At 41.4% G+C, this 42,764-nt stretch carries 44 protein-coding genes; 16 read left to right on the plus strand and 28 right to left on the minus strand.

All coding sequences use genetic code 11. The features are described from left to right. Window positions 1–270, plus strand: a 270-nt coding sequence (locus ACPK8D_RS14345; protein WP_424718539.1) for a DUF6951 family protein, incomplete at its 5' end; no start/stop codon positions are given. 31 nt (window positions 271–301) lie between these two features. Here the strand turns inward: ACPK8D_RS14345 and ACPK8D_RS14350 are convergent. Genes ACPK8D_RS14350 through ACPK8D_RS14360 form a run of 3 tightly spaced genes read right to left on the minus strand, consistent with a single transcriptional unit; the run spans window position 302 to window position 2,568 of the window. Beyond that, window positions 302–1,063, minus strand: coding sequence for an ABC transporter permease (locus ACPK8D_RS14350; RefSeq protein ID WP_424718540.1), 762 nt, complete (start codon window positions 1,061–1,063; stop codon window positions 302–304). Beyond that, window positions 1,060–2,013 (minus strand): ABC transporter ATP-binding protein, encoded by a 954-nt coding sequence (locus ACPK8D_RS14355; protein ID WP_424718541.1) that lies wholly within the window; start codon window positions 2,011–2,013, stop codon window positions 1,060–1,062. Before ACPK8D_RS14355 ends, ACPK8D_RS14350 begins: the two co-directional genes overlap by 4 nt. A 24-nt stretch (window positions 2,014–2,037) precedes the next feature. After that, entirely contained in the window at window positions 2,038–2,568 is a 531-nt protein-coding gene (locus ACPK8D_RS14360; protein ID WP_424718542.1) for a cupin domain-containing protein, read from the minus strand. 418 nt (window positions 2,569–2,986) lie between these two features. Between ACPK8D_RS14360 and ACPK8D_RS14365 the strand changes: the two genes are divergently transcribed. Further along, a complete protein-coding gene (locus ACPK8D_RS14365) occupies window positions 2,987–3,418 on the plus strand; it encodes a universal stress protein (RefSeq protein ID WP_424718577.1) in 432 nt (143 codons plus the stop codon). Between the two features lie 260 nt (window positions 3,419–3,678). On the opposite strand, the gene ACPK8D_RS14370 is transcribed toward ACPK8D_RS14365, so the two are convergent. Together ACPK8D_RS14370 and ACPK8D_RS14375 are read right to left on the minus strand one after the other, a co-directional pair. Continuing rightward, entirely contained in the window at window positions 3,679–4,323 is a 645-nt protein-coding gene (locus tag ACPK8D_RS14370) for a cytochrome c biogenesis CcdA family protein (protein WP_424718543.1), read from the minus strand. A 3-nt stretch (window positions 4,324–4,326) separates the two neighbouring features. Then, a complete protein-coding gene (locus tag ACPK8D_RS14375; RefSeq protein WP_424718544.1) occupies window positions 4,327–4,908 on the minus strand; it encodes a thioredoxin family protein in 582 nt (193 codons plus the stop codon). A 398-nt stretch (window positions 4,909–5,306) separates the two neighbouring features. On the opposite strand from ACPK8D_RS14375, the gene ACPK8D_RS14380 reads away from it, so the two are divergent. Next, complete coding sequence (locus tag ACPK8D_RS14380) at window positions 5,307–5,681, plus strand: ArsR/SmtB family transcription factor (protein ID WP_424718545.1); 375 nt, start codon at window positions 5,307–5,309, stop codon at window positions 5,679–5,681. Window positions 5,682–5,718: 37 nt separating this feature from the next. Here the strand turns inward: ACPK8D_RS14380 and ACPK8D_RS14385 are convergent, their stop codons facing one another. Then, window positions 5,719–6,060 (minus strand): carboxymuconolactone decarboxylase family protein, encoded by a 342-nt coding sequence (locus tag ACPK8D_RS14385; protein WP_424718546.1) that lies wholly within the window; start codon window positions 6,058–6,060, stop codon window positions 5,719–5,721. A 179-nt stretch (window positions 6,061–6,239) separates the two neighbouring features. Next, on the minus strand, window positions 6,240–6,389 hold the full coding sequence (locus ACPK8D_RS14390; protein ID WP_424718547.1) for a hypothetical protein: 150 nt from the start codon (window positions 6,387–6,389) through the stop codon (window positions 6,240–6,242). 485 nt (window positions 6,390–6,874) lie between these two features. Here ACPK8D_RS14390 and ACPK8D_RS14395 point away from each other — a divergent pair, with 485 nt between their 5' ends. The 6 genes from ACPK8D_RS14395 to ACPK8D_RS14420 all read left to right on the plus strand — a co-directional run bounded on the left by ACPK8D_RS14395 (window position 6,875) and on the right by ACPK8D_RS14420 (window position 10,379). Next, entirely contained in the window at window positions 6,875–7,672 is a 798-nt protein-coding gene (locus ACPK8D_RS14395) for a (Fe-S)-binding protein (protein WP_424718548.1), read from the plus strand. A gap of 183 nt (window positions 7,673–7,855) precedes the next feature. After that, window positions 7,856–8,650 (plus strand): (Fe-S)-binding protein, encoded by a 795-nt coding sequence (locus ACPK8D_RS14400; protein ID WP_424718549.1) that lies wholly within the window; start codon window positions 7,856–7,858, stop codon window positions 8,648–8,650. Window positions 8,651–8,687: 37 nt separating this feature from the next. After that, a complete protein-coding gene (locus ACPK8D_RS14405) occupies window positions 8,688–9,068 on the plus strand; it encodes a DsrE/DsrF/TusD sulfur relay family protein (RefSeq protein WP_424718550.1) in 381 nt (126 codons plus the stop codon). 42 nt (window positions 9,069–9,110) lie between these two features. Then, the gene (locus ACPK8D_RS14410; protein WP_424718551.1) at window positions 9,111–9,455 is read left to right on the plus strand and encodes a DsrE family protein; all 345 of its coding nucleotides are present in this window, start codon (window positions 9,111–9,113) and stop codon (window positions 9,453–9,455) included. 71 nt (window positions 9,456–9,526) lie between these two features. Beyond that, complete coding sequence (gene tusB / locus ACPK8D_RS14415) at window positions 9,527–9,832, plus strand: sulfurtransferase complex subunit TusB (RefSeq protein ID WP_424718552.1); 306 nt, start codon at window positions 9,527–9,529, stop codon at window positions 9,830–9,832. Between the two features lie 259 nt (window positions 9,833–10,091). Next, a complete protein-coding gene (locus ACPK8D_RS14420) occupies window positions 10,092–10,379 on the plus strand; it encodes a hypothetical protein (RefSeq protein ID WP_424718553.1) in 288 nt (95 codons plus the stop codon). A 142-nt stretch (window positions 10,380–10,521) separates the two neighbouring features. Here ACPK8D_RS14420 and ACPK8D_RS14425 read toward each other — a convergent pair whose 3' ends face one another. Continuing rightward, window positions 10,522–11,652 (minus strand): glycosyltransferase family 4 protein, encoded by a 1,131-nt coding sequence (locus ACPK8D_RS14425; protein ID WP_424718554.1) that lies wholly within the window; start codon window positions 11,650–11,652, stop codon window positions 10,522–10,524. Further along, window positions 11,634–12,626: a lysylphosphatidylglycerol synthase transmembrane domain-containing protein gene (locus ACPK8D_RS14430; RefSeq protein WP_424718555.1), complete on the minus strand. Its 993-nt coding sequence runs from the start codon at window positions 12,624–12,626 to the stop codon at window positions 11,634–11,636. Before ACPK8D_RS14430 ends, ACPK8D_RS14425 begins: the two co-directional genes overlap by 19 nt. A gap of 437 nt (window positions 12,627–13,063) precedes the next feature. Here ACPK8D_RS14430 and ACPK8D_RS14435 point away from each other — a divergent pair, with 437 nt between their 5' ends. After that, window positions 13,064–14,188, plus strand: coding sequence for an aldo/keto reductase (locus tag ACPK8D_RS14435; RefSeq protein ID WP_424718556.1), 1,125 nt, complete (start codon window positions 13,064–13,066; stop codon window positions 14,186–14,188). Window positions 14,189–14,279: 91 nt separating this feature from the next. Here ACPK8D_RS14435 and ACPK8D_RS14440 read toward each other — a convergent pair whose 3' ends face one another. Next, window positions 14,280–15,080, minus strand: coding sequence for a class I SAM-dependent methyltransferase (locus tag ACPK8D_RS14440; RefSeq protein WP_424718557.1), 801 nt, complete (start codon window positions 15,078–15,080; stop codon window positions 14,280–14,282). A gap of 659 nt (window positions 15,081–15,739) precedes the next feature. On the opposite strand from ACPK8D_RS14440, the gene ACPK8D_RS14445 reads away from it, so the two are divergent. Then, window positions 15,740–17,860 (plus strand): catalase, encoded by a 2,121-nt coding sequence (locus tag ACPK8D_RS14445; protein ID WP_424718558.1) that lies wholly within the window; start codon window positions 15,740–15,742, stop codon window positions 17,858–17,860. A 74-nt stretch (window positions 17,861–17,934) separates the two neighbouring features. On the opposite strand, the gene ACPK8D_RS14450 is transcribed toward ACPK8D_RS14445, so the two are convergent. The 6 genes from ACPK8D_RS14450 to ACPK8D_RS14475 form a co-directional block, all read right to left on the minus strand. Then, complete coding sequence (locus ACPK8D_RS14450) at window positions 17,935–18,729, minus strand: DUF5602 domain-containing protein (protein WP_424718559.1); 795 nt, start codon at window positions 18,727–18,729, stop codon at window positions 17,935–17,937. Window positions 18,730–18,790: 61 nt separating this feature from the next. Next, on the minus strand, window positions 18,791–19,426 hold the full coding sequence (locus ACPK8D_RS14455; protein ID WP_424718578.1) for an iron-sulfur cluster assembly scaffold protein: 636 nt from the start codon (window positions 19,424–19,426) through the stop codon (window positions 18,791–18,793). 81 nt (window positions 19,427–19,507) lie between these two features. Continuing rightward, entirely contained in the window at window positions 19,508–20,662 is a 1,155-nt protein-coding gene (locus ACPK8D_RS14460; RefSeq protein WP_424718579.1) for a cysteine desulfurase family protein, read from the minus strand. 208 nt (window positions 20,663–20,870) lie between these two features. Then, complete coding sequence (locus ACPK8D_RS14465) at window positions 20,871–21,290, minus strand: DsrE/DsrF/DrsH-like family protein (RefSeq protein ID WP_424718560.1); 420 nt, start codon at window positions 21,288–21,290, stop codon at window positions 20,871–20,873. A gap of 18 nt (window positions 21,291–21,308) precedes the next feature. After that, the gene (locus tag ACPK8D_RS14470) at window positions 21,309–21,536 is read right to left on the minus strand and encodes a sulfurtransferase TusA family protein (RefSeq protein WP_424718561.1); all 228 of its coding nucleotides are present in this window, start codon (window positions 21,534–21,536) and stop codon (window positions 21,309–21,311) included. Window positions 21,537–21,694: 158 nt separating this feature from the next. After that, complete coding sequence (locus tag ACPK8D_RS14475; protein WP_424718580.1) at window positions 21,695–22,114, minus strand: HIT family protein; 420 nt, start codon at window positions 22,112–22,114, stop codon at window positions 21,695–21,697. A gap of 507 nt (window positions 22,115–22,621) precedes the next feature. Here ACPK8D_RS14475 and ACPK8D_RS14480 point away from each other — a divergent pair. Continuing rightward, a complete protein-coding gene (locus tag ACPK8D_RS14480) occupies window positions 22,622–22,987 on the plus strand; it encodes a DUF5518 domain-containing protein (RefSeq protein ID WP_424718581.1) in 366 nt (121 codons plus the stop codon). Between the two features lie 317 nt (window positions 22,988–23,304). Here ACPK8D_RS14480 and ACPK8D_RS14485 read toward each other — a convergent pair whose 3' ends face one another. The 7 genes from ACPK8D_RS14485 to mdh form a co-directional block, all read right to left on the minus strand. Next, the gene (locus ACPK8D_RS14485; RefSeq protein WP_424718562.1) at window positions 23,305–25,524 is read right to left on the minus strand and encodes a CARDB domain-containing protein; all 2,220 of its coding nucleotides are present in this window, start codon (window positions 25,522–25,524) and stop codon (window positions 23,305–23,307) included. Window positions 25,525–25,969: 445 nt separating this feature from the next. After that, on the minus strand, window positions 25,970–26,494 hold the full coding sequence (locus tag ACPK8D_RS14490; RefSeq protein ID WP_424718563.1) for a RimK/LysX family protein: 525 nt from the start codon (window positions 26,492–26,494) through the stop codon (window positions 25,970–25,972). A 374-nt stretch (window positions 26,495–26,868) separates the two neighbouring features. Continuing rightward, a complete protein-coding gene (locus ACPK8D_RS14495; protein WP_424718564.1) occupies window positions 26,869–28,041 on the minus strand; it encodes a chromosome segregation ATPase in 1,173 nt (390 codons plus the stop codon). 208 nt (window positions 28,042–28,249) lie between these two features. Then, window positions 28,250–29,203, minus strand: coding sequence for a tyrosine--tRNA ligase (locus ACPK8D_RS14500; RefSeq protein WP_424718565.1), 954 nt, complete (start codon window positions 29,201–29,203; stop codon window positions 28,250–28,252). A 38-nt stretch (window positions 29,204–29,241) separates the two neighbouring features. Continuing rightward, on the minus strand, window positions 29,242–29,973 hold the full coding sequence (locus ACPK8D_RS14505) for a tRNA(His) guanylyltransferase Thg1 family protein (protein WP_424718566.1): 732 nt from the start codon (window positions 29,971–29,973) through the stop codon (window positions 29,242–29,244). 18 nt (window positions 29,974–29,991) lie between these two features. Then, a complete protein-coding gene (locus ACPK8D_RS14510; protein ID WP_424718567.1) occupies window positions 29,992–30,249 on the minus strand; it encodes a PRC-barrel domain-containing protein in 258 nt (85 codons plus the stop codon). A 487-nt stretch (window positions 30,250–30,736) separates the two neighbouring features. Next, complete coding sequence (gene mdh / locus ACPK8D_RS14515) at window positions 30,737–31,660, minus strand: malate dehydrogenase (protein WP_424718568.1); 924 nt, start codon at window positions 31,658–31,660, stop codon at window positions 30,737–30,739. 244 nt (window positions 31,661–31,904) lie between these two features. Between mdh and ACPK8D_RS14520 the strand changes: the two genes are divergently transcribed. From ACPK8D_RS14520 to nrpRII, 3 genes are all read left to right on the plus strand, one after another. Continuing rightward, a complete protein-coding gene (locus ACPK8D_RS14520) occupies window positions 31,905–32,654 on the plus strand; it encodes a ribonuclease H-like domain-containing protein (protein ID WP_424718569.1) in 750 nt (249 codons plus the stop codon). 195 nt (window positions 32,655–32,849) lie between these two features. Beyond that, window positions 32,850–33,590: a glucose-6-phosphate isomerase family protein gene (locus ACPK8D_RS14525; RefSeq protein WP_424718570.1), complete on the plus strand. Its 741-nt coding sequence runs from the start codon at window positions 32,850–32,852 to the stop codon at window positions 33,588–33,590. A 225-nt stretch (window positions 33,591–33,815) separates the two neighbouring features. After that, complete coding sequence (gene nrpRII / locus ACPK8D_RS14530; protein ID WP_424718571.1) at window positions 33,816–34,574, plus strand: global nitrogen regulator NrpRII; 759 nt, start codon at window positions 33,816–33,818, stop codon at window positions 34,572–34,574. Window positions 34,575–34,678: 104 nt separating this feature from the next. On the opposite strand, the gene ACPK8D_RS14535 is transcribed toward nrpRII, so the two are convergent. The 5 genes from ACPK8D_RS14535 to ACPK8D_RS14555 all read right to left on the minus strand — a co-directional run bounded on the left by ACPK8D_RS14535 (window position 34,679) and on the right by ACPK8D_RS14555 (window position 41,104). Then, window positions 34,679–36,079 (minus strand): DHHA1 domain-containing protein, encoded by a 1,401-nt coding sequence (locus tag ACPK8D_RS14535; protein WP_424718572.1) that lies wholly within the window; start codon window positions 36,077–36,079, stop codon window positions 34,679–34,681. A 50-nt stretch (window positions 36,080–36,129) separates the two neighbouring features. Further along, window positions 36,130–36,612 carry a hypothetical protein gene (locus ACPK8D_RS14540; protein ID WP_424718573.1) on the minus strand — a complete coding sequence of 161 codons (483 nt, stop codon included), beginning with the start codon at window positions 36,610–36,612 and terminating at the stop codon, window positions 36,130–36,132. Between the two features lie 515 nt (window positions 36,613–37,127). Further along, entirely contained in the window at window positions 37,128–37,523 is a 396-nt protein-coding gene (locus ACPK8D_RS14545) for a DUF1699 family protein (protein ID WP_128504207.1), read from the minus strand. A 987-nt stretch (window positions 37,524–38,510) separates the two neighbouring features. Continuing rightward, window positions 38,511–40,154 carry a tRNA uridine(34) 5-carboxymethylaminomethyl modification radical SAM/GNAT enzyme Elp3 gene (locus ACPK8D_RS14550; protein ID WP_424718574.1) on the minus strand — a complete coding sequence of 548 codons (1,644 nt, stop codon included), beginning with the start codon at window positions 40,152–40,154 and terminating at the stop codon, window positions 38,511–38,513. Between the two features lie 374 nt (window positions 40,155–40,528). Then, window positions 40,529–41,104 (minus strand): hypothetical protein, encoded by a 576-nt coding sequence (locus ACPK8D_RS14555; protein ID WP_424718575.1) that lies wholly within the window; start codon window positions 41,102–41,104, stop codon window positions 40,529–40,531. Window positions 41,105–42,108: 1,004 nt separating this feature from the next. Between ACPK8D_RS14555 and ACPK8D_RS14560 the strand changes: the two genes are divergently transcribed. Continuing rightward, window positions 42,109–42,764 (plus strand): S-layer protein domain-containing protein (locus ACPK8D_RS14560; protein ID WP_424718576.1); only part of this gene is annotated, 656 nt, incomplete at its 3' end.

Consider the following 42,764-nt stretch of genomic DNA (forward strand, 5'->3'; position numbering starts at 1 on the left):
CATGGAAGCAAAAAGGGAAATAAAATTATTATTGACATCGAAACTCCGTGTGAAAAGATAAAGAAATTCTCTCATATGGAAGTTCCCATGACAGAAATTCTGGACATCAAGAACAACTACGTGATTGATAAAGCACAGGAAGCGAAATGCTGCTCAAATTGTCTTGTACCCTGTGCAGTACTTAACCTTTGCAGATTGGAAAGTGGCTTCCTTGCAAGATCTCTGGCAAAAAAGGCAGGCAGCCTCAGTATCGAATTCAAGGATGTTTGAAACTAAAATATGGAAGATCGGTGTGCAAATATTACCCCATTTTTCGACTTCTCTCATGCATTGAAACTCCAATCCATAGGAAGAGTACAGTAAAAATGATTATTCCAAAGATATCTATCATTGGCCCATAGAATGAATTTCCACTCACTGAGTATTGTACCATATCTTTGGCATATGTTAATGGGGATACCAAAGTGGCAACTCCATATTTACCCATCTGATCTATTGGAATGAAAATCCCGCTTACAAAAAGGAGAGGAAGACGAATAAAATTTAAGCTCATCATGACGTCTCCAGGATTTTCTGTCGGTATGGCCGAAAACATGATACCCATTGCTGAAAATCCAACCGAAACAAGGGCTATTCCAACGATGAATATTATTGGGTGAACTATATGGATTTCGTACCATATCATGCTTATGATAAGAGGTATTGTCACCGAGATAATACCAAAAACTGCGCCTCCAGCAATCTCTCCCATAAGTATGGAAAGAGGTGAAATGGGAGCAGTAATCATCCGCTCATAGGTTTTCGTTCTTCTCTCGATGGGTACTGCCATGGGTCCTACGGAGGAAGAGCTGAAGAAAATTGTGATGGCAATTAGCCCCGGTATGAGTACTTGTGGCGGTAAATTTCTCCCTACGGCAAAGGAGATGAAGAGGAAGAGCGGGAACATGAGCCCAAACATAATAGTTCCCGGCCGCAGGTAGTAGATACGCGCATCTTTCTTGGTTATTGCCCATGCTCTTCTTAACTCTCGCCAAATTCTCGAAAGTGTCTCACTGTAAGTCATGGTTCTCGCCTTCTTTCCTCATGTTGTTTTATGATGGCAAGAAATGCATCTTCAAGGCTTGGTCCAAGAGTGTTGATGGATACTATCTTTAATGAATGACCCTTTGCGTATTCAAATAATGATGTGGCAACGAGAGATGGATCGTTAGTATATAGCCTAAATTTATCTCCTTCTTTTAGTACTGAACTCACAGCCGGAAGTGCGGCTAAATCAGAGACCGGTATAGAGGTAGAGGTTATAGTATTGAATGAAAACACCACTGACTGAGCCGCTTGTATAGTTCTTTTTAGCTTTTCAGGTGCATCAACTGCAGCTAATTTGCCTCTAGCGATGATGCCAATGCGGTCACAGAGTATGTTTGCTTCCTCCAATGTATGAGTGGTCAAAAAGATAGTAGTCCCATCTTTGCTCAAATCGGAGAGTATCTCTTTCAGCTTTATCGAGCTCTGCACATCAAGGCCTGAGGTGGGTTCATCGAGAAATAAAATATCTGGAGAATGAATCATAGCCATGCTAAGGGTGAGCTTTCGACGCATCCCTTTTGAGAATCCTTTCACCTTCTTATCCTTAAACTCAGTAAGCTCAAAGACGTCGAGTAGTTCGAGGGCACGTCTACTCCGGGTCGATTTTTGCATGCCATACAATTCTCCAGCAAACATCAGATTATTCCAGGCAGTCAGGTCTTCGTAGATATTCGATACTTCAGGCACGATCCCAAAATGTTCCTTGGCATGGAAGGGGTCCCGAGAAATATCATAACCCATAATAGATGCGGTTCCCTCAGAGGATTCTGAAAGCCCGGTCAGCATTCGCATTGTCGTTGTTTTTCCCGCACCGTTCGGGCCAAGAAATCCGAAAAACTCACCCTTTTCTACCTCGAAAGTAATGTGATCAACCGCACAAAAGCTGCCATAATATTTGGTGAGATCTTTAACTTCAATAGCTTTCAAAGTTGCTCCTCTGGATATACCTCATCAATGTGGTTGCTGAACGCCTATAATGCTCATTCTTTCGATGCATTTGATTCCCCGAATATCATTGCTCTCCACATAAACCATGTGTCCATCTTTTACATGGTAGAGCTCTGATCCTGCAGTTATGATCCCTTCACCTTCGAGAATATGAAAAAGAACATAATATGGCTCTGGATGGGGCGGAATTTCTTGATCCTTTTCCAAACATATGAGAACTGCATTGAATCCGGCTGTCCTAATGATGTCTTTTTTAATATGATGTAAATGAGAGAACTCTAATAATTCGGTAAGATTAATATGTTTCATTGTTCCTCCGTCTTCCTTAAGCTTTTTCAGCTCTTCCTCAATCCCTTTCAGCTCTCTCTTGAGCTTTTCTCTGTGTTCCTCTAGCATTTCTGTTCTTTCATTCTTGTTCAGGAATCTTTGTTCTCCACAGCCATAGCCGTGTTCCCTCTCTGTATGCTTATGAGGAGCACAGTGGATTGTTGCACAGGCTTCATGCATATTCTTTGCAATTATCAATACCGACATTCAAATACACTTCTCAGAGACCCCACAACACTAATTTATAGGCTGGGGACAAAATACCTTCTACTCTCTAAAGATCGTAAGCTCATGGAAAATTGCCAAACTCTGTAACGGCAGAGCTGTAACATGTTAAATTGCTGGAGAGCCGTAGGAGTGGAGGATGGTAGTTTATTCAAGCCGGAGAATGCCGTAAATTACAAAGACCACCCTTTCATCCTACGTTCGTTTTATGAAAGTGCAGCTATAAAATTAAAGCTGCATATTACTCTCTATACAAGTTACACATAATCTTTATTTGCTTTTATCTTAAATAATGCTGTAATACCTTTTGTTCACATTTAGCTGAGACATCAATACGATTCAATACTACTAGGTAACTGGGGGGAAATAAATAACTCTTAATAATACTTTCCAAAAAATCCTGATTGCAACAGACGGGTCTAAGTTCAGTCAAAATGCAGTACTTCAAGGAATGGAACTTGCAAAACTTATGGGTGCGAAGGTCTATGCTCTTTATGTGTTGAATAAAGACGCATATATACCGCCTGTATTGGAAACGCCGATTCATCTGGGTTCTAAATGGAACGTCACGGAGGAAACGCTACGTCAAGAAGGGGATGACGCTATCCGGTATGCGAAGAAGGTTGCAGAGGATAAGGAAATAGGCTATGAAGGTGTGGTTGTAGAAGGTGACCCTGCTAATGCGATCCTGGAATTTGCGGAGCAGAACAGAATAGATATGATAATAATAGGAACCCTTGGTAAAAGTGGATTGGAAAGATTTTTACTTGGAAGTGTAGCAGATAAGGTGGTAAGACACTCAAAGGTTTCTGTTCTTGTGGTTAAGAAATAAAAGCAGAATTAAGGATCTAAACAGAAAGATATAAAGCAGAATTAAGGATCTAAATCCTCAATACCATCTAACAATGGCGGCAAACTCCTGAAAACAGAAAGATGTAAAGCAGAATTAAGGATCTAAACAGAAGGATATAAACGGTTCACTATTAAAATAAATGAACTACCTAACCCTGAGAATTTCAATTTATTTGGCACTGTTAATAACTTTCTATTTAAATCTGGCAGCTTCCTGAGACGGTTAACTGAATAAATTTTTCAGAATCCACTGAAATGGTTCTGGTAAACCATATAAAAGCCGACTCCTAGAATTATAAAACCTGCAACTTTTTTTAGCGGAAAACCATATTTTGAAACTTTCTGAAGCCTTATGGAAGAAAAGCTTGCAGAATAAGCAACAAGAAGCATTGGAACGGAAAAACCAAGGGAATAGATGAAAAGCATAAGTGCTCCGTAAACAACCTCGCCTGAAACAGCAACCATTGTGAGAATTGAACCAAGTACTGGGCCGACACAGGGAAGCCAGACAATCCCAAGCGAGAGACCAAGTAAAAACCCTCCTAAAAGACCCTCTCGTTTAGAGTTTGCAAGGGATGAAAAATTTCCGAAAATGTTGAAAGTGTTTAAATCAAAGAGTAACGAAATGCCCATTGTGATCAGGAGAAATTCTGCAAAAATATTAAGGTAGCCGAGATAAGCTGTAAGCGTTGCCCCGAAAATTGAAGTAATGATTCCCATGCAGGTAAAGGAAAAGGACAAACCTGATATGATTGCAAGTGGTCTGAACTTTCCTCTTCCGGTTGAGTAAGCAAAAACTGCCGGAATTACGGGCAGGATACATGGAGAGAGCACGCTGACTATCCCTGCAAAAAAAGCTGCAATTGGAAGAAAATCGGAAAACATTATTTAGCCCTCGATTTTCCCGGATTCAATGGCTTTCTCAAGAGTTTCTGAAAGGGTTTCTTTATCGGTAACACCAAGGAATCTTGCATTTGTTCTTTCCTGGCTTTTGCTGCCGTCCGGCCGCATATACATGTATTTTCCGTCTTCTATATCTGTAATAATACAGGTATCCGGAATGACTCTTACTCCAAACTCATTTGCGAACTCGGGGTATTGTTTGATGTCAATAAGCATGAATGAAGCAGAATCCTGGTACATTGGAAGCAGCTCTGAGAATACCTCTTCCTGTTCTCCACAGGGGATACAGCCCTTTGAACCAAGTTTCAGTACAACAGGACCCTTTTTGAGGGCTTCATCAATCTGGCTAAGATTAGTAACTTCAATCAATTCCATTCCGCTGCCTGAACCGCTATCATTCTCCGTAATTTCAGCAAGATCTGCTTCATTGTCGGAATCCTTAAGATCCGTGCAACCTGAGCTGAAGAGAAGGGAACAAAAAATAGCTAAAATAAAGAGCTGTTTTATCAAAGGGAATGATGAAAAAGGAATTCGTTCTTTACCTTGTATTCTATGCAATCGTTTCATTATAGTCCTCCGATAATTTTCGTTTTATTTCTCGCTAAAAAGCAGGAATGGATTGTAGGATATCAAGATATGTTGATATACTAAAGTGTAACAAATCTTATAAGTATTTTGCTCAAATTCCCTGAGATCGCCAAAAAATTAGGGGAGATACTGGCAGTAATGAGCTAGATTATGAGAGCAAAAATCCTGTAATTGATCCGCCGACTGAGGAATCAATCTATCTTCTCTCAAATTCAAGCTACAATCGCAGCTATTTCCTCTTTCTTTTAAGTTATCACCCTCAATGATAATTTAAGCTCAAAACTTCAGACGGAGATTGAGTATAAATAACAGCATGTTAAATATCAAACAAAATTGATATGAAAATCCTTATTTAGGAAGCTTAACTTCTTCTATTTATGAGCTATTGTTGTCCCGCCGACCCTGAGAAAAAGAAGGAATGGGAAGAAAAAATGCTCCAGGAAATCGATTTCCTGGACAATGACATTAAAAAAGCCAGTGAAATATTCAGCGCTCTCGGGCACCCGATAAGGCTGAAGATTGCTTATTTTCTCTCTCAAAGAGACCACTGCGTTTGCGAGCTAATTTTTAAGCTAAATGAAAGGCAAAACCTGGTTTCCCACCACCTGACAATCCTGAAAAACTGCGGGATCGTCGAAGCCTATAGCAGCTCAAAATGGCATTTTTACAGGTTGAACCCTGAATTCGGAAATATCCTGAACATTATTACGCAGTTGCAAAACAAAAATCCGGATAAACCTGAGTTAAGTTAGAGATAAAGAGGATTATAAATAAAAGTAACCGGGGTTTTTAGTCCTCACAGCAACAGCAGCAGTCTTCTTTTTCCCTATCCTTTTCAAAGATTTTATCGTATATATTTTCCCCGTATATATTCGTCCATCCGATCTGTGAACCGGCAGCAACAAACATGGCTACTGAAATGGCTTCGGCAATTTCTTCCTTTGCGGCCCCTGCAGCAATCGCTCTTTGCGAGTGCACATCGACGCAGAACTGGCAGCGCATGAGAACAGAAGAGGCAACGGCTATAAGCTCTTTGGTTTTGAGGTCCAGATAACCGTCTTTAAAAATGGAATTTCTCATCTGTCCGAAAGCTTCCGAAGTTTCAGGTAGCATTTCGTTCAAAAATGACATTTACATCTCCTCCTATTTAAAAAGTATATAAATATATAATATGCAACATAATTTAAAAGTTCCAATTAAAATAGAACTCTGATAAAAATTACTTCGACTTGTAAAATTGCAGGCAATCTAATTTACAGGCAGCTATATTTTAAATTAAACCGTTAGTTTCGGATACTTCCAGACCAATCTCAATGGCCAGGTTTTCTGCAAAAAGCAGAATTCCATTGCATGCTGCTGCTCCGATTTTCAGGCTTATGTGTGTACAATAAGTCTTCTTCATCATCTTCCTGATTATTTGCGTTCTTCTCCTCTGACAATGCATCTTTTTCTTTTTCCATTTCCAGTCTCCTTATTTCCTTAATCCATTCTATTCCAAAATTGATATAATCGACATTAGAGATTCAAATTTTAAAAACCCGATTGATGGGTATCAAGAATAATTGATACGTGTTAAAAATGCATCTTAAAATAGTTCGACGGTTAATCAACAGGAAGTCGATGTTTTTCCAGGAGAGTGTATTCACGTTATAATTTTCATTTCTATTGTTTGTGTGCTTTTTGATTTCTGTACTAGACAAGCTTAAAAAACAGGTATAGAAAACAGGTGTAGACTACTAGATTAATGAAACAGACGTGAGTTGCTATGTCACGTTCTGGAATCTCATATCAATCTTTTTTGATATCCGGCTTCCATGTTCTTATAAAGTAAATTCTATATCAATTTAGAAGAATAGACTTCATTTTTAAGACAAACACTGCCTTGTAGTGATAGGTATCAGGAAAAATAAGGGGTTACATTTCGATAATGTAATAAGGTGTGAATATGCCTGGAAATCCGAATGAGATAAAGCTGGTAAATAATGCTATGTCCAATGCCACCCGAAGGAAGATTATGAACTTCCTTGTAGATGGCGATAGAAGTACAGAGGAAATCGGAGAAGCCGCAGGAAAGACCATGCTTGACTTCCATCTAAAGCTTCTGCAGCAGGCAAGCCTGATTGAGATAGGAGAGGGAACTGTCAGGTTAAGTGAATACGGCAGAAATTTTCTGAAGGGCAAGGAAGAGAAAGCTGCTGAAAAAAGTACAGATCTCTCTCAGGCAAAGCCTGTGGAAATTGCAGAAGTCCGACAGCTTTTGCCCTGCATAGCAGATTCTTCAAAATTCAGGGTAATTGCAAATATGGCCCCCCCACTTGGCGGAACCCTCAAAGTTCTTGAGCCCCTCTTTCCCAGAGGCAGATACTCGGACAGGATAAGCGCCCTGATAATGCAAAAAGGGGAAGTTATTACAACGGTTTACGGTACTGGAAAAGTTACCATGACAATGATTAAAAACGAGGGTGAGGCCAGAGAAGCGCTTGGGAACCTCAGAAACACTATCAATGAGGCGATTGCAAAAGGTGTCGCCCCTGCACCCAGGGAAAAGGTCAGGGTAGAACCTATGGAGCTTTATAAATACCTGCCCCAGACCAACTGCGGCAAATGTGGCGAGCAGAGCTGCTACACTTTTGCCATAAAACTCATGAGTGGCGAAACTTCTCTTGATAAGTGTACACCTCTTAAAGAACCGGAATATGCAACCAACCAGGAACATCTGCAGGTTCTGAGTGCGTATATTTGAGCACTGTTACTTTAAAACACGGTGTACTGTAAACGGAATCGCTACTGAAATCTCAGATAATTAAGTGGCAAGACCTGGGATAAATTGCTATCCTTCTACTTCCTCAAACAGATTTGTATATATTTTCCGACAGAATTAGAATTAGAGCAGAATTAGAGTTCAATAGCGCTGGTAGGTATCAGAATGTCAGGAGGTACGAGTGAGACAAAACAGGTGAATTTTGCCATGGCCAATAAGGCCCGAAGGAAAATAATTAACCTCCTTGCAAAGGGCGATAGAAATCTTGAGGAAATCACAGGGACGGTTGGAAAAAAAACGCTTGACTTCCATCTCATGATTTTGCGTGAGGCCGGCCTGATTGAGTTAGAAGACGAGACTGTCAAAATAAGTGAGTACGGTAAGAATTTCTTGAAATATAAGAAAGAAAGAGGAACTGAGGAAATTAAAGACCTCTCTCAGGCGAAACCTGTGGAGATTGCCGAGGTCAGGCAACTTTTGCCCTGTATAGCCGATTCCGCGAAGTTCAGAATAGTTGCAAATATGGATCCATTGGGTGGAATCTTGAAAATCCTTGAGCCTATCTTTCCCAGGGGCAGTTACTCGGATAGAAAAGATAGTTTAATAGTTCAAAAAGGGGAGATCATTACAACTATTTATGGTAGTGGAAAAGTAGTTATGAGAATGGTTAAAAATGAGGATGAAGCTAGAGAAGAGCTTGAAAACCTGAAAAACACTATCAATGAAGCTATCAAAAAAGGAGTGACTCCGGCTCCCAGGGAAAAGATCAGGGTTGAGCTCACAGACATATATAAATATCTGCCCCAGACCAACTGCGGCAAATGCGGTGAACAAGGCTGTTACAGCTTTGCCATAAGGCTAATGGCAGGACAGGTCAGTCTCGATAGATGTACACCGCTTACAGAGCCGGAATATGCAGCTAATCAGGAGCGTCTGCAGTTTCTGGCTGCATATGTTTAAGTTATGATACGGATGTATTTTTTAATCGGAGGAGGCTTTGAAAACCCTAACATTATTGCTCACTGACGGTCCTTATATCTCCGAATACGCTGAAATTGCCTGCAAGCTTGCCGAGGCTGCACTTAAACAATATCAGGTAAATATATTCCTCTACCTGGATGCAGTGCATATCCCCAAAAAAGGTCAGAACCCATCCTTTTTTGCCAGTGCAGGTGAACTTTTTTCTGGCCTTGCGGAGAAAGGGGCTGTAATCAGGGCATGTGCGCGATGTGCTGCTGCCAGAGGCTATATAGCAAAAGAGGAGGTCTTGAACGGAACTAATTGTAGGGACTATTTCCCCGGAATAGAGATTTCCAGCCTCTATGAACTCTCAAAAATGATAAATAAGAGCGATAGGGTGATTTCACTTTCAAGATAAGGTTCTAATAATGTGGCCCGATTTTCGTGAGGTTCAGGTCCGATGAAATCCGTAATCTTTCTGTTAGATACCGCCCCCTATGGCAGTGAAAAAGCCTTCGGAGCATTGAATGCGGCTGCAGTAAGCCTTAACACTATGAATGCGGTGCTTGGTCTGTATGGAGACGGAGTTTATCTTGCTCTTGCCGGGCAGTACAGCAGAAGCCCCGGAGTACCAAACCTTGCCGATATTCTTTACGCATATGGAGAATTGAGAGTGCTTGTTCACGAACCTTCGCTGCTTGAAAGGGGTCTTTTTGGGGAAACACTAATAGAAACCCTGGAACTGGCCGACGATGAAGATTTTTTCGAAGCTGTCGAAAGCTCGGATTGTGTTATCCTGCTTTAAAGTGGTATCTATCGAATAAGTGGTATCTGTCGGGTAAACGGTAATAGACAGAACAATGAACAGGTAATAATGTGAATATAAAACAAAACCAGTACGATGTTTTCCTGCTTACAAAGCCTCCCCAAAACAGCAGGTCCGAACTCTGCTTAAAATTAGCTGCCCGCTCCGGAAACGCAAGACTCTATCTTGCAGGGGACGGAGTCTATCATCTGCTTGCCGGAATCGAAGAACTGCCAGGATTCAAGGTCTATGCCTGTCAGCAGGATCTTGAAGTCAGAGCGATAAAAGCCGGAGAAAAAGTTACAGTTCCGGATGACTTTTATGCTGTTTTTGTTGAAGATGTGATGGAACACTGCAGGCGTGCATATACATTTTAAATAGATAACATCACAAATTTAATATTACCTGCATTTCAAAATTAATATTATTTATGTTGCAAATCTGGCATTATTTATATTTGCGAATTTGATATTATCTCTATGATATTGCTAAAAATACCTGATACTCACTAAATGCCTGCCACTCAAATTTGAAATTACATGTCTTAAATTATAGTTAGAAGTGCCAGATTTTACTTTTGCATTTTCGAGTGCTCGTAGCTGCTTAATAGAACTACTCTGAATCGGATCAATCCCTATGGTCGAGACAAATATCCCGGAAGAAATTATAAAAGACCTGCAATCGGTCTGCCGGCTACATGAGGAGGCAGTCTGCAACCACGATAAGTGCAGGGAGTTTAGCGAGAGCCTTTCCGCCCTTTTAATCAGGGTTGAGGATATCAAGCTTTACAGGATGGCTGACAGACTGATGAGCATTCTCCTGAACTGCAAGCCAAAAGAAGCATCTCACTGTGAGAAAGCGAACCTCGTAGGGGAGATGATGAAATATATAACGAAAGAGGCGAAAAAAACAGTCGGAAAATGAGAATCCGGGCTTCTTCACCCTGCATAGATGCTTAAAGGTAGCGCGGAACAGATGCTTGATTTTTTAAGCTTTAGAAAAGTGTATATCTACTTTATTCAATGGTTAGTAATTGTAAGCATATTGTGGACAGTCCTCTTCCACATCAATTCTTATTATGATTTTTTTTATAAATGACACTTGTATATACCCTGATTGTCTGCTCACATATCCTATTCCAGTCATAATTTGAAAGCCCCCGGATGGCCTCCACAGCGAATGAGGTCCTCAGGTCCGGATCTTCTATTAAATCCTGTAAGAGATCGGAAAATTCCATAAGGTTATCCGCAAGGTATCCGTTTACGCCATTCCTGATTATGTCTGAGACCCCGCTGTTATTCATTGCAACAACAGGAACTTTTTTTGAGATTGCTTCCAGAATCGAAACCCCAAAAGCTTCGTTAACTGAAGGAAGCGCAAAGATATCAGCCTGTTCAAGGTATCCCAGTACTTTTTCTCTGGGAATTTCCCCCGTAAAGTAGAAGTCCCTGGATAAACCTGATTCCTCTACCTTTTTTTCCAGTCTTTCCCTTAGAGGACCGTCTCCTATCATTACAAATAACAGATTCTCATGCTTTTTCAGAAGTGAAGGGGCGAGGCGTACAATATTCTGTACTCCTTTCTTTTTAATCATGCGTGCGACCGTAATGATCACGGTTTTTCCTTTCGTATCAACTGGAAAGGGAACTTTGATGGTTTTGCCTTCTGGATCAATACCATTGGAAATGAGGTAAATAGGTTTTTCCGTCATTATTTTTGAGTCTTTTTCAACTGCCGAGCTGACCGCAATTACAGCATCTGCGTTCCTGACAAGCAATTTTCCGGCCAGATATAAAAAGGGACCGAGTTGCGTGTCTCCTACAAGGGAGTGATTGGTAACTACGGAAGGAAATCCTAGCTCCCTGGACGCGATAAGAGCAGCCATACCGAGCGGGGAGTCAAGTCCGTGAGAATTGACAATATCATAATTTTCAAGTTTCAAAAGGTTGTAAAGTTCTTTATAAGCTCCCGGCACCAGGAGACGCCGTTGTCCGGGAATGGGACTGCCTTTTATCCTTATTATTCTTGCTTCATCCCTTATGCTGTATTCAGGAGCGCCGGGATAGTTCCTGGTAATAATGTGGACCTCATGTCCCTTCTGAATCAGTTTTTTTGCAAGAGAGTGCATGGAATACTCGATCCCCCCTACATTTGGAAAATACCAGTCACTGATTAACGCTATTTTTTGTTTTTCCATATTTCAAATCCCCCATAATAAAATAGATACAGACCACCTATCAGACTGCTGAGCCCATAGGAGACAAACCTCTCGAGAAATACAAAACTACCTGCTGAGGCGAGTGATAACCCAAAATACAAAAGCAAGGAAATCAGACCCCCTTCTACTACACCAAGCCCTCCCGGGGTAATTGGCAGGCACCCCAGCACAAGGTACAGGACTGAAAGTATTATAATAAAGTTCATAGGCAGGGAAAGTTCAAGGGCTGAAGCTATCAGTTTTAGTCGCAGTACATCGAGGGCCCACACGCCGCATGATAGCAGGAGAACGGGAACAAAGGATTTCTTAATCTTTTTTCGATTTTGCTGCACGTCTCTCAGGAGAAAAGCAAATTTCTCTCGGAAAACCCATATTGCCACTCCTGCTGCAAGGATTGTTCCGAATAGCAGGTAGGCTGAGTTTAATGTTAAAGCACCTTTCTCTGGCAGGAGATTGATTTCCAGTGGGGGAAATGAGTATAGAGCATAAATTGATAACAGGGCAATAGGAATTGCTTCTACCAGTCTTTCGAAGGCGATTGCTATGAGAGCATGGGTATAATTGACTCCATAACTTTTGTTAGCCCAGACTACCCGGAGGGATTCCCCTCCTGTCCTGCTTGCAGGGGTGATATTGTTTACGAACGCTGCCCCGAAAAAAATGGGAAGAAGGCTTGTGGCTTTAAGCTCATACCCAATAGAAGAAAGCACTTGCTGCCAGCGGAATGCAAAAAAGTAAACGCTCAGCAGGTAGGCCGAGGAAGCCAGAATAACATAACTTATTCGGGTTTCCTTAAGTATTTTCCAGCTTTCTATCAGTAAACGTACAATCTCTGTCCAGTAGATGCGAACTAAGACTACTCCTGCTGTGAGTAGCAAAAGAGCCAGAATGAGTCTCTTCAGGCTTACCAGGTTCAACGAAGCACCTTCCCAATCAGGTTCAGAGCAGGTCATTTTAAATACTTTCTCTATCAACTGAAACCTATTTCAGCTCAGGATTTTCCCATTCACTGATGAGGCATTTTTATAATTTGGATCTGACTGCAGACCGAAGAAGGATAATCTAAGTGTTCCTCTACATGCCCGGCTAGAATTACACCAAAAGTTACTTTCTGCCCCCACTGAATCCCTATTCTAATTTTAGACTCCTTTTATATATACATGTCATCATCGATTTTTCCAGACTTTCGTCCTGTAAGTTACACATTCAGGTCGAGTTCACTCTAACCCGGGGCATTTCTGGCACAGACTTTTTTCTTTTAGTTGAGTCGTCTACTGCTCGTGTTTAGGCTGTTCGTAATCTCACAAAGTATTATCATCTATCCTGACAAAAAGGTAGTAAGAATTTCGTTTGGAGTGGGTTTTTCTTTTATATCGAGGGGTAAAAGTATATGCTATATAGAGAAATTGGTCAAACGGGTAAAAGTGTCTCAATACTGGGATTCGGCACCATGAGGCTTCCTACTCTTGGGGGGGACGACTCAAAAGTTGACGAGGAAAAAGCTATACAGATGATTCGTTACGCCATAGATCACGGCGTCAATTATATTGATACTGCCTATCCCTATCATGGCGGTATGAGCGAATTCGTTATTGGAAAGGCTCTTCAGGATGGTTACAGGGAAAAAGTCTGCCTTGCAACAAAACTTCCTAGCTGGCTTGTTACTAGCAGAGAGGATATGGACCGTTACTTAAATGAACAGCTTGAACGGCTCAGGACCGATTACATAGACTTCTATCTGCTCCATGCGCTAAACAGAGACTTCTGGCCCCTTGTAAAAAAACACGGAGTTTTTGATTTCCTTAGTTCTGCCCTTAATGATGGAAGAATTAAGTACACGGGTTTTTCCTACCATGACAATATGGATCTGTTTAAAGAAATCGTTGACTCCTATCCATGGAATATGTGTCAAATCCAGTATAATTTCATGGATGAAAACTTCCAGGCAGGAAAAGAGGGCCTGATGTATGCAGCTTCAAAAGGCCTTGGAGTTGCTATTATGGAACCTCTGCGCGGAGGATACCTGGTTAGAGTTCCTCAGGAAGTCCAGGCAATATGGGATAGTGCCGAAACCAAAAGGAGCCCTGTAGAGTGGAGTCTGCGCTATCTCTGGGACTATCCTGAGATAAGTGTTGTCCTGAGCGGTATGTCCGACCTGGCACAGGTCGAGAGTAATGTAAAACTGGCAGCAAACGGTTTCCCTAATTCCCTGACAGAGAAAGAAAAAATGCTGATATCTAAAGTAAAGGATATCTACAGGTCAAAGACAAAAGTTAACTGTACTGGCTGTCAGTACTGTATGCCCTGTCCTTCAGGAGTAAATATTCCTGAGAATTTTAAGTACCTCAACAATGCAGAGATGTTTGATAAAGTAGAAGAGGAAAAGCTTTTATATAGCGGCCTTGAAGGCAAGGCTTCAAACTGTACGGAATGCGGGGAATGTGAGGAAAAATGCCCGCAGAAAACTCCTATAAGGGAGATGTTAAAAGAGGTTTCAAGGTTATTTGAAAAATAATCTATGCTTTTCCTAATCTTTTTATTTTCATTTTCAATCTTTTGTTTTCTCACATGAGCCCTGGATTGTTCCAATTACCTGAGTTCAGGTTTTATTTTCCTGCTCTGCCTTTAAAAAAGGTATAGCAAAACGTGCCTGTGGGTCTGGCAGTCTCATGGAGTTCTGCTATTCCTTTATTCCAGGTTTCTTCTTTTATCATTTGCGTTTCCAGAGCCTGTTTTTTTACGCCTTCTACCATGGGAATAATAGTCTTCAGGATAAAACCGTCTACAAGCTCAGGTTTACTGGAGTCCACATATACCATCCTGGGTTCTACTTTTACCTCACTGAACCCTGATCCCAGCAGGAGAGGATAAAGCTGGCGCCCAATGAGGGAATTTCCTCTCATAACTGCCTGCACCCTGATAAGGCAATTCCAGGCTGCAAGGGCTTCTTCTCCTTCAGGATAAAAGTAGCATGAACCGTGGTCTCCTTCAATAACAGTTATAGTGCCTCCGGGCTTCAGGACTTTTTTCAGTCTCGTGAGAGCTTCTGACGGATTCTGAAGGTGTTCAAGCACGAAGCAGACGAAAACATGGTCGAAACTCTCTTCTTCGAAAGGGAGATAAAAAATATCCGCCTGCAGGAATCTGACGTTCTCAATACTGTTTCTCTTCACATTTTCTCTGGCTTTTTCAAGTGAGTCCAGAGAAACGTCGATTGAAGTTATTTCTGCCCTGGGATTCTTTTTTGCCAGAATTACGGTCTGGGCTCCTATTCCGCAGCCGGCTTCGAGTACCTTTGCTCCGGGCGGATATATTGTGTCGTAATGAAGAAGTTCCTCAAGTGTATCTGCCTGCTCTGCCAGACGGAGGGCTTCTCTCTCGGAATAACCATGAACATATTTAGTCATGCGTTCACTCTCTTTTTTCACGTTCAGTACTCGTAAAGTGTTTTGACAATACACTGCTCTTTTTATCCAGAATTTTCCGGTTTACATGCTAAGTTCACACATTCTCGTTATCTGGTGTTTATCGCTGCAAGAATTCAATTTCTTAAGGAACTGATTTATTTCTGAATGACAAATTATTGTGTTTATAAATGACAAATTATTGTGTTTATAACTAACGAATTAATCTCTTTATAAAAACACTGATATAATAATAAATCAATTTAGAAATGGGAAGATTGGGATGGGAAAGTTGAGCGTTCATGGTATGCACTCAATTGTAAGTTTTAAATGGAGCTTTAGAGCCGAGCTTACGGAAAGGTGAAATTATTCTCAGGCCTTTCTACCAAATTCTGAATCCACACAGGATGGAAATCCTTTGACGAATACGGGATTGTTTGATGGATGTGATATTTTTCACCGTGTCTGAGATCACTCATTCCAGGCATAATTGTCACTTACATTGAGGTATCCCATTAGCCCTTTTGCTTCCTTTAAGAGCCTATCAACAGATAACCTTCGGTTGTTTGACTTCTGATGTATGGGCTCCACCATTACGGAAATGCAGTGAATTTAGAAACCAGGATAAATAAGGAAGGTGCTGTATAGTGGAGAAAAAGAGGATGGTTGATGAAAAGAGCAAAGATGAGCAATTAGAAACAGTTCGTGAAGATCCTGAACGTGAGTTCTTGACAACAAATCAGGGTGTTCGGGTCAGTAATACCGATATCTCACTCAAGGCCGGAGAAAGGGGGCCAACCCTGCTTGAAGATTTTCATTTCAGGGAAAAATTAACTCATTTTGACCATGAACGAATTCCCGAAAGGGTTGTTCATGCCCGGGGATCCGCAGCACATGGATATTTCCAGGTCTATGAACCTATGACGGAATATACGAGTGCGAAATTCCTGCAGGACCCCGATAAGAAAACACCTGTTTTCGTGCGGTTTTCTACTGTTGTGGGATTCAGGGGTTCAGCCGATACTGTCAGGGATGTCCGGGGTTTTGCGACAAAGTTCTACACTGAGGATGGGAACTATGACCTTGTCGGCAATAATATTCCGATATTCTTCATTCAGGATGCTATCAAGTTCCCTGACCTTGTCCATGCAATTAAACCCGAGCAAGACAACCAGATCCCTCAAGCCTCAGCAGCTCATAATACATTCTGGGACTTTGTCGCATGCCACCCCGAAAATGCTCACATGATTATGTGGGTTCTTTCCGATCGGGCGCTTCCCAGGAGCTACCGCATGATGGAGGGCTTTGGGGTTAATACCTTCCGTTTCGTTAATGAGGAGGGCAAAGGAAGATTTGTAAAGTTTCACTGGAAACCCCTGCTTGGTATTCACTCGCTTGTCTGGGACGAGACTCAAAAGATAGCGGGAAAAGATCCCGATTTTAACCGGCGTGACCTCTGGGAAGCAATTGAGATGGGACACTATCCGGAGTATGAGTTCGGAGTGCAGATTCTGGAGGAAGAGGATGAGTTTAACTTTGACTTCGATATTCTGGATCCCACCAAAATCTGGCCGGAAGAGGATGTGCCCATTAAATGGATAGGGAAGATGACTCTTAACCGTAATCCTGATAATTTCTTTGCCGAAACCGAACAGGTAGCATTCTGCCCGGCAAATGTGGTTCCTGGGATTGATTTCTCCAACGATCCGCTCCTTCAGGGGCGCCTTTTCTCATATCTCGACACGCAACTAATCCGTCTGGGTGGCCCGAATTTCCAGGAAATCCCAATTAACCGACCGCTGGCTCCAATAGCCAATAATCAGAGAGAAGGATACCACCGTACAACGATAAATAAGGGCAAAACAAGTTATTTCCCTAACACGGTAGGGGAAAATCTCCCGCGCCCAGCTTCTGCTGAAGAAGGTGGATACGTCCACTATATGGAAAAGGTGGAGGGCAAAAAAATCCGCGCCCGCAGTGAGAAATTTAAAGACTTTTACAGCCAGGCAAAATTATTCTGGAACAGTATGTCGGAGCCGGAAAAGAAACACATCATAGACGCGTTCCATTTTGAGATCGGAAAAGTCGAGGACAAGAGTATACGGAAAGCAATTGTTGACATGTTCAACAATGTGGACGGAGATCTTGCAATCGAGATTGCAAAGGGGGTAGGGGTCCCTGCTCCTGAACAGAAAGGAGGATCTCCTGTTACGAAAGAATCTCCAAATGTTAGCCAGGAGCGCTCGGAACGTACGGTGAAGAATACCATCAAGACCAGAAAAGTTGCTATCCTTGTTGCGGACGGGTATGATCATAAAGATGTCAGCCAGGTAATGCAGGCTTTGGAGGCTGGCGGAGCAAAAGCCCACATTATTTCTAAACACCAGGGGATGCTAAAGAGCGCAAGCGGAGAAAAACTTGAGGTTGATAAAAGCTATGTTACCACGGCATCAGTATTGTATGATGCCGTATACATCCCGGGAGGAAAAAAGAATATAGAGACCCTGAAGATGCAGGGAGATGCAATACATTTCGTTAATGAGGCATTCCGGCACTGCAAACCTCTGGGAGCAACCGGTGAAGGAGTTGAATTACTCAAAGCTGCAAACCTTCCCGATATACAATTTGCAGGGCAGAAGTCATCTGACAAGGTGGTCTCAAATAAGGGTGTCGTTACCGTCAAGAACGGAGGAGGCAGTAGCTCTTTTAACGATGCCTTTATTTCTGCAATTGCAAAGCACCGGCATTGGGATAGGGAAAAGAAGGAACAGGTTCCAGCCTGAACTTATTTGAGCTCCTGGATTGTTTGAGAGGAGAAAACACTCCTCTCTTCGTTTTTTAAAAATTAACCTATATCTCACCTGAGTGTCAGATTTTCAAGGGCCAGTGTATACTCCTTACCTTTGTCATTGTAGCTTATGGAATAGTTCGCAGGATAGTATGCACTTGTCGGATAGCACTCCGGAAGCTTGAGCTCTTTTGTTACCTCTGGTTTTGTCTCAAGGAAATCTATTGTAACCATCGGTTCGACAAAAACCATTTTCCCGCCATAAAACCCATAAATAAAGGTCTCATTAAAAGGCTGTCCGTTAAATTCAGGAGCTTCCTGATCTATCCAGTGTGCCCCCATTCTGGGCACTCCTCCGGGCGTGGAAACATATCCTTCCGGAATATATCTGGGCGCCGGCCCTTTTGATAAGTTCTTACAGTCTTCCCCGGACGCTGTAATTTTATCCCTTTCCTCAGGGCTTATCATATAAAAGTGGACATCAAAGTGCGGCATGTCATAAATTCCCTGAGGTTCATGACCCTGAGGGTTCCAATCAATCCCAATGTGGTTATAAGCCGTGGAAGCGGCTTCTTCTGGCAGAGCAAGTGTATACTCTACGATTTCCCCTTCTGGGAGTCCCTTCAGGGCTGATTCTGTGAAGTTTACTCCTGTTGACGACGGATTTCCTTCCCGGTCAATCGTAACCCAGGAATAGACAGTTCCGCTGCCCAGGGTTTTATTTTCTCCCTCAAACGTTCCCATTTGAGCCGGCTTCGCAATGCAATTTTCTTTTTGCGGCTGGGCCTCCCCTATTGCACAGCCGGAAAAGAGAATTGCTGCTGTAAATAGACATAAATAATATGTCATTTTTCTGTCCTTCATATTACCCCTCCCCCTACAGCGTTTTTATCTTTCTGAAACCGTGTTATGAATTCTATTTGCGTCAGGCCGTAAACACCACATCAACCCTTTCGACATCCCACAAAGACCCCAGCTTTTCCATGATATCCTCTTTTAGCGCAGGAGCAAACTGATGGTCTCCAGGCAGGTCTACTACCACTCTTACCACTCCATTTTCAATACTCATTTTCAGGATAAGGTTCGTGCGGATAATATCAAGCCCTGTCAGGGGATTCATAACGTGTTTTAGCCTCTGCCTGATAACTTCTTCGGTGGTAGGCTCTTTCTCGGTTATAAGCCCGTGTTTTTCTTCATAGTCCTTGATTGCGGCACGCAGGCCCTCAACTGCAAGCACTGAGCAGTGGGCTTTGATCGGAGGTAATCCGCCAAGTTCCTCAGCAGCCTGCTTCCAGGTTATTTTCTTTGCTTCATCGAGAGTTTTTCCGAGTGCAAGATCTGTTATAATCGAGGCTGTAGCAATGTTTGATGCGCAGCCGTAAGATTCGAATTTTGCATCTTCAATAACCTTGGTATCGGGATTGACCTTGATGTAAACTGCGACCATATCTCCGCAAGCCGGGCTGCCTTCAAGGCCTTTTCCGTCAGGATTCTCGATCTTTCCCACGTTGTGCGGGTTCTTGAAATGTTCCAGCACTTTTTGACTGTAAGGAAACTTCATTGTCTCACCTTTTTCTAATTTTACTTTCCCTGAGGTTCTGTAATCTGCTTCCTCTTGTACCATCTTCCCAAACTTTTCCATTCATTTCTTTGCAAGAGGGCTTATTTCTCGGAGCCTTGCTACTATCTCACTCATTGCTTCAATTGCCGCATCAGCATCTTCCATGCGGTTATAGCGCCCGAAGGTAAAGCGTACCGAACCATGTGCTCTCTCATGGTCTCCTCCGATACCCCTGATTACATGGCTGGCTTCAAGGGAGCGGCTAAAACAGGCAGAACCCGTGCTTACTGCAAAACCCCTCATATCCATATGCAAAGTTACGGATTCGCCTTCTACGTAGTGGAAAGTCAGGTTTGCGTTCTGAGGCAGGCGTTTTTCCCTGCTTCCGTTGAGGGTAACTTCGGGAATCTCGGAAAGGGCTTTGTCAATCACCCGATCTCTAATGGCTTTGATCCTTAGGGTTTCCTCTTCAGTTACGAGCTCTACGGCTTTTGCAAAGCCGACTGTGGATGGAATATCTTCCACCCCTGCTCTCAGGTTAAACTCCTGGAAACCTCCGTCCATGAACTTGGTTATCGGGGTGTCTTTCCGAATGTAAAGAGCACCCACTCCTCTTGGGCCGTGAATTGTGTGGCCGGACATAGTGATCAGGTCTACGGGCAATTCCTTTACACTGAGGGGAAGCCTGGTAAAGCTATGCGTAGTATCTGTATGCAGTAACACGTCTTTTTCTTCACAGATCTCTGAGATAGCTTTCAAATCCTGCACTGTTCCTATTTCCTGGTTCCCTTGCTGGATTGAAACAAGAACCGTTTCCTTTGTGATTGCATTTTTTAGCCCCTCAAGGTCTACAAACCCCTCTGAGTCCACATCAAGGTAAGTTGCACCAAAACCCTGTTTCTCGAGAGCCTTTGCTGTATTCAGCACAGGAAAATCTTCTATTTTCGAGACAATAACATGCTTTCCTTTCTTCTCTTTAAGAGCCCAGACAACCCCTTTAAGCGCGGTATTGCTTGACTCGGTGGACCCTGAAGTAAAGATAATCTCTTCCGAGTTTGCATCAAGCTTTGAAGCAATGCTTTCTCGGGACCTTTCGAGTGCTTCTTTTGCATCAATACCCATAGAATAGCCAAATTCCGATGTTGCTACCGCATAGGTATCAAAAAGATAGGGCTTCATCGCTTCAAGTACCTGCTCATCCAATCGGGTGGACGCTGCATTGTCAAGATAAGTTATATTCTCAAATATTTTTCTCCCTCCCCATATGAGATAATAAAATTTTGAATTTTACAGTTAAATCCCAGATTTTCCAGCAAATCACAACGCTTTTAAGCCGGAGAATTTCCGGAATAGTGATTTAGCTGAATACGATAGGTCTAAATCAGGTCAAATCACGAAATGATTCGCATTATCGTGAAAATTAAAAATCTAAAGCTCTCAAGCCTTAGATGAAGAGAGTTACATTAGCATTCCTTGCTTCATGAATATAGGAACCTACAGCTCCCCATTCGTCTATCCATTCCGTTCGAAGTTCTTCTTTACTTAGGCCCATGATCTCCATGGTCATTTCGCAGGCGATTATTTTTCCACCAAGTTCCTTGAAATCGTTCATCAATCTTTCAAGTGAAGCGACATTGGCTTTGTCCATTCTTTGCTTGATCATCTGCCTGCCAAGCCCCAGCATATTCATCTTGGAAAGCGGCCCCTTATCAAGCTCTCCTTTCTTCAAGCGCATTAGCCCCCAGAATGTAAAGTATATCGAGGCCTCCATACCCATTGCCAGGGCTCCGTTCGCAATTATAAGCGCGCTATATACTTTATCCATATCTCCACTGTGCAGGATAATGACCGTCTTTTCCCCCATTTCGACTCCTCTTCCGGCTTACCTCCGGATCTTTATCTCCCACTCTTTCCCTCCTTCTTTATCTTCAATATCCAGCACTTCGAGACCCATTGCCTCGCAGGCCATAGGGATTTCCTTTCTAGACGCCGGATGTGTTCCTTTCACAATAACAAGATCCCCTGGAGAGGCTTTCTTTAAGGCCTTTCTGCATTCTACCAGCGGAACCGGGCAGGTCTGCCCTCGAACATCGATTTCCACTTCTGCCACTATTCTTACCCCCCAAGTAAGAGAAAAGGAAGGATCCTAACAACAGTTCTGCCTGCTGTCTTTCCCTAAAATTCATTATATTCCAAAAAATATATTATCGTTTCGTATTGAAATTCCTATCTGGGAATTCTCCCTGTTATTCTGAGCTAGCTTTCTTTTCAGAGCGCTTTCCTGAGCTTTTCTGCAACTTCTTTCAGATTGGTAGTATCAGGCTCGGTCCATACTATTGATTTTATTCCTCTTCCGCCGTCTCCTTTTCTTCTGGGAATGACGTGTACGTGTACATGGGGAATTTCCTGGCCAGCGACTTTTCCATTATTGATCCCTATATTTGACCCTTCTGCCGAAAATGCCTTCTCAACTGCAGCCGTAATCTTTCTTGCAGCCTCGAAAAGCGAAGCAACACTTTCCGCATCCATATCAGTGAACCTGCTGAAGTGCTTTTTAGGAGCCACCAGAGTATGCCCTTCACTCGCCGGAAAAACATCGAGAAATGCAAAAACGGTATCGTCTTCGTATACCTTATCTGAATGAATTTCCCCCGCTATTATTTTGCAAAAAAGGCAGTCTTCCATCATAACCATATCCCCTAGAGTTTTAGGGGATACACTTATATCAGGGTTCTGTTCCTTTGGCAACCTATAATTAGAATTAAAAATTAAAATAATTACTTGCTCCCTATCTTATCGAACCGGGAGCAATCCGAAAATCTCCAAAAATTCGTCTTCTTGAGCCTCAACCGTTGGGCCGCAACCGTTGCGCCGGTTGATCACGCCGTTGCCAGGGGTTTTTGATCAAACTTTTTTTAAAAAAGTTTGCGATCAAGCCTTTTTTGAAGAGGCTTGCGCTGCGACGTTTTATCACGCAGCTTCCAGGGTTTTTGATCAAACTTTTTTTGAAAAAGTTTGCGCTTAAGCTTAGACGTTATCGGGTTTTATTATCAAGTTCGGTGAAATTCCGGAAGACCCTGGAAGGACTCGATTCCTTCTCGAAAATAAGTTATTAAATGTTTAACTATATATTTAATAATAATTAAATCAAATTTATTATAATAACTGTGACTTGTATTTACTTCATTATTGGGGGTGGAAATAATAGCTAGAGTTTTAGGTGGCGCACTGATAGGTATGGTCTGTACTTTTGTCTTTTATTTTATTCCATTAGTAAATTCTATAGCCCCTTTACTGGGCGGTCTTTTAGGAGGCTATTATGCAGACGGAGGTTCCGGAGGGGGACTTAAAACCGGAGTTTTGATGACTGTTTTCATGATTATTCCGGGTTTTCTCCTTGGAGGCGTTCTTGGATCGATACTCAGAGATGCTCCTGTTCTTGGAGGATTCGTAGCAGCCTCTGCATTTATAATTACGATGGTTATTGTAGCTCATACAGCCTTGCTAGGTATAATTGGATCGGTAATTGGGGCTGCTCTGGCTGAAAGGGGTGCAATCTGACAGCCTTATCTCCTTTCGAGTTGAAATTCGATAACTCTAATTCGATAACTCTATAATCTCTAAAAATATCTATGTTAAGTCGATTAGGTTGAGGAGGTTATCCGGTTACGGCAGATTTTTTTACCTGACCGGTTTTCTGGAATTTTCGGCTAAAGCATATCTATAATCCTGATAAGTATATATGTTGAGGCGCTTACTAAAAATTACCAGAAAAGTAGAAAAGTAATTAGCCGGATGACGGAGAGCAGGATTCTTCGGGTAAAAACCTGCTTTTCCTTACTTTTATTCTAAAAAATAGAACATGAAGAAAAAGTTTTTCAGATCTTTTTCTTCAAAATAAAGTACTCTACAAGAATCATGAACAGGGGCAGAGAGATTGCCATAAGTATTTTGGCCTTTCCCATAGGGTTTTTGAGTAGACTGCTCTCTTCTGCGCTTCCGTTCAGGTTACTCTCTTTTCTCTCACTGTTCCAGGTTCTTAAAGTCTCCTTTATGTTTCCTTCTCCTGTCGTTTCCTGTGTGATTTTCTCATCTGCTGTATATTCAGTTATTGCAAAACAGGAAAAACCAGGCGTTTCCGCTTTAAGATAAACATAATTACTGTCTTCGCTGACTTTTTCTGTGTAAAGAGGCTGCCAGCCTTTATCGTACCAGTTAAGGGTTATAAGGGACTGGTTAATATTATTCTCTTTAATCCATGCCTTCTTAACCTTAAACTCTATAAACCCGTCTTTAAAAGAACTAGGAAGTCCTGCTCCGTCATCTCCCACCCAGATATTCACATGTTTATATATCCTGCCAGGAGGTAGTTTTGGGACAAAAACAGATTTATTTTTGAGTTCTTCTACAATTGTTGTTGTTCTTTTAAATGTCTTCTTTGGGTAAAATTCGACGTATGTAATACATGTGGCATTTTCCACGAAATCGAACTTGACTGGGTAACCATTTATAATGTGCCTGGTGGAAAGCTCTTTTGCATCAATATTGCTGACCGGCTCTTTAGAAGTAGTGCCGCTTCCTGCACTGCTACTGGAAGAACGGGAACTTCCACCCCCTCCGCTGCTGCTTGGAACTGTTTCTTTAGAAACTGTCACAGTTCTTGTAAATTCATTATTAGTTTCTTCAGTTTCGGATATAATGCCTTCGGCATCCACAATTGCTTTTACTCCCATTTGCCCTTCTTTTCCAGGAGTCCAGGAAAAAGTACTGCTTGTCGTGTTGCCTGCAGAAAGTGAGGATACCGGTATTTTCCCGCTATACGTTTCGTTTGTCCCGTTGATACTATATTTAAGTTCGTTACTCGATGCATTGCCAGGCCCATTGTTTCTTATTGATGCTGTGAAGGTTATGTTCTCTCCTGGCTGCGGGGTTTCCGGATTTGAGGAAATAGACTCGATCTCCAGGTCAGGGAGTATAACTTTGACATTCATTACTTTTAATAGCTCATTATTAGTCTCATTGCTCTCATACACAGCCATTCCGGAATCAACAAGTACTTTCACTTCCATTGGTCCTCCTTTATCCGGAGTCAGGGAAAATGAAACATCTGTACCTGCTTCCTGTAAGAGGGCTGGAACGCGAATATTCTCACTTGCAGCTTTCCCGTTAATATAATATTTTGCTACAACCTCTTCCGAGGGAGTTGTACCCTGATTCTTTATTTTCACGGTAAAATTTGAGAGTTTTCCTACCTGAAGATCACCCTGCTCAGGCAAGATATCTTTAACTATCAGGTCCGGAAGAAATACCTCTGCAACGGTTACATTACCTGTTTCCTGGTTGTTCTCTTCATTACTCTCATTTACAAGGTTTCCCTCATCGACCACAGCTTTTATCTCAATAGTTCCTTCTGAAACGGGAACCCATAATTCTGAAAACAACTCACTATTTTCCCCCGCGAGGAGTGGGGGAATATCCCTTTCTCTAAACAGATTTCCGTCTATATAGAGTTTCAGCTTCGTTTCTTCTGAAGCCAATGTCCCTTGGTTATTCACGCCTATTTCAATATTCTGATATTCTCCAGGCTCAGATTTTTCAGGATGCTTGAAAGTATCTATTATTAGATCCGGGAGTCCGGCATTTTTAAATGTTAAGGACTTTGTTTTTTCGTTATTGCTTTCGTCAGCCTCAGGCACTGAGTCGGCTTCATCGATTTTTGCAGTTACTTCTACTGTACCTTCTTCAGTCTCTGGTTTCCATGAAAATGAGATTTGCTCGCTCTGCCCAGCTTCCATTTCAGGGACTTCGCTGTCTCCTATGCGGCTTTCGTTAATAGAATAAGCCAGGTTTGTTGCTTCTGAGGTCCCCGTTCCATTATTTTTTACTGATGCTATAATATCCACTTTTTGTCCGGGTTCCGGATTCTCAGGATCAAACGAGAGACTCTCAATCACCAGATCAATAATAGTCAAATTTCCGTTGTCCTCAGACTCTGTATCATTATCTTCCGCTGCAGATGCCATGCCCGGGATTGTTCCAGGAATTATTAGCCCTATCAATAACACGCAGATTAGAGAATTAAGAAAACCAGTTTTCATTTTTACAGGCCTCCGCCCCCTCAGTAACCAGGATATCTGGTACGTCAGCAACTGATTAACAGGTGATCACCTGATTCATAGAATAACGTTCCTGATCTTTACTCTTGAGTAAATTTTTCCAGTGCACTCCTTACAGAATATTTTATTATCCTTCCACGCAAAATACTTGCTATATAAACTTTTAATACTTTATATTTAAAGCTCAACTCTATGAATTAACTTATTTCCTTCAGAGGTTTCTCCAGATGAGAGCAAATTCAGTTGCGTATATTGTTTTCCTTCCACGTTTCTTTATGTAAGAGGTCGGGATGAAAGATACGATGTAATAATTTTTTATCTTATAGCTTTTATGTTATAGTTTCTATGCGATAACTTTTATGCGATAATTTTTATGTGATAATCTTTTTATTTTTTAGTCAACATTTTTCTGGTGATTTTTCATCGGTTAGCTAACGTATTCAAAGTTCCATATCGGAAAGCCTTTTATTTCTCCCTTCTCAAGATGCTCAAGCTCATGAGCTGCGCTATATGCAGGTGTACCTTTCAGGCGTATGTGTCTTTTCTTCATTTCCCCTATCCTTATCGTCCTGAGATCCGGGTTAACTTCTGCAAATATCACCTTTTTCGCCCTCAGGCTTACGCAGTAAGGTCTTTCGACCAATTCTCTTTCTTCTCTGGCTCCGCACTTTTCGAGCCTGTAGATCACTCCTTCTTTCTCTACGATTTCAGGCTCGATAAAGAGGTATATCTTTTCCAGAGTATAGCCAGTCTTACTTTCGTCATTATAATAGGTGATAACATCCTTTACTGCAATACTCCTTGTTTCCTCGGAGGCATAGCTCCAGGACCCTCCTGATTTTAGCGAAAGCAAAAAAGGAAGAAAGACCTCCTCCTGAATTCCAAAACTGGAGATTATATTTTTTTCCTGGGCTGAAAATTTGAAGATTGCTCGAATTTCCTCAGCATCCATACTCATCTCCCCTTTCAAGGAATTGAATATCAAGTTTATTTAATCCTTTTCCTTTGCGCATAATGAATAAACATAACAGAATATATTCAGAAAACCATGTTTAGAAGGCTGTGGAGCATTAAAATAAGATAAAAAACCAGAACCATGAATATTTAAATAATTTAAAATTGGTAATCCCTGGAACATTGAAATAAAGTAAAGTTCAATAAGCCCTCAATGTTAAATTAAAAAGCTTGAATAAGAGAGCAAAATAGAAAGTAATAAAACGTGGATTTTAATCAAGGTAATGTTAAAAAACCGGATTATAATCAAAGTTCATAAAAACATAAAATAAAAAAGTAGATTAAAAGATGAAATAAAAGTTATAATAAGGTTTAGACAATTAGATATTTTCTGTCTTTGATTTGAGTTCTGCTATCAACACCAAGTATTCCGGCAATCTCGATACCTTCACTTCCTACCTCGGCAAGCTGGGTGTAGATTTCGGTCTTTGTTATATACTTTTCAGTCCGTGTGCCATCAGCTTCTTCCATTTTGATGGTTATCTCTTCCTTATTGTGTCCTTTTGCCAGGCACTCCTGAACGATCACGCCATACTGCTCGGCAATCACTTTCAGGCAATCGAAGATCTGGTTGGTGGAGACCGCATCCTCTTCGTCAAGAAGGACTTTTGAAAGGGTATAAGTGCGAATATTTGCCCTGAAATAAGCCTGAACTTTTACAGGAATTCTGGCCAGGCTTTCCATATCAATAAAAGCCCCAAGCTCTTTGTCAGCGGTGATTTCCTTATCGTCTTCATATACGAAGTACCTGTGATCTCCGCCTTCTATCCTGAATTTCCGGTTTGCCTTTTTATTTTCAAGGGTTATGCGTACGTTTTTCTGGGTATCATATTCCAGGAAAGTTACAAGGAATTCGGAAAGGTCCTGCATTTTTATTTTTTCTTCTTTTCGCAGGATACCGGCCCGTGTCCACCCTGGCAGGCTTAAGTTTCCAAGCAGTTTTTCTACTGTCAGGACCTCTTCTGTAAAGCCGAGCCTGTAATGATACTGCAAGCCTGAGACCCAACCTTCCATTTCTCCTGAAATGCCAACTGTACTGCTGGAAAGTTCAAATCTCTTTTCAGCTCCGTAAACCCCTGAGATTAAAAACTTGCTAAGAACTTCAAGTATTTTCCCTTCAAATCTTTTATATTCAGAAGGAGTTCCGTTTTCGATTTTTGCGTACTCGGCTTCGAGGATCTCTCTCCTTTTCCCGAGATTCTCACTGCAGGTTTGCAGGACTGCATTAGTACAGGGTATAACATCCTCGATATCAGCTTCGTTTACTAATTTTTTGAGTAAGATCTCAAGCTTCTCTTCAAAGTTATTTATTCCTTCTATTCTGCTCTTCAATTCATGGAGTGCTTCTTTATGCTTGCACTTTATCTCTATTATGGAGTTTTCCAGAGGGATTACTCGGGAAGTTATATCTAAAAAAGTTTTCAGATCCTCAATGAAATCCCGCTGTACAGGCAGTTCCGTAGAGTCCTGGTAAATATATTTCATAAAAGCACCCTGGATAGCTAAACATCCTTCAAATATTCTATGATCTATAGCTATATAACATTTTATCCAAGGGCTTCCTCCATTTCCAGAAGAAGTCTCTTCTCTAAATGAACAATTTTACGTGAACATGGGTCTTATGCTTTGGACTCATGTTTCATACTTATACTTTCTCTGAAGTGGCCGAGAAGCGCCCGGCCATCTCCGTAACTTAGAGCAGAACTTTCCGGACAGAGTCCAGTATCTCATTTATATACTTTGCGGCTGAATTTTTCAGATCCATAGGATGGACAGTTTCTGCTACAAAAGCATTTTCCATTTCTTCGTAACTGGTATACGTTATATTTCCACCGAATTTCTCAGGCCTCTCTATGACAACGGTTTCGTATCTGGGGAATATGTGGTAGCGGAAAAGGGCCAGAATCGGGTTTTCTTCCGTATCCCCTATCTTGCAGTAGGCTTTCTTAAACTTTCTATAGATTTCTTCTTCGGAGTCGTCCACTGAAATGAAATTGTCCTTTGAAGAAGCCATTTTGGTTCCGTCCAGTCCGACGAGAATTGGGGTGTGAATGCAGATAGGTGTTTCAAATCCCAGACTCTTTAAATTTTCACGGGCAAGCATATGGATTTTTCTCTGGTCAATACCTCCAACCGCGATATCAACTCCGAGCATGGCAATGTCAACAGCCTGCATCAATGGATAAACCATCTGGGAAACCGTTGGGTCATCCATAGCACGCCCGACTTCATCCATACTCCTGCGTGCCCGATTCAGAGTTACTGCCCTTGAAAGTTTGAGAACATTTAACATGTACTCTGCCCCAAGCTGATAGTCAGACCCATAAACGAAATCAGTTTTTTCTTCATCAAGCCCGAGGGCGATAAAGCAGCGCCTGTTATAATCTGCGATTTTTCTGACCTCTTCAAGCGTGCCTTTTCTATTGAGATAAGCGTGTACGTCCGCAAGCAGGACTGTAATTTCAAATCCGGCCTTCTGCAGATCAATCAGTTTATTTACCGTAAGAACATGCCCCATATGGATTTTCCCGCTTGGTTCGTATCCTACATAGGCACGGGGAGCTTCTTTTTTATTAAGAAGTTCTTCAAGTTCACCTTCAGTTACAATTTCCTGAACATTCCTTTTTATAAGTTCGAGTCTGTCCATTGCCTCTACATTCCTTTTCTTTTCTTATCCTCAAAAACCTAGTTTCTATTAATAAGTTTCTGTAAAAACGCCATGCCTTCTTCGGATTTAAACTTCGGGATTTCCCAGTTCTGAATGACCTTTCTACGCAGAGATTTTACCTCTTTACCAAGCACAGGATTAAAGCCAGAGATTTCGTATTCCTCTCTCAAAATAATAACTCCTCTCCTCTGCCAGGCAGGAAGTGTCGCAAGATTGATTCCTCTCTCAAAAAGCATTTCGTGGATTTCCCATTCTTTTTTTCCTTTGAGATATTTTGAAGCCTCAGTCTTATCTATTCCTTCATTTCTCAGCGTATAATATCCCCAGGCTGCCACAAAATTGCGCCAGGCTTCAAGCTGCCTCCAGTGAAAATATGCAGGAATCTCTTCTTTTTGAAGAGCCACTATCCTGGAATCAAAGGCCACAGGTTTTTCAAGCTGCAGGTTTATCGTAAGTGCGCTTCCCAGAAAGCTTGCCGTAACAGAGTCAATTTTTTCCACTCTTCCCTCAAAAGGAAGTTCCATGAAGATAAAACTGATTTCATCCGAAAAGGTATAGGCAACGAGAGGGCTTAAACCACTTTTCTTAATAAAAAGTTCAGCAGTATCCGCCATCGCCCTGGCGAAAGTTTGATCATAGGGTTTTCTAAAGCCCAGGCCCGAAAGCGTATTTTTAAAATTCCTGCCGTCAGCGCGCACAACCACTGGGGGGATACAGCGCATTTCAGCATAGATTTCCCGGTCTTTCATGTACCTTTCGAGATTTACTTAATCTTCTTTTCGCTTTTTGTATCTCTGGATAACGTCTCTTACTATAATGATATCTGCTGCCGTTATAACCCATCGGTAAGGAATAATTACGCCTCTGCTAGTAAGGTCAAAAAGTTCCCTATTAATATCCGAAATAGCAAGCCCGGTAATTTTCTGTTCCTCTATATCTATTACGAGGTCCTGCAACTTCCCTACATAAACACCAGTGTTTGTGTATATGTTTAAACCAAAAAGTGATGTAAGTTCTGAGCGCATTATATCCCTGCTTTGTAAATTAATTTAAATCTTTCTCCTAACCTTATATGAAAAACATACTTATATATCTTACAGTTTTACCGGCTTTATATAATTACCAGTTTTATTTCGCATTTCCAGGTAAAATTGGAATCTCAGTCATTATTATACTAAATCCTTTTATTTAAATTAGCGAGAGATAAAAGTGGTTTTAGCTTTATTAAATTCGTTATCCGATGTTTGAATAAGGAGAGGGAGCTTTAACTTTTAAACTGTTTTTGCCTTCACTTGCTCGAAGAGTACAGCTTATTAACCATTTCCCTCTAACTACCCCGAAGAGAATGACACCTTTTAATGATATCCTTTTGAGAATTTTTCTGGCTCACAGGTAAATTCTGAGCTACCTGTGAGCAGAAATCTTTAGTCTTTTTTATAACCATAACCTTTCTTTTTACTCTAATTTGCTTACTTTTGAATTTCAGTTTATTTCTTATTTCAATTTATTCTCTCATACTTCCAGCTGTGAAATCACATTTCGAATAGTTTCTGAAGATTTCCTGAGGATTTCGTACTGGTTCTCATCGAGCTTGAGTTCAAGGATTTCTTCAACTCCGGATGCCCCAAGTTTCACGGGTACACCGAAGTAAATACCTTCCTGCCCGTACTGTCCTTCCAGGTAAGCCGAAGCAGGCAATATTCTCTTTGAGTCTTTAATCACAGCTTCCGCCATCGAGACGATAGCTGCCGAGGGGGCATAAAAAGCACTGCCCTGTTTAAGGAGTTCCACGATTTCTGCTCCTCCGTTTACTGTCCTCTCTACCAGCCTGGCAATTTTATCGCCTGAAAGCAGATCAGTGAGCGGAACTCCTGATACTGTTGTATACTGGGGGAGAGGAACCATAAGATCTCCATGTCCTCCTATAACCATCGCCTGTACATCTTTTTTCGAGCACTTCAGCTCTTCTGCAATAAAGCTTGCAAAACGTCCCGAATCGAGAACCCCGCTCATTCCGAATACTTTCTTCGTCTCAAAGCCTGTTGATTTCATGGCTACGTAGGTTATAATGTCAAGCGGATTTGTTACACTAATTACTATGGATTCTGGAGCATATTTTGCAATATTTTTAGATACTTCTTTTATTATTTTGGAGTTTGTCTTGATAAGATCTTCCCGAGTCATTCCGGGTTTTCTTGCGATCCCTGCTGTAATAATTACAAGGTCAGAATCTGCGATATCTGCATAGTCATTGGTCCCAAGTATAGACGTGTCGTAACCCTTTATTGCACCTGCTTGCATTAGATCAAGGGCCTTGCCTTGAGGCAATCCTTCCACGATATCTGTCATGACAATTTCGCCAAGTTCAAGTTCAACTAGCCGCTGGACTGTAGTCGCCCCTACATTTCCTGCACCAATCACGGAGATTTTAGCCATTAACTGTACACCTTTGTTAAACAATTTATTTTAAGGTAATTTCTGAACTTCCAACTTTAAAAATTTATCCTGTAATATGACTTTTTATTCTCGGTTCACTACGATTTTTATATTTATCTATGCTCGCATCTTTATAATGTTTCTTTTCGTTTAGTTCTTGAATTTATTGTCTTTTCTTTCGAACACTTTCAGATTTCATGCAGTATTTTTATTAAATATTACCCCCAAATGGTTCAGGGGAAACATGCTGAATAATACATACATTCATATTCCAGGTATAGGGAAAGGCCTTGAGCAAAAAATCTGGGCTCAAGGAATACACACATGGGAAGAATTCCTTGAGATGGAAGACAGGATCTCCATACCTTCATCACGAAAAGCCAGAATCTGTCAAGAGGTAAGGAAATCTTCTGAACACCTGGCAGCAAAAGATCATTGCTTTTTTTCACAATGCCTTCCTTCTGCAGAACACTGGAGGGCATATTCCTTATTTACCGATTCTGCCGCATTCGTAGATATTGAAACAACGGGACTTTCTAAGTCCAGGGATAAAATAACCATTGTGGGAATTTACAACGGAAAAGAATCAAAGGTCTACATAAAGGATATTAATCTTGATGATATCGTAGAAGAGTTTTCAAAGTATAGGCTGCTTGTATCCTTCAACGGTGCTCGTTTCGATCTACCTTTCATAAAATCCGAATTTCCCGAAATTGAGTTCAAGCAGCTCCATATAGACCTCATGTACCCTTTAAGGCGAATAGGGTATAACGGGGGTCTAAAAAACATAGAAAAGTCGCTTGGAATCTCTCGAAGTGATGGTACCGAGGGTTTAACAGGATTCGATGCCGTAAGGCTCTGGAGACAATATGAGAAAGGAGATCAGGAAGCTCTGGACAAACTAATTAAATATAACCGCGAAGATATAGTTAATCTGAAAACTATTATAGAGCTTACCTATCCTAGAATGGTTGAAAACGCTCTGAGGACCTGAGAGATAAAGTGTTTCAGGTTGGGATTGACAAGAGGTAAAATATCAGGCAGCAACTATAATATTTCCGTCAGTTGATTTATATACTTATATTGCTGTTTCTGGTAGTCGACTCTGGTAATGTATTGGCAGCTTTATGGCAATTCTTGTTTGCAATTTGAATATTATCTATATGCTCTGGTAGGAAAGGGGAATTCAATGGAAGTAACACTGAAGTTCGGGGATAAAGTCACTGTGGCAGATGTAAGAAAACTCCACGACATGGAAGACGTAGTGTTTGATAGGGAGTGGTTTGAAGAAACAGCGGAAAGAAATCGAGATGTATACTACATGTTCCGGGACCTTGCGAAAAGCGACTCTGACCTTGACGCAATTAAAGCTCATCATCTAAGATATGACATTACTGTAATCCCCCCTCGAATGCTTGGATCGGAATATATCAAAACTGTAGGTCACTACCATCCGCACGTTCCAGGAACAGACATTTCTTATCCTGAGATCTATCAGGTACTTGAAGGTTCTGCTACCTATCTCCTTCAAAAGGTAAAAAACGGAGAGGAAGATCTTGTTCTGGATGTTGTAGTCATCACAGCGGAGAAAGGAGATTTAGTGCTTGTTCCTCCTGGATATGGGCATGTGACTATAAACGCCTCCGAAAATACTCTTGAAATGGCAAACTGGGTTTGCCGTGAATTTTCCTCGGTTTATGAGCCTATAAAAAGACTTTCCGGAGCTTCTTACTTCCTTCTTAAGGATGGCTTTGTCAAAAATCCGCTCTACAGGAATATTCCGCCTATCCGTCATCTTAAGCCTCTTGCATACAATGAGCTCGGATTAGATCCCGGAGAAAGTATGTATGAACTTATAAATAAAGTTGAAAAACTCAGGTTTTTGACAGCTCCACAGGATTTTACAGGATTCTTAACAGGAGTGCTCTGAAAAAAGTTTTTCTCAGCTTAAACGGACTGTATTTTTATTTTCTCTTTCAGTGCCTTTCTCTCTGAAAATCCTTACTTTTTATTTTTTTCTATCCCTAAGGTAGAATCCAATTCAGGCAGCAGGTGATATTCCAGAAAATAATCAATAAGGGCCAAAGAATATATTGCGGCTACGAATACGTAACTTATATTAGGTATAAATACTTTCAATTACTGGAGGTTTGAAATGCAAAAAAATGGATACCGTATTCAATTTACATCATCCAGAATTAAGGATCTCATGTACAGGACTACGTTTGATCCTAAAAAAATGGATGGAGATATTATACTTAATCTCTCACTTATTGATAAAAAAGATCTGGATGACGTGCTTGGGATCTTTAAGATGGTAATTTCAAGTGGGCTTTCGGTAACTCCGTATGTTAAGATAATTTCCGAGGGAGAATCTATCGGAGACCTGACTATTGAAAAAGGAAAGGTAGGTATCGGGACAGTATGCAGTATTACGATTGACGGCGTACTGCTAAAGGCAGGAATTCCTATAAATCCTAAACTTGGAGGAGTTGTTCAGATCCGAAGTGGAATTCCGGTGCGTTTTACTGATGTGCTGACCTATGTAAGTACGACTGTAGATCCGCTTGAAATCCTGATGTCACAGGGTATTACTTCTGTGTCGGAAATGCTCAGGACAGGTTCAGGCAAGATTCTGGCAAACCTGAGGGAAGCTCCTATGGTTGCAAGAGATGAAATCGAAAGCTGCCTTTCTGACCTTCTGGATGCAGGTTTCAGTGGAATTCTCGAAGTCGGGGAACCAAATACACGGGTCCTGGATGTTCCCATCGAGAGAGATCATCTCGGAATAGTTGTCATAGGAGGGACAAATCCTATGGCTGTTGTACAGGAATATGGGATTTCCATAGATACCAGTGCAATGTCAAGGCTAATTTCATTCAAAGAGATGAGCAGGATTGAAGATCTGGTTTAAGGCTCAATGGTAAATCTTATTCTAAAAATCTCTTTGTTTTTTATTGAGCCTTTATTTACTATTCAATTCAGCTTTTCGGAGTATGTTTCCGAAGGCTGGTTTCTTTACTTTGGACGTGCCTTTCTTCGCAGCTGTTCTCCTACAAACAGATCCAGTCTTCTTGCAAATTCTTCCTTCTTACCGTTGGGAATAGTGGCTCCTGCTGCAATATCGTGCCCGCCGCCTGCGCCACCAACTTCAGCCGAGACCATGGACATGGCTTCTGAAAGGTTAACCCCTCTGCGGATCAGATCCTGGTTTCCCCTTGCCGAGACTTTGATCCCTCCTTCGGCTTTTGCAAAAGCAATAATGGGAAGATTTCTGTTTTCAACTAATGTAGAACTCATCCCTGCAATAATTCCCACAATAGTTTCTTTTATTTCCGAGCCTGCATCGAAGTACTGGATATTCTCAAGCTGGACAACCCCTTTTTCTTTGACATACATGAGTCCGTTAACAAGATTCTGTCTATGTTCGGCAAGCAATTTGCGGGCATCTTCATAAGCTTCTTCTCGATTTCCCATGCAGACCGCAAGTCCGATCTCGGCATGGTCATAGCGTGCAGTGGCGTTGAGAAGAGTTGAAAACTCTGAAGCGTCTCTCATTTCCGTGCCTTCTTTTTCTCCCAGAAGGACGTAAACCTCTCCTATCAGGCGCTCGATCTTGTACGAAGGCATACCTGATTTCAGGCAGTACTGAATGAGCCCTGAGACAATCTTCTGTTTTTCCGGGATTTCAAGGTCAATCCAGCGCCTCCAGCGTTCGTCCTGGCTGAATCGAATGTTAAGGGAATGAAGAAATTCAATGCACGCTTCTTCGTCCCCTGTAAGTCCAGGAAGGTAAGGATCTGAAGAATATTGCATTAATTTATAAATAGGACGCGTTTGCTTTCCAAATAGGGTCAGATCCTTTTTGAACTGGAGAGTGCCTTCTCTAACTCCTTCTTCCAGAATTTCCCTGTTGATCCCGACAAGCTGCCCCATTTTCAGATGCTGCATATCCCCAACTGCTCCTACTATGGCCAGCGAGGAAAGATCCTTATTTTTTCCGAGGGCTGAAGCCAGCAGGTAAGTACTTCCCGATCCGCTCAACTCATAGGAACCATTTGCTCCGAAAAGGTGAGGATTCAGGTGAAATTGATAATTTCCCTGAGGCTGGTGATGATCTGAGATGACCGCATGGATCCCGCGAGACTTTATCGGTTCGCACATCCCGCTTCCCAGATCCGTAAAAATGACAATATTATGATTTTCATCTGCGATGGTATCAAGAGCCTTTTCATCGAGTTGCTTGACGAAACGTGTAGTATATTCAAAATTGCCTCTTTGAAGGGCGGTACAGATAATTCCTGCAGAAGTCAGTCCATCTGCATCGATATGGGATACAACGTGGACTGATTTGTATTTTTTAATTTCTTCGGCACACCTTGCCGCTTCGTTTTGAAGGGCTTTCATTGTCTCAGACATTATTTTCTCCACAATTTTCTGCTTGCCTCAATTAGCCGCTTTTGCCTACTTTATTTTCTTTCCCATTCCCTCGGATCAACCTTATAATCTTTTCCTTCTCTTTTTATTTCAGGAAAGCTTCGGATCTCCTGTAATGTAAGTTTGAGATTCTGAGCAAAATATTCTTTTTCCAGCTCTTTCCAGGGAACCATATATGCTTCCCTGCCGTGCCCGGGGCCCAGGCGAAGTTCCACTGCAAGAAATCCACGTCTTCCGGATTTATTCAGGTAATCCGAAATCCTTTCTATTTGATGAATCCCTTTCTTATCCACGGTAAAGTGCTGAGAAAAGTAAAGTGCATTTGCCCCTTTGTCCACTGAAATGCTTTTGCATTCAATTCCCAGGTATAAGTCCGGGTTAAGAGAATCCACAAGCACATCAAGAAACTGCGGAGTGAATCTATGCTGCTTAAGCCTGTAGGAGATAGCTCTTATCCCGTTTTCTTCAATGTATGCATTAAATGAGTTTACAAGCATGCGTTCAAACTCGGTCATGAAATCATGTTAAATGTTTTCGCTATTTTACTTAAGCTTTTTACTCAGAACGCAGTCTTTTCACTCTGAATGGGCAGGAGCGATATTTCCGCTTGAATAAAATTCCAGGATAAGGAAATTGATATCCATGATCTGAAGCTGCCATCGATCGCCTAAAGCTGACTAAGATCCATTATCTGAAACTAATATCGTTATTCGAAACCGGAATCAATCCTCTGACACCAACACCTACCATCTGAGATTAACTTTGATTGTCTATTTGGAAGTTCTGAGAAGATTCTGCACCTGGAATGTAATTCTTTCTCGATACTCCGGATCTTCTTAAACGTACCGGTTTTCAACCAGATTTACAATTGGAACACTTCTGAAGGACGGCAGCACAGTGCGAAATATTTCTCTCAGAGAGATTTACGTGAAAGCCAAAAAAGAGTTTGAACGACATAATCAATTTAAACAATGCCTTTTGTATGAAAAAAAATAAATGCCGATCAGGATCTGACCGGCCTATACGATTTTTAATTAGATATAATAAAACTTACAAAGTCCGGGCTGAGTCTTGTTTCTCTTACAAGCCTTTCTATAGTGTCTTCATCGGAAAGCCCTTCTTCCTTGAGTTCCTGTATGCGGTCAAAAACGTGCTGGGACACTTCGGAATACTCATTAATGTCTTTCCTGTGACCCCATACATCGCCCTCAAGTAAAGCAATGTTCTGCATGGAAAGATACATCTGTGCAGAACTGGAAATCGTTTTCTTGTATGAGCTTGGGATGTGGATCGCTTTTACCTCTGGACACTTCAGGATGAGTTTAAAAATGTCCTTGTTAGATGGTCTGAATGCAAGATGGACAATTTCCTCATCAAGTTTTAAAGTGTCTATTTCTTCTTTTGAACTTACAACTCTAATCTTCATTTTTATCACCGTTCGTTTCCAGGTATTTTTAAGGTGCTTTAGAGCGTTTTAGGGATTTTTAGGGTTTCTTTAAATTCCTTTAGAGCCTCTTCAGAATCTTTTTCAGGGTTATTTGACTTCGTCAGAGTCTCTTCAGGGTTTCTTTAAGTTTGAGGTTTTTGCGGAGTCCCGTCTGGATTTTAGGGTTTCCAGGGCTCCTTCACGTTTTTATTGGTTTTTAAAATCTATCTTAAGATTTTTAATTTTATCATTATGGGTTTACTTAGCTATTTATTTTTAAACCTTTTGGATTCATTAACTCTAAAATTCAATTATTTTGTTTTAGAAATTATTCTGGAATTCCAGAGTCTATAAATCGTTTTTCAAAACCTGGCGTTTATACTTGAGGTTTTTTGTTATGTTAAGGGCCTATACTATTTAATTTTTTATGAACTTTTTTCATGTTCTTTCTAATTCTTAAATTAGTTTTATAAAGTTGAAACATGAAAGTAGTGGCTTTTTTCTCTTTATTTTTGTTTTTTAAGTATTTTCAAGTATAATCTGTCAAATTCGAAGGACTTCTTTCTTTAAAGTTCATATCCCTCTCAGAATTTTGAAAAGTAGTTTAGTGAAATAGAGCTGGTACTTTTATTGATATTTCTTATTTATATTATGATATTTTATATATTTGAGAAGAATAGGTATACGATATCGTACTATACTATTTAATATTTTTCCGTAAAACCTTTTTTAAGTATACCAATTATTTTAGAAAAGGAATTTTTCAACCAGAGAACTTTATTTAAAGAGGTATTATAAAATGTGCTCTTCAGCTCGGAAAGCCTGGTTAATAAACTCTGTGCTCTCGTATTCTCTGGGTTTTCATCTCTTATTAAATCTTTAAGTTAGCGTATCGAACGTAGCTTTAAGGCGTATATACTGTACTTGATGGTATCGGTTTCAGAAGATTCCAGACTAAGATTAGTGACTGAATAAAAGTCACAGGTCTCAGTCTTTCAAAACTTTTGACATATATGCATTATCAAGAGTATACCCGAATTTCCTATAGTATTCTCTGGCTCCTATTCCGCTAATAATTGCAAGTTTCCGGTAGCCGGTTTCATGTGCTATTTTCTCGGCATGTTCCAGAAGTTCCTTTCCATATCCTCTATGTTGCCACTCCTTTTGCTTTGCTCCTTTACCGATGGGTACCATGGAACCATAAACATGCAGTTCTCTTATCAGGGCGGCATCCTGCAGTTCAGGGCGGTGAGGGGTAGCAGGGAAACGCAGGCGTGTGAATCCAATCAGGACATCTGCGGTAAGGTCTTCAAATGCGATGAAATGCTCTGTGCCTCCGCAGGCTTCATAGGTTTCTACAGTCAGCTCGATGTCCTCTTCATTTATTTTTCTCCCTTTCAGGCAAGTATGTCCTACTTCCCTGCAGCGGATACATCGGCATTTCCCTCCTTTTTCTCTCAGCTTTTCTTCTGCAAGCTGTCTTAGATTACTCTTCCGAACCCCTGCAAAGATCTGGTGAGCTGGAATATCACGCTGGATACGCTGGAGTCTTACCCATTTAGGCAGGATTCCTTTTATATCCGCAATCAGTTCGGCGGCTTCTTCGTCAGAAAGAGCCTCATAATCTCCTGCCTCCCATAGCCTGTATAGAGGGGTTCCTTCAGTTACAAGGGTAGGATAAATCTTGAGATAGTCGGGCATGAAGCGAGAATCTTCGAAGAGCTCTTTGAAACCTCTAAGGTCCAGCTTTGAATCCGAGCCAGGCAGATGAGGCATCATATGAAATCCAACCTTGAATGCGCTGTCTCTTAATATCTGATTAGCCCTGACAATCTCTGCAACGCCGTGTCCTCTCTGCATACGTGTGAGCACAAAGTCGTAGATACTCTGAACTCCTAGCTCTACCTTAGTTCCTCCCAGCCTGAGGAATTCGTCCACATGTTCCTCTGCTGCCCAGTCCGGACGCGTTTCGAATGTAATGCCTACATTGCGGATCTCAGCTTTTTCATTGGCTTTCTGTACCTCTTCAAGAGGAATATAAGGTAAAGATTTTCCGATTCTCCAGGCGCTCTCCCTCCACTCTTTACCTGTGAAATCATTCATTGCCTCAAGACAGCGTTTGATAAACCATTCCTGGTAATCTAGACTGCGTGCAGAAAACGTGCCTCCCATGACTATCAGTTCCACTTTCTCTACATCGTGACCGATCTCTTTAAGCTGGGAGAGCCTGGATCTAGCTTGGGCATAGGGGTCAAAATCATGCTGAATTGCTCTCATGGCTGCCGGCTCCCTTCCCATGTAACTCTGCGGCGATCTGAAGGTGGAGTTTGGGCCTCCGGGACAGGGCAGACATACTCCATGTGGGCATGGAGCCGGGGAGGTCATTACAGCAATTACCGCAACTCCGGAAATTGTTCTTACAGGCTTCCGTCTCAAGAATTCCTTAATTACTGCCTGCTCTTCGGGTGATCCCTGGATTATGATGTCTCCGTTCCTGGGGAGGCTGGCCAGATGATAGTGTTTACTAACATCTTTTTTTACCTTATTTAACTGGTTTTCGTTTTCTATCTCGCCTGCAAATACTTTTTCAAGGATTTCCCTGCAGGCCCTATTATAATTCTCTTCTCTCATCTCAAGTTCCGTCTTTCCGGTTTGTGGGTTCCGGCTTTTTCTTCTAAGGCAGTCTTAAAAAGTCAATTTAAAAGATTTAAAAAAAGATTTTCCTGGCTTTTAACAAAGCCATTTAATTTATCTGATTGGAGATATAATCAGGTATCAAGGCAGCTTAATTCGCATTCCTCAGAACCGGTTTCATTTTTATATCCATAAGTTTCTACAGGTCTGTTGCTTAACAGAGACCGAACCTCAAACGCAGCGCCGTTTGATCACGCCGACCACGCAGTTTTTGATCAAACTTTTTGAAAAAAGTTTGCGATCAAACCTTTTTTGAAAAGGCTTGTGAAAGGCTTGCTTTTGATCGCGCTTTATTCTCCTTTGTCGCTTGCTTAGCAGAGATCAAACCCTATAATAAAAGTTCCGAGTCCTATTGCCGGTTTGAGGCCCATTACAGACCTGAGGTACTCATCCGAGGGAGTGGAGGGAGATGCGAGTACGGCACTGGTCACACCTTCTACACATTCCACGTCCTGGCATTTCTGGGGCGGCAGGACAACAGTTATTGGTTCTTTCTTTGCATTCTTTGGCTTAGGCACAGCACTCTTGTAAATCACAAAGTTACCCATAACCAGCATATCATTACATCTTTTACACTCTTCAAGTTTCTCGGGGTCGTAAACGTCTTCACCAACCTTTTCTCCATACTGCATAAGCAATACATTGGGCCCTTCAGGCCAGACATAGTTCATATTAGTTGTAAAGGCTATGATTACCTGACGTTTGAAGACTTCCTTAATTCCCTGGTTGTCTCCTACACCAAGCCCCATAAGGACCGCTCCTTCGGCCTTTTTCTCGAGCTCAAAAATTTTCTCTTTGTCTTCTTCACTCAAAATATAAGTATTTTCCACGCCCTTGATGGCTTTTATCCTGCATATGACATCCTGAATTACATTTTTACATTCCAAAGCAAATTCCCCTTCTTGTTTTTAGACCTGTATTATGTTATTAAGTTATAAATCTGATCTTATTTGGTTCCTGACTTTATTTGGCTACATGATCTTATTTAGTTTCTTCTTATATTCATAACGTGTCAGGCTTTTTTTGCCTTCTTCTAAACTACTGGTATCATATAATGCTCTTTTTATATTTCTCTTTTTATATCGTCAATTTCTAATATTGTACCATTTTCTCCTGCAGGTGAAATAAAAAAGCTCTTTTTTGAATATTATTATAAAAATAATGAAAGTACTTATTAGAGATCTTTAAAACTATTTAAATCCACATTACAATTTTTTTCCAATCCTTTCGCCGGTTTTATCTAAAGTCTCCTCGGACTTAAATATCTTCAGTGATTGAGTAGAGGCATTCGATTGAGAGGATATCCTTACGGATGGATCTCCCCGGGCGAACTAATATTTTCACCTTCGGAAATGCATATTAATTATCTTCTCGGAGGTCAGCGCCGGTTCATAAAAGGCCCATCGGCCTGGAACCTCATCCATATCCCTGAAGTTTACTTGTTTTTAAAAACTTAGTATGTGATACAGGACAAACTTACCAAATAGATTTTTAGAACTAGTATCATTTGAAATTATTTATCTTAAAGCTCTATAATTATATTATCTTTTTTTCCATAGTCTTTTATAAGTATTTCGAATTTATCTTTTAAGTTAACTCCTGACGAATATCCTGCCTGAGCTCTTTCGACATTTACCGTCATTTGTATCGTTGTTTTGCGCTTTTCCTCTTTAATTTCCCTGAAATAGACCACAAAAGATTTAATAAGGCAATTATTTTATAGAACACTTGTAATCCAATTTAGAGGGATAAGGAGGGAATGAAATCCTCTTCGGCAATAGACGAAATCTAAAAGTCTGATTTGGTGAAGAATGGTGAAACCCTTAAAGTGTTGATCCCGACACTTCTTCTTACATACGACATATCTTAACAAACATGGAGGAACAATAAAATGAAGAGATTCGCAGCGGTAACACTGGCTGCTCTCATGCTTCTGACTGTATTTGCATCCGCCGCAAGTGCACAAGATGTAGTTGAGATCCGCGGTCCTGTGTTTAACGGCTCTAATATCCAGGGTATTGTAGGCACCAATGGTGTTACAATCGATGCTACTCAGTTTGCAGCATTCTACTATGACATTAACGACAATGTCACAACTGAAACTCTTTCCATCAAAAACGTTGCAGGTAACAACGGCAATGTAATTGGAGAGGGCGGACTTGTCTATTCCACTACCATTCAGCAGGTTGATTACGAATATGAAAATGCAGCTGCTGGCTGGGACAACTACAGCTTGATTGGCTTCTTTGCTGAGAAGTACATCCCGCTGAAATCTAACAGCGCTGACAAACTCGCAAAGCTTGTTCTTGACAGCGATGACAAGTACACAGTCAGAACCGGCGAAACCCTTGACCTCGGCCAGGGCTATGCTCTCGAAGCCAAGCAGGTCGATGTTGACGGTGAGAAAGTCTGGCTCGAATTCACCAAGGACGGAGAATTCGTAGATGACGAAATCATCGAAGTCGGAACCGGCGAAAGCACCTGGGAAGTCGAACTCGATGACATCCAGGATGAAGACGATGTTATTGTCCTGAAAGTTCACGTCAA

Origin of the sequence: Methanosarcina sp. (assembly GCF_049706645.1) — an archaeon.
In the GTDB taxonomy this organism is placed as follows: Archaea; Halobacteriota; Methanosarcinia; order Methanosarcinales; family Methanosarcinaceae; genus Methanosarcina.

Coding starts and splice junctions, on each gene's coding strand:
- ACPK8D_RS14350 (WP_424718540.1), bottom strand. CDS start 1,063: ATGACTTACAGTGAGACACTTTCGAGAATTTGGCGAGAGTTAAGAAGA.
- ACPK8D_RS14360 (WP_424718542.1), bottom strand. CDS start 2,568: ATGTCGGTATTGATAATTGCAAAGAATATGCATGAAGCCTGTGCAACA.
- ACPK8D_RS14370 (WP_424718543.1), bottom strand. CDS start 4,323: ATGTTTTCCGATTTTCTTCCAATTGCAGCTTTTTTTGCAGGGATAGTC.
- ACPK8D_RS14375 (WP_424718544.1), bottom strand. CDS start 4,908: ATGAAACGATTGCATAGAATACAAGGTAAAGAACGAATTCCTTTTTCA.
- ACPK8D_RS14380 (WP_424718545.1), top strand. CDS start 5,307: ATGAGCTATTGTTGTCCCGCCGACCCTGAGAAAAAGAAGGAATGGGAA.
- ACPK8D_RS14385 (WP_424718546.1), bottom strand. CDS start 6,060: ATGTCATTTTTGAACGAAATGCTACCTGAAACTTCGGAAGCTTTCGGA.
- ACPK8D_RS14390 (WP_424718547.1), bottom strand. CDS start 6,389: ATGGAAAAAGAAAAAGATGCATTGTCAGAGGAGAAGAACGCAAATAAT.
- ACPK8D_RS14395 (WP_424718548.1), top strand. CDS start 6,875: ATGCCTGGAAATCCGAATGAGATAAAGCTGGTAAATAATGCTATGTCC.
- ACPK8D_RS14400 (WP_424718549.1), top strand. CDS start 7,856: ATGTCAGGAGGTACGAGTGAGACAAAACAGGTGAATTTTGCCATGGCC.
- ACPK8D_RS14410 (WP_424718551.1), top strand. CDS start 9,111: ATGAAATCCGTAATCTTTCTGTTAGATACCGCCCCCTATGGCAGTGAA.
- ACPK8D_RS14420 (WP_424718553.1), top strand. CDS start 10,092: ATGGTCGAGACAAATATCCCGGAAGAAATTATAAAAGACCTGCAATCG.
- ACPK8D_RS14425 (WP_424718554.1), bottom strand. CDS start 11,652: ATGGAAAAACAAAAAATAGCGTTAATCAGTGACTGGTATTTTCCAAAT.
- ACPK8D_RS14430 (WP_424718555.1), bottom strand. CDS start 12,626: ATGACCTGCTCTGAACCTGATTGGGAAGGTGCTTCGTTGAACCTGGTA.
- ACPK8D_RS14435 (WP_424718556.1), top strand. CDS start 13,064: ATGCTATATAGAGAAATTGGTCAAACGGGTAAAAGTGTCTCAATACTG.
- ACPK8D_RS14440 (WP_424718557.1), bottom strand. CDS start 15,080: ATGACTAAATATGTTCATGGTTATTCCGAGAGAGAAGCCCTCCGTCTG.
- ACPK8D_RS14445 (WP_424718558.1), top strand. CDS start 15,740: ATGGTTGATGAAAAGAGCAAAGATGAGCAATTAGAAACAGTTCGTGAA.
- ACPK8D_RS14450 (WP_424718559.1), bottom strand. CDS start 18,729: ATGAAGGACAGAAAAATGACATATTATTTATGTCTATTTACAGCAGCA.
- ACPK8D_RS14455 (WP_424718578.1), bottom strand. CDS start 19,426: ATGAAGTTTCCTTACAGTCAAAAAGTGCTGGAACATTTCAAGAACCCG.
- ACPK8D_RS14465 (WP_424718560.1), bottom strand. CDS start 21,290: ATGGGGGAAAAGACGGTCATTATCCTGCACAGTGGAGATATGGATAAA.
- ACPK8D_RS14475 (WP_424718580.1), bottom strand. CDS start 22,114: ATGATGGAAGACTGCCTTTTTTGCAAAATAATAGCGGGGGAAATTCAT.
- ACPK8D_RS14485 (WP_424718562.1), bottom strand. CDS start 25,524: ATGAAAACTGGTTTTCTTAATTCTCTAATCTGCGTGTTATTGATAGGG.
- ACPK8D_RS14490 (WP_424718563.1), bottom strand. CDS start 26,494: ATGGATGCTGAGGAAATTCGAGCAATCTTCAAATTTTCAGCCCAGGAA.
- ACPK8D_RS14495 (WP_424718564.1), bottom strand. CDS start 28,041: ATGAAATATATTTACCAGGACTCTACGGAACTGCCTGTACAGCGGGAT.
- ACPK8D_RS14500 (WP_424718565.1), bottom strand. CDS start 29,203: ATGGACAGACTCGAACTTATAAAAAGGAATGTTCAGGAAATTGTAACT.
- ACPK8D_RS14505 (WP_424718566.1), bottom strand. CDS start 29,973: ATGAAAGACCGGGAAATCTATGCTGAAATGCGCTGTATCCCCCCAGTG.
- ACPK8D_RS14510 (WP_424718567.1), bottom strand. CDS start 30,249: ATGCGCTCAGAACTTACATCACTTTTTGGTTTAAACATATACACAAAC.
- mdh (WP_424718568.1), bottom strand. CDS start 31,660: ATGGCTAAAATCTCCGTGATTGGTGCAGGAAATGTAGGGGCGACTACA.
- ACPK8D_RS14520 (WP_424718569.1), top strand. CDS start 31,905: ATGCTGAATAATACATACATTCATATTCCAGGTATAGGGAAAGGCCTT.
- ACPK8D_RS14525 (WP_424718570.1), top strand. CDS start 32,850: ATGGAAGTAACACTGAAGTTCGGGGATAAAGTCACTGTGGCAGATGTA.
- nrpRII (WP_424718571.1), top strand. CDS start 33,816: ATGCAAAAAAATGGATACCGTATTCAATTTACATCATCCAGAATTAAG.
- ACPK8D_RS14535 (WP_424718572.1), bottom strand. CDS start 36,079: ATGTCTGAGACAATGAAAGCCCTTCAAAACGAAGCGGCAAGGTGTGCC.
- ACPK8D_RS14540 (WP_424718573.1), bottom strand. CDS start 36,612: ATGACCGAGTTTGAACGCATGCTTGTAAACTCATTTAATGCATACATT.
- ACPK8D_RS14545 (WP_128504207.1), bottom strand. CDS start 37,523: ATGAAGATTAGAGTTGTAAGTTCAAAAGAAGAAATAGACACTTTAAAA.
- ACPK8D_RS14550 (WP_424718574.1), bottom strand. CDS start 40,154: ATGAGAGAAGAGAATTATAATAGGGCCTGCAGGGAAATCCTTGAAAAA.